Origin of the sequence: Empedobacter sp. UBA1574, assembly GCF_002322895.1 — a bacterium.
Classification (GTDB): Bacteria; Bacteroidota; Bacteroidia; order Flavobacteriales; family Weeksellaceae; genus Empedobacter; species Empedobacter falsenii_B.
Genome location: NZ_DCOI01000032.1, coordinates 9044 through 66714, shown reverse-complemented (window position 1 = coordinate 66714; position 57671 = coordinate 9044). Strand labels below are relative to the sequence as shown.

Sequence of the window (57671 nt, the reverse complement as noted above, 5' to 3'; positions counted from 1 at the left end):
ATTAAGAAAATATATTTATAATAATTTTCTGCCCAACTCAATCCTTTAAATTTTAAGGCAAATAATGGTAAATCGACAATTAATAAAACACTAAATACAATAGAAACGGCAATTAATAAATACGGATCAAGAGATGGATTTATAATTTGTCCATTATTGTAATAGATAGAAAATAATGAGAAAATAAATAAGGTATTTGATGGTGTTGCCAAACCTTTGAAATACGTTGCTTGATCTTCATCTAAATTAAATTTTGCTAATCGTAACGCCGAAAAAGCAGGAACTAAAAAAGCAAATAATGAAATTGCAGCAATTTTTAAATTCTCATTTTCATAAATAAAATCAGTTGAAAAATGATTAAACATCGAAAATAACATCAATCCTGGTACAACACCAAACGAAATACAATCTGCCAAAGAATCCAATTCTTTTCCAATCGGGCTACCAATATTCATTAGTCGTGCAACCATTCCGTCCAAAAAATCAGCAACTAATGAAATCAACATCAAAACCATCACAATTGTAACTGTGGTAGTTGTGATTTGAGCATTGCTCGAAATCATGAAAATGGCTGATAATACACCACATGAAAGATTAAGTAGTGTTAGAAAATTTGGAATTGTAAATAATTTCATAAATGAATTTTTCATCGCAAAAATACAAACAAAAATTAATCTGAATCCTTTTTAAACACAATAAAACCACTATTTTTGAGTTTTTATATTCGTAATTCATCAATTTTGAAAAAGACATTCCTTATATTATCTGTTCTGGCAAGTCAATTTGCTTTTTCTCAAACCACACGCAAATATTCGAACGAGTTTTTGAATATTGGTGCAGATGCGCGCTCGTTTGCAATGGGTAATGCGGTTGTGGCGAATATTGGAAATGCAAATGCGGCTTATTGGAATCCTGCTGGATTAACGGAAATTACCTATGATTGGGAAGCTGCAGCAATGCATGCTGAATATTTTCAGTCGATTGCAAAATTTGATTATGCGGCGGTTGCAATTCCGTTGAGAGAAAGTAATTCTACGATTGCATTTTCGTTTACACGTTTTGGTGTTGATAATATTTTGAATACAACAGAATTGATTGATAATCAAGGAAATATTAATTACGATAAAATCTCTAAATTTTCTACAGCAGACTATGCTTTAACAATGTCTTATGCGGGAAATGTCTTTAATAATAAAGATATTCAGTTTGGTGCAAATGCTAAAATCGTTTATCGACATATTGGGAAATTTGCGCAAGGATTTGGTTTCGGTTTAGATCTTGGTTTGCAATATCGTACCGATAATAAAATGTATTTTGGTTTGATGGCACGAGATATTACAACAACTTTCAATGCGTGGAGTATCAATAAACAAAAGGTAAAAGAAATCACGATTGACGAACCAAATAATGAAGGTGAGCCAACAATTTTGAATGATTTACCTGGAGAGAATATCGAATTAACAATGCCTAAATTGCAATTTGGAGTTGGAAAACGTTTTGATTTTAATGAACGAGTTTCGTTATTGGGAGAGGTTGATATGAATATCGAATTTCAACAAACGAATGCCGCAATTTCTGGAAAAGGATTTTCGATTTCGCCACAAGTTGGTCTTGAATTAGGTTATGATGACATGGTTTTTGTACGTGGAGGATTGAACAATTTACAGAAGATTTCGCAATTTGATGGAAAAGATAAAACTCAAATTCAGCCAAATGTTGGGGTAGGTTTCAAATACAAAGGAATCTCGATTGATTATGCTTTGACAAACTTTGGAGACAGCGGTTTAGGATTATATTCTAACATTTTCTCAGTCCGTTTCGAGATGGATAAATGGAGATAAATAAGTTTTACTCATAATTATATTGATAGGTATATTTTTCTGAATATTGATATTTTATACTCTGTCAAGTGTTTCCAAAAGCGTTTTGGCATCATTTGGATTAGTAACATCGAATTTTTCCTTGTTTCAATTGTTGTCCAATTAAAATAAGACTTCCACAATTCTTGGTATAAATTCTCTTTTACATCAAAATAATAATTAAAGGTAAAACATTATATTTTGGATCAGTTTTCGCAAAAAATAAATCTTAATTAATCTTTTCAAAACGAATAAATATCGCTGAAAAAGTTTAACAAAAAATTTAATCGTACTCCAAATTGATTAAAAGTTCAGTTTTTAATCGGCTGATAAAATTACAATCTAATTCAGCAAGAAGAATATCAATTAATTGAGACAAAAAATCGCGGTGAATATAGTTAAATACAAAGGTTTTTTCATTTGTCATAAAATAAAAATCAAAATGACTAAAATAACCTGAAATTGATTTAATCTCTAGTGTTGGAAGTTCTTCGGGTTGAAAAAAATCACTTAATTTTGCACGATAATCATGCATTTTTTTGATAGAATTTGAATTAATATCAACATATTCCAAATTTAAATCTTCAATTTCATCTGAATAAAATTGAAACAAAAATTCATTTTTAGGATAATCATTTATGTACAAATTGAAACGATTATCTTTTTGGTATAACTGAAAAAGTCGATTAAATTCTTGCACATTATTGATCATAATAGATGAAGTTAAATAATTGATTTGAATAAATTTAAAAACATTTAGTTAAATAATCAAATAAAAAAGAGCCAAATTAACTTGGCTCTTGTATTTCTAGTAACGTATTGTTCTTGTTGTATTTGAAATTGGTTGATCAATATCTTTGACGAATTGTGTTCGTTTGACCCAATTTTTATGATTATCATATTGATATTTAATCGTGGAAATATTCTTTACTTTTCCTGCTTCATCAATCACAGTTTCTTCAATAATATTATTGTTTTCATCAAATTTGCGAATATATTTATTGACTTGTTTATTGTCTTTGTCCACATAATTTTCCTCTATAGGATTGCCTTTCGCGTCGTTTTTATAATTCAACGTATAATTTCCTTGGTTATATTTCACCAATGTTTTGACTAAAAATCCATTTTGATATTGAAACGTTTTTTCGATAAAAACATCAGAATCTTCCAATAAATTAGTTTCTCTTTCGTAAGTTACATTCTGATTTTGGTCTAATTTGTATTCAGTTTTAGAAACATTGACATCATTTTCGCTTTTCGTGACAATGTAACCGTCTGTTGTATATTCATAATCAAAATTGAAAACTAAACTTTCGTCATTGTTTTTCATTTCTCTCGAAATCAATTTATTCGATTCATTATAATTAAATATTTCAGCAAAAGTTTTATTTCCAGCTTCATCAAAATAATCACGTTTTGTCGGATTACCATCTTTATTATACGTTGATTTTGTGTAATATTCCGTTTCATAACCTTCAATAAACTTCATGCGAATACGTGCTTTTTGCATCGATTCTTCGATAAAAGTTGGATTTCCTAAAACATCATTTTGTTGTAATTCAGATTTTTGAGCAAATGCAAAACCTGAAAATAATATGGTAATTAAAGCAATGTTTTTTAACATATGTTGTATTTTTTTTTTTCTTGAATAAAAAGATTAACCAAAATTAATTCAAAAATGTAAATTTCTTGATCTATTTAAAGGTGAACGTAAAAACTAGAACTTATATTTGAAAAAAAATAAAAAAATGAGCACAAAATTTAAACTTTTAGGAAATCAACCAGCATTTATCGATTTATCATTGTTATTAGTACGTTTAGCTGCTGGTGGATTTATGTTTACACACGGATTCGGAAAATTGCAAAAATTAATCAATGGAAATTTCGAATTTGGAGATCCAATTGGACTTGGACCAGAAATTTCTTTAGGTTTAACTGTTTTTGCGGAAATACTTTGTGCTTTTTTAGTTTTGGTCGGATTATTTACTCGTTTGGCGGTAATTCCACTAATCATTACAATGTTAGTTGCTGTATTTATCGTGCATGCAGATCATGATTTTGGTAAAAAAGAATTGGGATTATTCTACTTAATCAATTATTTAGTTATATTTTTATCAGGCGCAGGAAAATATTCTTTAGACAAATTGATACTTAAAAAATGATAAAAACATTAACCTATAGTTTATTGATTTGTTCTTCTGCATTATTTGCTCAATCAAAAAATATGAAAAACATTGTTTATACGCCATTAGCAAAGGCAGAATTAACATTAATAAAAGAAAAGAAATCCTATGATCCTTTTCGTGTTTTATTAACAACTTCGGATGCAGATACAAAAATCTTAAAATCAACTTCTATTGATATTGATCCAAAAGATCCATTAATCAAATTATTGGCCGATCGTATGTATGCAACGGTTCAAGACGAGGCAAGTAAAGGTGTTGGTATTGCAGCTCCACAAATTGGAATTAATCGCAACGCGGTTTGGGTGCAACGTTTTGACAAAGAAGGCGAACCTTTTGAGTTTATTATCAATCCAAAAATCACGTGGTATTCGGACATTGTTCGTCACGGTCGCGAAGGTTGTTTGTCTATTCCTGATATTTTCGGAAAAGTGTATAGAAGCTTGGTTCTTCGATTGGCATATTATGATTTGGATGGAAATTTTCATGATGAAACAGTTGAAGGTTTTACAGCGGTTATTTTTCAGCACGAATACGATCATTTAACAGGAACGTTATTTACAGATCGAATGAAAGAGCAAGAAAATCTAAATTACGTGAAAGCTGAAGTGATGAACGATGTTTTTTACTTGAAAAAGACTAGTTCTTTTACAGATGACGACGACGATGAAGATTAAAAATTTCTTAAAACCTAGAAATTATTATGCTTGGCATAGTTTTTAGTTTAATTTTGCAAAAACTTATTTAGAAAATTGTTAGCATACACTACATATAATCATCCAACGAGCACAGAATGGGTGACTTTTGTTCATGGAGCAGGAGGAAGTTCTACGATTTGGTTCAAGCAATTGCGTGAATTTCGCAAACATTTCAATGTTTTGTTAATGGACTTGAGAGGACATGGACGTTCTAAGAAAAACTTGAAAGCGCTTTTCGAAAAACGTTATACTTTCAAATCAGTTTCAAAAGATGTGATTGATGTTTTAGATCATTTAAATATCGATAAAACACATTTTGTTGGGATGTCTTTGGGAACGATTGTGATTCGACAATTGGCAGAAGATTATTCGGAGCGATTCAAATCAATGGTGATGGGAGGCGCAATTATGAAAATTAATTTTCAATGTCAATTTTTGATTAACGTTGGAAATACATTCAAACATATGTTGCCTTATTTAATCTTGTATCGAATTTTTGCTTTCGCTATCATGCCAAAGAATACGCACAAAGAGTCAAGGCTATTATTTATCAATGAGGCGAAGAAATTGTATCAAAAAGAATTTTTGAAATGGTTCAAACTCACTGCGGATGTCAATCCATTGCTAAAATGGTTTCGAAAAATTGAATTAAATATTCCGACTTTATATGTGATGGGAGCAGAAGATCATATGTTTTTGCCTTCGATTCAGGAATTAATAAAAGCACATACCAAACATTCAGAATTGATTGTTATCGAAGATTGTGGACATGTTGTGAATGTCGATCAACCACAAATTTTTAACGATAAAGTAATTGAATATATTCATCGAATTAAATAAAATAAACTAAAAAAAGCTTNNAAGCTTTTTTTAGTTTATTTTGATCTTTTTTCTAACAAATCTGGGCGACGTTCTTTTGTACGTTCAACTGCTTTTTCATGCAACCATTCTTCAATTTTAGGAAAGTTACCCGAAAGTAAAACATCAGGAACTTTTAGACCTTTATATTCGGCAGGACGCGTATAAATTGGTGGCGCTAACAAATCATCTTGAAACGAATCTGAAAGGGCAGAAGTCTCATCACCAATTACGCCAGGTAATAAACGAATAATAGAATCAGCCAAAATAATTGCGCCAAATTCTCCACCAGAAAGCACATAATCGCCAATCGAAATTTCTCTCGTCACATACATATCTCGAATACGTTGATCGATTCCCTTGTAATGTCCACAAATCATCATAAGATTTCCTTTCAACGACAAATCATTCGCAATTGTTTGATTCAACGTTTCACCATCTGGCGTCAAATAAATAATTTCATCATAAGTTCGTTCATCTTTCAATTTCGAAATCATTTTGTCCAAAGGCTCGCACATAATCACCATTCCAGAAGTTCCTCCGTACGGATAATCATCTACATGACGATAACGTCCTTTTCCAAAATCTCTCAAATCGTGAACATGAATTTCAGCTAAACCTTTGTCTTGCGCACGTTTCATAATCGAGGCAGAAAATGGACTAACTAATAATTCGGGTAAAACAGTGATAATATCTATTCGCATGCTGCAAAGATATTTGTTTAGCTACGTTTGAGCAAGTTTAAATCTATTTTTTGAATTTGATTGTTTTAATAGAATTTATAAATTCTTCTTGTGACTTTTCATCTAAATTGTAACCAATAAAATTAAATTTTGAAGTTGAGTTTTTAATAGTATCCATATAAACTGCAATTAATTTATGATGATTTGATTGTATAAGTTTTGCTTTTTGATGATCAATAACAATATAAGAAATCTGGTATTTTGAATGTACGATAGAATCAATATTTGTTTTATGAAGTTTATTGATATATAATTCAGAGATTTTTTCCAATTCTAAATCAGGATTATTATTTAAAATAGTTGTAAAAATACTATCTGCAATTTTAGCATTAATATCAAAATCTCCGCCTGCAAGTAAACCATAATCATAAATTAATGTATCATTATTTGGAGTAATAATTCCTCCAACTTCACTATCAATTCCGCCTAATTTCACTTTTTTCCAATCTTTCGGAATTTCCATAGAAAAACTTCTAAATTGAATCGTTTTATAATTGCTTTTATTACAAGATATTAATCCAAATAATATAATGAATGATAAATATTTTAATTGATTATTCAAATGATTGATTTTCTTTTAAAATCAATAAATATAATTGATATTATTCATTAGCCTTATTCAAATGAAATCGAGTAAATTTGTCTAAAATTTTAATCAAATGTTTTTATATAACAGACATAGACGACTACGCAAAAACGAATCAATTCGTAGTATGATTCGCGAAAATCATTTGTCACCAAACGATTTTATTTTACCAATTTTTATGGCTGAAGGAGAAGGCGTGAAGGAAGAAATTGCTGCAATGCCAGGTATTTACCGCCAATCTCTTGACAATACTGTAAAAGAAGTAAAAGAAATTTGGGATTTAGGTATAAAATCAGTTAACATATATTGTAAAGTTAGTGATAACTTAAAAGATAATACAGGTAAAGAGGCTTGGAATCCAAACGGATTGATGCAAAATACAATCAAAGCAATTAAAGATGCTGTTCCAGAAATGATTGTAATGCCTGATGTTGCCTTAGATCCATATTCAATTTATGGTCATGACGGAATCATCAAAAATGGAGAAGTTATTAATGATGAAACAGTTGATGCTTTGGTAAAAATGACATTATCTCATGCAGAAGCTGGTGCAGATTTTGTTGCGCCTTCTGATATGATGGACGGTCGAATAGGAGCGATGCGCGCTGCGTTGGAGGAGAACGGTTTTCATAATGTAGGAATTATGACGTATGCTGCGAAATATGCATCATCTTTTTATGGACCTTTCCGTACAGCTTTAGATTCTGCACCAGTTGATTCTCAAGAAATTCCGAAAGACAAAAAAACCTATCAAATGGATTACCATAATTCACAAGAAGCATTGCGCGAAGCAATTGCGGATGTAGAAGAAGGTGCAGATATTTTGATGGTAAAACCAGGTATGGCATATCTGGATATTGTTAAATTAGTGAAAGATAATTTACAAGTTCCGGTTTCTGTTTATCAGGTTTCAGGTGAATATGCGATGATAAAAGCTGCTGTAGAAAAAGGTTGGTTAGATAATGATAAAGTAATTTTAGAGTCTTTAACTTGTTTCAAAAGAGCAGGAGCAGACCTAATTTCAACTTATTTTGCAAAAGAAGCAGCAAGATTATTGAACGATCAATAAATCAGTTCAAAATAAAAATAAAAAAATCCACTTCATTTGAAGTGGATTTTTTATGCTTTAAAGCGAATAATTAACCATTTTCGCTGTAAATTGTTGTTTTTCTAATGTAGATAGAAAATATTTTTGTTCAGCTTCAGCTTGTTCTTTTTTCTGATAATTCTTTTCGTAACCCGTTTGAATTTCTTTTAAAGAACCAATCGTTCCATTTTTCAATAAATAATTCTGAAACTTTGTATATCTATCTGCCAATTTGCCGTAGATATCTTTGTTATCGATGTTTGCTTCATAAACATCTGTCACATAAACTTCATTATCTTGTCCATAAGCGATGGAAAAAAAATAATAAGTTTGGTTATTCTTTGTTTGACTGAAAACCACCCCAGTAACAAAGAATAAAAATAGTACTAAACCTTTTTTCATTCAACCAAAATTTGAGCACGCAAGTTAATCATTATAACTTAATTAAAACCCTTGTTGTGTGATTTTATATTATTCGGTATAATTTTTTTATATTTGTGTCCTAAAATTGACTCAAAATGTTTCAAAATCTTCAGGATAAATTAGATAAAGCATTACATACCTTAAAAGGAAAAGGACAAATTACAGAAATTAACGTTGCAGAAACCGTAAAAGAGGTGCGTAGAGCCCTTGTTGATGCCGATGTTAGTTATAAAGTTGCAAAAGATTTTACAAATACGGTAAAAGAAAAGGCTTTAGGTGAAAACGTAATTACGTCGCTTAATCCTGGACAATTAATGGTAAAAATTGTTCATGATGAATTAGCAAAATTAATGGGAGGTGAGGTTACTGAACTGAAAGTAGACGATAATCCGACAATTATTTTGATTGCTGGTTTGCAAGGTTCTGGTAAAACAACTTTTTCTGGTAAATTAGCTAATTTCCTAAAAACTAAGAAAAACAAAAAAGTATTATTAGTTGCTGGTGATGTTTATCGTCCAGCTGCCATCAATCAGTTACAAGTTTTAGGAGAGCAAATTGGTGTAGATGTTTATGCTGATTTAGAAAACAAAAATCCTGTAGAAATTGCTCAATCAGCGATTGCACAAGCAAAACAAAATGGAAATAATGTAATTATTGTCGATACAGCTGGTCGTTTGGCGATTGATGAGCAAATGATGGATGAAATTCGTCGCGTTCACCAAACAGTTAATCCTACCGAAACTTTATTTGTTGTAGACTCTATGACAGGTCAAGATGCGGTGAATACTGCAAAAGCTTTCAATGAAGTATTGAATTATAATGGAGTTGTTTTAACAAAATTAGACGGTGATACACGTGGTGGAGCTGCTTTAACGATTAGAACTGTTGTTGATAAGCCAATCAAATTTATTTCTACTGGTGAGAAAATGGAAGCTTTAGATGTTTTCTATCCAGAACGTATGGCGGATCGTATTTTGGGAATGGGTGACGTTGTTTCGTTAGTAGAGCGTGCTCAAGAGCAATTTGACGAAGAAGAAGCAAAACGTTTGCAAAAGAAAATTGCAAAAAATAGCTTCGATTTTGATGATTTCTTAAAACAAATTCAGCAAATCAAACGTATGGGTAATATGAAAGATTTGGTTGGAATGATTCCTGGAGCTGGAAAAGCGTTGAAAGATGTAGATATTGACGACAATGCTTTTAAAGGGGTTGAAGCGATTATTCACTCAATGACGAAAAAAGAGCGTAAAAATCCAAATATTATCGATAATTCTCGTAAGAAAAGAATTGCAGCTGGTTCTGGAACATCTTTACAAGAAGTGAATCAATTATTGAAACAATTCTCTGAAATGGGAAAAATGATGAAATTTATGAATTCTGCAAATGGTAAAAAGATGATGGAAACAATGTCTAAAAATATGCCTGCAGGTGGATTCCCAGGAATGCCAAAAATGTAATAATAATACAATAATTTATAGTATATTAAAACCTCTAATTGTTAGAGGTTTTTTTATTTTAAACTAAATATATTATGTTAAATAGATTTTTCTTAATAGTTATTTTTTTCGGAATTTTTATAAACTGTCTTAATGGAGCTAGAGAGAAAGATGGTATAATAGTATATTATAATTATACAAAAGATGATGAGCTAGAGTGGAAATTAAATGACTATGAATACACATATTCTATAAACTTTATTTAAAAAGTAAATATAGAAATTAATCAATTTGATGATTATGCGGAAACAGAGTATGGAGGTTCATATCAATTTAAATTAGAGAAGAAAGACATAAAATTGTATAAAAGTTTACAAAATAAATTATCAAAAATTATTTTTGTAACAGACACAATAAAAAATAGTTATTATGGACATATTATAGTTTTAAATAGTTTGCAAATTATATTGTTCTAAAATATATTCCTAATCTAAAACCTTCAAAGTTGTATAGATAATCCCAAATAATAGGTAGACGACATTATTCAACTTTACATAATAAAGATTATTAATAATAATATTTCTATGAAATATTATTATTATAATATATATTATGTTAAATAAAGTATTTTATTAAGCTCTTTTATATATCCATTATTTATAATTTTAAATGTTGATTTCCCTAACAACAGTTTCTTCTACTAATTCATTTTGTTCTAATCTTCCTCCAGGCAATTCCCATTCGTTTCTATTGTTTTTAACTAACAAATATTTTCCATTAATTATAACGATTCCTTTTACAGAAATTGGAATTAAATATTCTTTACTCATTTTATTAAAATTTGGTTTTGTAAATGCCCAACGAATTTTAACTGGTACTGTGACGGATGAAAATGGTCAAAAATTATCTAACGTTCAGGTTCAGGATCCTCAAACGAAACGATGGACACAAACAAATTCGGATGGCTTTTTTACAATAGAATTAACGAACGAGAATACTAATTTGTCTTTTTCTCAAAAAGGAAAAGAAACACAAGAAATTGTTGTAGATTCTTCAGAAAATAACGTTTCGATTGTGTTATACAATCAAACTTTACGTTTGGAACAAGTTGATATTTTCCCAAAAAAAAAGAAAGAATATTCCGAGATTACGCTTGGTAAAGAAGCAATAGAAAATGTGCAAGCGTTTTCGTTAAACGAAGTTTTGCAACAATTACCAGGACAAGTAACAATGGATTTTAATAATAACGAGTTCAAAAATGTTGTTTTTAGAACTGCGATTTCTTCAAATAATTTGGGATTATCAGGAAGTTTGTCAAGTAATACAAATAATGATCGCAAAGATTATTTTCAGAATAAAGCGTTTGGGACGTCGATTGTAGTCAACGATATTCCAATTTCGAACAATGAAAATATGCAAGCGTTTACTTCCTTATCTGGTGGTGGTTTCAATGATTTTAATAACCCTAGTTATGGTGTTGATTTACGTCAAATTACAACTGCTAATATCGATGAAGTAAAAATTATTCAAGGAATAGCTCCTGCAAAATATGGTGATTTAACTTCAGGATTAATCATCATCAATTCTAAAGTTAGTGCAACTCCCCTACGCGCTTCCATTTCGATGTTAGATGCGACGACTGAATATAATATGTCAAAAGGTTTTAAAATTAATGATAGAAATTTCTTGAGTTTGTCGGGTAATTATTTGGCTTCTAATGAAGATGTTCGCGATAATTTAAAATCCTATAATCGTATAACAACAAATGCGGCGTGGAAATCATCAAACAAAATCAATACATTGGTTAATACTTTAGAAGGAAGTTTCGCAATCAATAATGATAAAATAAAATATGATCCAGATGATATTTCGGATCCTAAAATAAAGAATGACAAGTTTTCGATTCGATTATCTAATAATCTGAAATGGAACTTGAAAAAAGATTGGATTGATGCTTTGAATGTTGATGCAAATATCAGTTATGAAAAGCAAAATTCGAAAGAAGAACGTTGGAATAATGTCGCAACTGCTGCGGTTACAACTTCTACGGAAAATGGAATTTCGGATGCGATATTTTTACCAAATCAATACACGTTTGTCAAAAATGTAGAAGGAATTCCGATGTCTACTTTCTTAAATATAGAAGGTGTGAAAAATTACGAATCTAAAAATAATTGGAACCATACTTTTTCTGTTGGTTTATCTTCTCGATCAAGCTCTAACAAAGGTCGAGGGACATATACGGACGAAAATACAACGCCTAATTATTATACATTAAGCGGTGCAAAAGGTGGTTTAGGTTATCGTGATTATAATTTCAAAAATACCAAAACGCAATGGCAATTGTCTGTCTATGCAGAAGATAGAATTGTAAAATTTGGCGAAAATGACAATGTTTTCAAATTAGATTTAGGATTTAGATTCGATAATCAGTATGGAAATAACACATTTCAACCGCGTATAAATACATCTTATGCGTTCAATAAAGTGTTTAGAATTCGTGGTGGATACGGTATTGCTTCTAAAGCACCTTCGTTAAATCAGCTATTCACGGGAGATCGAATTTATGATCGTTTGTTGGGAGACGGAATTTATTATGTCAACAATAAACAATATGGGTGGATTGAAACGTTTCTTTTGGAAGGAAATAACTTAAACTTGAAACCAAGTAGATCTTACAATTCAGAAATTGGTTTTGATGTTAATTTACCTTTTGGATCATTAAATGTAACAGGGTATTATAATCAATTGAAGGATGGAATTTCAAGAGTTGATCATGTAGCAACTTTAGAAGGTTCTACAATTAGTGTCGACACATCCACTTCTACTCCAACTTATTCTGTTATTGGGAAAGAAGCCTATCAAATTATTTATAATACTTTGGAAAATAATTTAGAATCGACAGATAAAGGTATTGAAATGTTTATGAATTTTAACCGAATCAAACCTCTAAATTTAGATATTTCAGTGAATGGTTCGTATACAAAAACTACAAATAATAAGCCTGTTTATGAATATTCGGCTTCTACAAATGTTTTAGCAAAAGAGAAATATGCTGTTTATTATAATCCAAAATCGAATGATGAAGCTTTAATGTTTGGAACAAATTTTAATTATCATTTAAAAAAAGTTGGATTGATTTTATCTCTTCGTACAGAACATATTTTTATTCAAAATCACGATAAATACAACAATAGAAATCCAATTGGTTACTTAGATGAAAATTCTGTTTATCACGAAATTCCTGTCGAAGATCGAGGAAATACAGAATTATACGGACATTTGATTAAAGCTCCACAAAAAACATTAGCAGAATTACAAAATTCATTGCATAATTTTCATTTACGTATTTCGAAAGATTTCTTAAATGGATTCAAAGTATCTGTTTATACAACAAATGTTTTTGGTTTAAAACCTACTTATATCAACGATTCTGGTGAAAGAATTGTTTCAAAAATCGCAAAATTTTCATTGGGAGGTAAAATTGAATATACTTTCTAATTCTAAACAATTTCAAAAAAGATTATTATGTTAAAAAAATATATACTTCTCACTCCTATTTTAGCAAGTTTATTATTTAATTCTTGTTCTGATGATGATTTTGGAAATTCAGCGGTTCAACCCGTTACATTTACAACAAAAGTTACTTTTGATAGCGATTTTGATGCTTCAAAATTACCTGTAAATGCGAAAACAATTCTAAAAAATATACAAACAGGAATGACGAATGAAGTAATTTATGCAGATGGTTTAATTTTTGGACAATTATTTGGCGCAAATACAGTCGAATCTCAACCATATTCCCAAGCAAATGGACAATTAGATTGGTCTAAAGGTGAAGGAAACACAAAAGGTGCAGAAGCAAATACAGGTTATGTGTATGTTGCGAATGCGGTTCGTATTCCAGGAAATGGAACGACTTATCCAGTTCAACCAGGACAAAGTATTACAATTGCGCAAACGGCGATAAATCACAAAGGAAATTACACCGATGCAAATGGTAAAGTAATCGAAATTCTAAAACCAGAGTTGACGGTCGATTTATCAAATGCAGATTTTGAGGTAAATATGACGAGCTATTTAGGTTCTCAATATTCATATGATATTCAAAATCCTGCTGTTCCAGATTTAGATATTGTTTGGTGGGCAAATGGAAATAAAGATTTATTGTTAGATAATTTAGGTCGTCAAGCTTATATTCTTTTTAGGGCTGATGAAAATGATATAAATGGTTTTGGAAAAGTTAAAAATCCATCAAATAAAACGACGTATCAGTATTTACAATTGCCGAATTATTTTATTTTAGATGCTGTAGAAACAACACAAGACATGGGAACTAAATTGGTTCCGAAAAAATTACAGAACAAACAAGATGCTGGTTACGCCTATTTAACAGCAGGATCTTATACATCAACATCTATTATTCGTAAAACTCAAAAAACAATTAATGGTCGTATAATTTTGAAGGATACAAACAATTCGACAAACGATTTTGTAAACATCAAAGCTGAACCAAAGATTTTTGCGCAATAGAAATTAAAAAACATGAAATCAATTGATTTAACAACATACGATAACAAATTATTGAAAATTGTTTCTTTTGCTTGTTTACTTTTAGGAAGTACATCATTTGCGCAAGAAAATGATTCGATAAAAGTAACTTCTAACGAAGCTGAACAAGTTATAAAGGATTTGAATTGGCAATTACCTGTTGCGACACATTCTTTACCGATTAAAGATTATACGCATACTGGAATTTATTTCAGTCATAAAAACAATCAATTTTCGCGTAAACAAACAGCAGAAGAAACAAGTCGTTACGGTTTTTTGAGCGAAGGTTTATATACAACTGAAAATGGTTTTAGAATTTTCGGAATGATTGACTTGCAGAAATTCAATGAAAAAAATCTTTCATGGAACCTTTCTGACGAGCGTACAGATGAGCAACAAGTGCTTTCTCCTCAATATTTCTACGTTCCGCGTGCAGCAGATTGGGATAATCAGCAATATTTGATTCGTGGTGGAGTTTCGAAAAATTTTGGCAATTTAACTTTGGCTGCAAAAGCTGAATTGAATGTCAACAAAATGGCGCGTAAATTAGATCCTCGTCCAGAGATTAAAAACAATCAATTAGTTGGAGAAATTCAAGTTGGTTATGAACTTTTTGAGGGACATCAGATTTTTGTGTTAGGTTCATATGGTCGAAAAGATAAAGATTATAGTCTAAAGTATAAAGGTAGAAATCAAGATGTAGAAGAAAATTCGAATACCTATTTGCGTTACATGGCTGGTTATGGTCGCGAAATTAATAATCCATTGAGAAATAAAATAGATAACGAAAAAACAATTTACGAATATTTTACACGAAATATCATTTCTAAAATCGGTGGTGGATATCAATTTAATTCAGACAATACAAAGTTGATTTTAGGTTACAATTACCAAGAAAATCAACAGCGAATGTATGATAGCAAAACAAAAGAAGATAAGTTCTTTATCTATGTTTGGGATATCAACGAGCATTTTGCTTATGCGAATTTTATGACAAAATTTGATAACAATACAATCAATACACGTTTAGATTTTTCGAGAAAAGATGGTGAAAATTACGATGTTTCTATCGGTGGAATGAATTATCAAAATCGTTTACAAAATCTAAATTTTGATGTTAACTTAGCTAATCGAGATGTTACGAAAATGAATTATTTTCTTGGATTCAAAACAAGCTATAATCAGAACAAATATTACGATGCTTTAGCTATTTATGACATGAAAATTAAATCGTTAGATGTTGGTATTTATGGAAATAAAGATTTAATGTTGAATGATAATTCGAAAATAAATATTGGTTTAGCTTTTAATTATTATGCTTTATTGGATTCTTATTTTGATTATACAAAAATGACTGGAATCAACGAAGATACTTTCTATGACAATGTAGCGGCTTATGATTATGCGTACAATACAACCAATCATTTTGATGCTTCAACTTCTATTCGCTACATTTTACCTGTAAAAAACAATAAAACAATCGAAGTATATACGCAGTTAAAAGGTATATTTGCAACAAATAAGAGCAATTTTACCGAAATCAATACAGATAATACGTATTTAATGAATTTCGGAATTCAATTAAATTATTAGAATGAAGATGAAAAAAATGCTTCCAATCGTTGCATTTGGTGCGACTACTCTATTTTATGCGTTTAACAGTAACAAAATAATCGATCAAGGTTATACAGTTACCGAATTACGTGCATTGTATAGTAGCGGAGATCAGTCAAAATGGCCTAAACCAACTGTTGACGAAAGTGTTTTGAAAGATGGTTTTGAAGATATTGGTACATTAGGCGAAGTTCCTTTTCCTAAAGATAATCCGTATTCTAAAGAAAAAGCTGAGTTAGGAAAATCCTTATTTTTTGATCCTCGTTTATCAAATTCAAATCAAATTTCTTGTGCAAATTGCCACGATCCTGAGCTGAATTGGGGTGATGGTCGTCGTGTTCCTTATGGCGAAGATCGACAATTGGGAGCGCGTAATTCGCCGAGTTTGATGAATGTTGCTTACTCAAAAGTGATGTTTTGGGATGGTCGTGCAAAAACATTGGAAGAACAAGCTGAATTTCCGATTCGTGATAAAAAAGAAATGAATCATCATATTGATTTTGCAACAAAACGAATTGCTGAAATTAATGGTTACAAAGAATTATTTAAAGCTGCTTTTGGTGACGAAAAAGTAACGAATGACCGTATTACAAAAGCAATTGCAACCTTTGAACGTACGATTTTATCACCAAAAAATAGATTTGATAAATTTATTTCAGGAAAATCGGATGAATTAACTGATCAAGAAATTGAAGGTTTACATCTTTTCCGTACAAAAGCGCGTTGCATCAATTGTCACAATACAGCATATTTTTCGGATAATAAATTTCATAATATAGGTTTGACATATTATGGTCGAGAATACGAGGATTTAGGATTATACAATACAACTAAATTGGCTAAGAATGTTGGTGAATTCAAAACACCTTCATTACGAGAAGTTCCTCAAAATGCTCCTTATATGCACAACGGACTTTTTCCTACGATTCGTGGTGTAATCAATATGTACAATGCAGGAATGTTCCATTTTCAACCAAATGAGAAACAGAAAATGATTCATTATTTCCGAAAACAACAGAGTTAGTTCAGAAATTGAATTTAACTGCTTCGGAAATGGATGCATTAGAAGCTTTTTTGATGAGTTTGAAACAGAATCAATACAAAATGCGTCCACCGCAATTACCGAATAAATAACAAATTATAAATAAAAAACGACTCAATAATTGAGTCGTTTTTTATTTTGTATAGTTTTAATTTTCAACTAAAATTTTTAATTGATTTTGAATAAATACTTGACTCAAATTATTATTGAGTTCATTATATTTTGATTTTAACACTTGATTTTTAGACGATTTGTAAACAGAAGCATCAACTTTATCAAACTTATATTTTGTTTCTGTGGTTTCAAAAGATTGTTCAGAAGTTTTTACAATTTCAATTAAAGAATTGGTCAAATCTTTCAATAAATTTAATTTTTTTATTTCAAGATTAACGAGATCATTTAATCGTTTTTCCTCTTTATCTTTTTGCACTTCATTTAATTGTAATTCAATTTTTTTCAATTCTCGTTGTTGCGCTGTATTTCCTCTCGAATAAATTGGAATAGAAAGATTCAATCCAATATATTGACTTTTGTTGTCTTTTAATTGATTTCCAAACTGAAAATTAGTATCCGCCAAACTCTTAATTTTCTGCGCATAAAAAGTTCCGTAAGAATAATTCAAGAAATTTCTTTGTATTTACGTTCGATTGTGTAAGATGAAAGCGCAAACAATCCAAATAATGCGATTGTAATCACAATAACATTTAGAATTTTGAACATTTTCTCTTGTTTTGTGTAATTCTCATACGAACGAGCAAATTGCTTATCAACAAATTCATATTCAAATGGATAATCTTGATTAACTTTAGCTTTCCAAAACGTTTCAATGTTATCGATGGTTTCTTTTGTATCTTCTGTGTCTATTTTAATCAGTATATTTTGAAGATTGGAAGGCATCCACTTTACAACTTTAAAATGAAAAAACATCATTGGTCTAATCTTAGCCTGTGGCTCTCCCAAATTAAAATCTTTTATTACTCCAACCAGTTTTAATTTTTGATTATTCCAATCGAACTCGTCATTTAACTTTAATGTTTCTCCAAAATGTTTTTTTGCGGTTTCATTAATAAGAACACTGGAAATTGTATCAGATGAGATTTTAGGATCTAAATCTCGTCCTTCTTTTACTTCAATTTTCATCATGTTTAGAAAGCCAAAGTCAATCGCCATATTATCTGTTACCAATTGTTTATCTTTTACTCTAAAACTTGTGTTGGATATTGCTCCACCGGAACCAAACTTAAATGCCGTTGCATTAATGCTTTGTACGCCTTTAATTTTTGCTAAATCTTGCTGGAAACTTTCGTAAAAATTGAACTTATTTTCTCCTAAATCCTGTCTTTTAAACGGAATACTAATCACTTGATCTCCTGAAAATCCCAAATCTTTTTTTGCAATATGATTCATTTGTTGAATAACAAGAGTTCCAGCTACAATAAAGAATGTAGCAATAGAAAATTGTAAAATCAACATTCCATTTCGTAACCAAATTCCATTCTTGCTTCTTGAAAAATTCCCTTTTAGAACGTTAAGCTCTTTAAAATTTGACACATAAATGGCAGGAAAAATTCCGGCAATAATCACAACTACAATGAAAATCGCTACAAGATATGGGATAAACGGGATAATTTCTATTTCCAGGTTTTTGTCAATCAGCTGATTATAACTGGGTAAACCTACTTCAACCAAAGCCAAAGCAACCACAAATGCCAAAACAGTTGTAATGGTTGTTTCTACAATAAATTGGACAACAATATTTCGTTTGGTTGCTCCAACCACTTTTCTGATTCCTACTTCTTTTGCTCTTCTAATTGCTTGTGCAGTGGAAAGGTTAATATAATTGATGATGGATAAAATTAAAATCAGATAAGATAATCCCAGGTTAATCTGTAAAAACAGTTTGTTTCCCATTCCTTCCGGAAGTCTTGAAACTTTGGCATTTAATCTCGAATCTTTTAAAGGCTGTAATTGTACTTTAACAGGTTCGTATATCTTTGAAAATTCTTCTACTGAAACTCCTTCTCGTTGCGCATTTTTAACTGTATTATTCTCATAAAATAATTGTGTAGCCAGTTTCTCTACTTCTAGTTTGTCTGCAGGATTTTTAAGCTTTATAAATAGTCCTGTGCCATAATTTCCCCAGTTATCCTTAATATCCTCTAAACGTGAATAAATATTAGAAATAACCATTTTAGGTTGAAAGCTTGTGTATTTTTCTGCTTTAAAAACACCATAAATCGGCATCTTTATTCCATCATATGTTGTCAAGATTTTCCCTACAGGGTTTTCTTTACCAAAGATTTTGATTGCTTCACTCTCTTCTATTGCAACACCATATCTGTTTTTGCGAAAATCATCTACACTTCCTTTTATAAACTTGAATGGAATAAAATCAAAAAAATTCTGATCTGTACTAGTAATTCCAGTAACATAAACTTTTTTATTATTGACGTAATAAGTTTCTTGCCCATACCAACCTTCAAACCAACAATAACTTTCTATCTTATCTGATTTTTCTTTTAAGTAACGAGGCAAAGGTTCAACACTTGTAGGCCAAGTTTCTCCACCTCTCTGAAATACAGTTAATGTTTCAAATACGCGACCAATATTCGGATTCCATTGATTGTAACTCGTTTCATCTTTCCAATATAAAGTCGAAAAAATAACACCAGCAATTCCGATAGCTAAACCAAGAATTGTAAGAAATGTAAACCCTTTATTCTTGATCGTATTTCTTAAGTATATTTTAAGCCAATTTTTTAGCATTGAATTTAAATTTTAGTTTTCTCAAAAACATTTACATTTTTCTGATTCATTTTTTCAGAAAGAATTTCACCATCTTTCATGGTAATAATTTTATCAGAGTAAGCCGCATCATGAGCCGAATGTGTCACCATCAAAATTGTAGATCCTTGCGCATGCAAATCGGTCAAAAGCTCCATGACTTCATTTCCATTAATACTATCCAAATTTCCTGTTGGTTCATCAGCCAAAATTATTTTAGGATTAATCACTAAAGCTCTTGCTACTGCAACACGTTGTTGCTGACCACCAGAAAGTTGCTGTGGATAATGTTGCAAACGATGGACAATGTTTAATTTTTCGGCAATTTCTTGCACTCGTTTTTTTCGTTCCGAGTTCGAAACTTTAGAATAAATCAAAGGTAATTCGATATTATCATAAACTGATAATTCATCAATTAAGTTGAAATTTTGGAAGATAAATCCTATGTTTTCTTTTCTAACTTGAGAGCGTTTCGATTCGTTTGCATTAGACATTTCAAGGTTATTCAAGGTATAACTTCCTCCATTGAAAGAATCCAATAATCCAATAATATTCAATAAAGTTGATTTTCCACAACCTGAAGGGCCCATAATGGAAATAAATTCTCCAGAATTGATTATTAAATTAATCTCATTCAACGCTTTTGTTTGAATATCTTCTGTGATAAATATTTTTGATAAGTTTTCTATTTTAATCATGATGTTATTTTTTTAATTTATTTTTTGTCATTCCGAACATAGCTTTTAGCGAAATGAGGAATCTGTATTTTATAGATTTCTCGATAAGCTCGAAATGACAGCTAAAATTGTGTGTTATTATTTTTTTATCGTTAATTCTTGTACTTCTTTATAATCTTCGTAATTCGAAATAATTACTTTTTCATTTACTTTTAATCCTGAGGATATCTCATAAACACTCGGATTTTCTCTTCCTAATTCAATTTTTCTTCGTGTTGCTTTATCATTATTAACAACAAAAATCCACTTCCCTTGTGTGGTTGTATAAAAGGAACCTTTCTGAATCACTAATTTCTTCTCTTTCTCGGATAAAATCAATTTTACTCCTACGGATAAACCTTCTTGTAAATTTTCAGGAATTTTATCAATAAATTCTAATTCTGTTTTAAATTTTCCATTTTTTATTTCTGGAGAAATCTTAGTCACTTTCACTTTTATGATTTTTCCTTTAATTTCGATTTGTCCATATTGATTTTCTTGAATTCTATCCAAATAATATTCATCTACCATTGCAACTAATTTATAACCGCTTAGAATATCCACTTTTCCTATGCTTTTTCCTGCTTCTATTGATTGTCCTAATGTCGCTTCAAAAGAACTTAAACGACCAGTTTCAGGTGCTAAAACCAAGAAATTTTGTTTGTTTTTCCGAAGCGTTACTAGACTTTTTTGCATGATAGCTAAAGCTTCATTAATTTGCTTTAATTGAATCGAATTTGATTCACGTTCCTTTACCAAACTTTTTTGAATAATTGCTTTTCGTTCTTGCTGATAGCGCATTTTTTCCTTCGTATTCTCCCACTCATTTTTTGCTAACACTTCTCGATCATATAACTTTTGATTTAGTTCATAATCTAATTTTGATTGATTAAAATCGTGTTCAATTCCTACAAAATCCTTTGATAGATCTAATTCTTGATTCCGAATAGATAGTTTTGCAACATTTAATTGATTCATTTGTTCAATAATTGCCGTTTCTTGCGTCAAAAAATTAAGTTCCGTATTCGGATTATATAATCGTGCAATTGGTAATCCTTTTGTCACCTTCTCACCATTTTCTACAAATATTTCTTGAACAGAACCACCTTCTATCACATTGATAAAGATTGAATTAATTGGTTCTATTTGTGCCTGAAAAACAACAAAATCTTCAAAATAATCTTCAGAAACGTCTTTTATCATCAATTCATTTGCACTTACAGTTAAAGTTCGCGGTCGATTCATCAAATAAAAACTCGAACCGCCTAAAATTATGGTCGTTACAGCAATTATTCCGAGGCGTTTATATTTTTTATTTTTTTGATTGATTTTCGTATCCATTATTTATTAAATTTACCAAACAACCGTTTATTTATGGTTATTTTACTAATTATCAATACGTAATAAATATGCCCAAAATTTATAATTTCTTAAAGCATTGAAATCAATTCTTTTAAAAAATTATATAAAAAATAGACTGTCCGAAAACGAACACTTATTTGTTCAGAAACGGACACATGACAAAACTGAATATGAAGAAAACTTTAGCCACTATACTGATTTTAGACGATCAAGAAGAAATATTAATTGCAAGTCGACTACTTTTGAAACGCCAATTCGAAACAATTATCACTTGTTCTGATCCTAAAAAGATTCCTCAAATCTTGGTAGAAAATGAAATTGATGTTGTTTTAATGGACATGAATTTTAGAACAGGTTATGAAGATGGAAAAGAAGGAATTTTTTGGCTGAAAGAAATTCAACATGCGCAACCAAAAACGAGAGTAATTTTAATGACTTCCTATGGAAGTGTAGAAACTGCGGTTGAAGGTTTAAAACTTGGTGCGATTGATTATATTTTAAAACCATGGGATAATGATAAATTAGTTAATCTTATAAAAGAAGCGATAAAACAACTTAGAAAATCGAGGAAAATAAAAGAAGCGAAAGAAAATAAGTTGTTTTACGGAAATTCTCCGAGTATCGAAAAAGTATATAAAATCACCAATAAAATTGCAAAAACCGATGCAACAATCTTGATTTTAGGCGAAAATGGTACAGGAAAATCAGTTTTGGCAAAATCAATTCATGAAAATTCTTCTCGAAATACAGAAAAATTTGTTCATGTTGATTTAGGTTCTTTAAACGAAAATCTATTTGAAAGTGAATTATTTGGATATAAAAAAGGTGCGTTTACCGATGCAAAAGAAGATACAATTGGTCGATTTGAAGCAGCAAATAATGGAACAATTTTTTTAGATGAAATTGGGAATTTACCAAATCATTTACAAGCAAAACTTTTGCAAGTAATTCAGAATAAAGAAATTATTCGTTTAGGAGAAAGTTTACCAAGAAAAATTGATGTTCGGATTATTGTTGCTACGAATGCGAATCTTGAAAATGCAGTAAAAGAAGGTCGTTTTAGGGAAGATTTATATTATCGAATCAATACAATTTCAGTTACAATGCCAAGTCTTAGCGAACGAAAAGAAGATATTAAACCTTTGATTGATTATTTTTTAGAACTTTATGTTGATAAATATGAAGTAGAAAAACCTATTATCCATGAACAAATTTTACATCAATTAGAAAACTACGATTGGAACGGAAACATTCGAGAATTGCAAAACAGAATCGAACGTGCAATTATTTTGGCTGAAGAAAATGAAATTACGATTGAAAATATAGGTTTCACAACATTTATTCCTCAAAAAATAACAGATAATTCAAATAATTTGAACGAAATAGAGCGAAATAAAATTGTAGAACGTTTACATTTTTTTGAAGGAAATATTAGTAAAACAGCCGAAAATTTAGGTGTTTCTCGTGCTGCTTTATATCGAAAATTAGAAAAATATAACATTACGAATTATAAATAATGAAACGCAATTCTCTTATTTTTCAGTTAGTACTCAGAATACTTTTTTTAGCATTTCTTTTGTTTATGTTGGCTTTTATTGGAATCAAAAATTATTGGTTTTCATTTACATTTGTATGTATTATTACAATTGTTTCGATTACGGAAATAATTCATTTTTCTAAAAATTATCTTTCTAAAAATCAGAAAATTATAGATGCTTTATTGTACAATGACTTTAGCTTAAATATTAATCAAAATCAATATAAAAAAGACAATTCTGTATTAAAATTATATCATAAAATTAGAGAAGAACATGTTTTAAATTCGTCTAAAGAAATCATTTATCATCAATTATTGAATGCAGTTCCGTTTGGCTTTTTGATTCTTAAAAAAGAAGAAAATGATCGAAAAATTATATTTATCAATCATCATTTTCAAAAGATATTTAGCGTTCCAAAATCAAGTTCGTGGAATTATCTAAAAAAATTGATTCCACAGTTTTGTGAAACTTTAGAAAATAAAGAATTTGATGATTTTAAAAGTACAATTGACATACAAATTAATGATGAAGAGCGACAAACTTATCTGATTCAGAACACAAAAACGTTGATTGCTCATGATGAATATGCGATTATTTTTATTGATTCGATTCAGCGCGTGATTGATTCCACTGAAAAAGAGGCTTGGATGAATATTATGAAAGTTATTGCGCATGAAATCATCAATTCTTTGACGCCTATTTATTCATTAGCAAATACCACAAAAACTTATTTTGAAGCGAATCATTTAGACAAAAATGATTATGATGATATTCGTTTGAGTTTGGATACAATTATGAATAGAAGTCAGCATTTACAGACGTTTGTAGAGCAATATCGTAAATTGACCATGTTACCAAACCCTGTTAAATCGTTACAAAATTTGTATGAAATTGTCCAAGGAATTGAACAATCTTTTTCGGCTGAATTTCATCAAAAAAATATTGTTTTTCAGAATTTAATTCCACAAAATATTGAAGTTGAAATTGATCGTATCTTATTTGAACAAGTTTTGATTAACTTAATCAAAAATGCGATTTATTCATTAGAAAATGTAGAAACTAAATCTATTGAAATTTCATCGAAACAAACTGATAATCGATTGCAAATTATTATTCAAGATTCTGGACAATTGATTGATGAAGAAATCATTTCCAAAATATTTTTACCTTTTTATACAACTCGAAAAGATGGTGCAGGAATTGGCTTAACACTTTCCAAAAACATTATAGAAGCGCACAAAGGTTATTTGTATTATCAACAAAATGATGGCGTGAAACGTTTTAATATCATCTTAAAGTAATTAGTAAAAAGTGTAACTTTAACCTCTAATTATATAATACTTTCTCGCCAAAATCTTTGGAAATTTGTCCCATAAAATTACTGTTATGAATGCACTAACACTTACTATACCGATTATCAATTTGAATTCAGAAAAAGATGTTGAACTCATCAATAAATTACTTTCTGAAATAGAAAATCTTGATGAATATGCTGTGAATTTAGATGCTAAAACGATTAACGTTTCGGCAAAGAAATTATGGAAAGTTTCCCCTAAAATCTACGAAACTTTAAAGCAAAATAACTTCAAAATAGATTCTGTCGAAAAATCGTATCCCGTTCTCAATATGACGTGTGCTTCGTGTGCGAGTAGTTCTCAAGCGAATCTTAATCGTCAGTTAGGTGTTGTAAATGCGGAAGTGAATTACGGAAATGGAATGGGAAAAATAGAGTACATTCCTACTCTAGTTTCTCCAGAAAATTTGAAAAATGCTTTAGTAGAAGTTGGCTATGATTTGGTGATTGATGAGTCTAAAAATCAAGATGAAGAAATAGAACAACTTCACGAAGAAAAATACAAAACGCTGAAAAATAAAGTGATTTGGGCTTTAATTTTTGGAGTTCCTTTATTTATTATTGGAATGTTTTTTATGGATATGCCTTACGGAAATTACATTATGTGGGCACTTTCTACGCCAATTCTTTTCATTTTTGGGCAACAATTTTTCGTCGGTGCTTGGAAACAATTGAAAAATAAATCGGCTAATATGGATACTTTGGTTACTTTGAGTACAAGTGTAGCCTATCTTTTTAGCGTTTTCAATACATTATTTCCAGAATATTGGCACAGCAAAGGTTTGCATGCGCATCCTTATTTTGAAGCTGCTGGTTTAATCATCGTTTTTATCTTGATTGGTAAATTGATGGAAGAACGTGCGAAAGGAAATACTTCCGAAGCGATCAAGAAATTAATCGGATTACAACCTAATACTGTGTTGGTTGTGAAAGATGGAGATCAGGTTGAAGTGAAAATTGAAGATGTACAAATTGGTGATTTGATTATTGCAAAACCTGGAGATAAAATTGCGGTTGATGGAATTATTGTTTCGGGAGAATCTTTTATCGATGAAAGTTCATTGACAGGAGAACCAATTCCAGTTGAAAAAGGAATTGATGCAAATGTTTTTTCAGGGACCTTAAACCAAAACTCTCCTATTCAATATAAAGCCTTGAAAGTAGGGAATGATACACTTTTGGCTCAAATTATTCAATCGGTTAAAAATGCACAAGGAAGTAAAGCGCCAGTTCAACAATTGGTAGACAAAATTGCAGGTGTTTTTGTTCCGATTGTAATTATTATTGCAATTCTAACGTTCATTACTTGGTTAGTTTTAGGTCAAGAAAATGCTTTTACAATGGCCCTTTTATCGATGATTACTGTCCTTGTTATCGCTTGTCCTTGTGCGCTTGGTTTAGCAACACCTACCGCGATTATGGTTGGAATGGGAAAAGGTGCTGAGCAAGGAATTTTGATCAAAAATGCTGAAAGTTTAGAATTAGCGAAGAAAATTGATACAATTATTTTAGATAAAACAGGAACAATTACAGAAGGAAAACCAAAAGTACAAGAATTGATTTGGTTTGATGATTCTGCTAAAAATATGCTTTATACAATCGAAAATAATTCGCAACATCCTTTGGCAAAAGCGATTACAGAACATATTGGAAAACAAGATATTTTACCTGAACTAAAAATTGAAGATATATCTGGAAAAGGATTGAAAGCTAATATTTTAAATGACACTTATTATGTTGGAAAAACAAGTTGGATTACTGAATTAAATATTCAAATTGATGAAAATGTAAAACAAGCTATTCAAGATTTTTCGATTAAAAATTATACTACTTCTTTCTTTGGAAATGATAAAAAAGTTTTGGGATTAATTGGAATTTCTGATGAAATAAAAGCAACTTCTGTTGAAGCTATTAAAGCTTTTCACGAAAAAGGAATTGAAGTTTGGATGGTGACTGGTGACAACGAATTTTCGGCAAATGCAATTGCAAAACAAGTCGGAATTGATCAAGTTGTCGCAAATGCTTTACCAAATGATAAAATGAGTATTATCAAAGATTTGCAGCAAAAAGGAAAAGTTGTTGCAATGGTTGGTGATGGAATTAACGACAGTGCAGCGTTGGCTCAGGCGGATGTTTCGATTGCGATGGGAAATGGTTCTGATATTGCGATTGATGTGGCAGAAGTTACCTTGATTGGCGGAGATTTGACAAAAATCGATCATGCAATTAATTTATCTACGCAAACGGTCAAAACAATTCATCAAAATTTATTTTGGGCATTTATTTACAATGTAATAGGAATTCCAATCGCTGCTGGAGTGCTTTATCCAATTAACGGATTTTTGTTAGATCCTATGATTGCTGGTGCTGCAATGGCTTTGAGTAGTGTAAGTGTTGTAACAAATAGTTTATTGTTAAAGTATAAAAAGATTTAAAAAAGATTTAAAAAAACTTTAAAATATTCATAAAAAAATCGGCTAAATATTTAGTCGATTTTAATCTTCTAATTCTTTGATTTTAACCTTTGAAGAAAAATCAGGATGTTTTGTATTGATTAAATAATTATATTCTTTTGGAATGATTGACGATGGAACTTTGATAACCAAATATTTAAAATCCTGATACCAAGCAGAACCAATCTCTTGTAACTCGGGATAAGCCTCTACAGATTGCCAATTCTTAGGTAATTTAGACTTTTTAATTTCATAAATTTCATCTTCTTCGCAATCAATTTCTATCACTAATAATTTGTACGAGTTATCAATGCTAATAGAACTTCTATGCACCACCAATTTTAAGGTTGAAAGCGCGCGAGAACTTCCTGCATAAATAACAAATTCATCATTTTTATTCCATCTGTTGGCAACTCCAGAAGCTTGTAATGATTTTGAATATCTCGCTTTACGAATATTGTAAACTAACATTGTTAGACGTTTTCTCCGTATTCTATCGCAGTCAAACGATTATCGATAAATTTCAGACCTGAAACTGTATCAAGAAAATCTGCTGGCGATTTTTTATCTAACAAAACATTAGGCGTCGTTAACCATTTCTCGAAATCATCTTTTGTATTGAAAACCTCCAAACCGTGTTTGTATAAAGAAATCAATAAAACAATATGCTCTTTTGTATTATCTTTTAGAGAAACATCTTTCGTTTTATAATTTCTGTATGTACGCGTTGTGATATTTAACCAACTTGAGATTATTTCGTCTTTTAACGTTGATAATTCATCAAGATATTGAATATATTTTTGATCAATATTATAACGATTTACGTAAAAATAAACACTCGTAAAATCTCTTACTTCAGGGATTTTATTTATGATTTGTTCGTATTTTTTTAGTTTAACAGTTGCCATAATTCTAAACTTTTATTAAAGTTACAATTTTTCCACTTAATAAAGGAACTTTTTCTCAAATTTAAATAAATTTAACAAAAAAAGAGGTTGCCTAAGCAACCTCTTCCTATATAATGATTTAAAAATTCTTATTTCAAAGAACCAACCATATCTTCTGGTTTTACCCATTCGTCAAATTCTTCAGCAGTTACATACCCTAATGCGATTGCAGTTTCTTTTAACGTTGAGTTGTTTTTGTGAGCTGTTTGAGCAATTTCAGCAGCTTTGTAGTAACCAATTTTCGTATTAAGTGCTGTAACTAACATTAATGAATTATCAACTAATTCTTTGATACGAGCATAATTTGGCTCAATACCTTGCGCACAATGCTCATCAAAAGACACACAAGCATCTCCTAATAAACGTGCAGATTGTAAGAAGTTTGCAGCCATAACTGGTTTGAAAACATTCAATTCATAATGACCTTGAGTTCCTCCAATTGTAATCGCAACATCGTTACCCATAACTTGAGCTGCAACCATTGTTAACGCCTCACATTGAGTAGGATTTACTTTACCTGGCATGATAGAAGATCCTGGTTCGTTTTCTGGAATGATAATTTCTCCAATACCTGAACGAGGTCCAGAAGCTAACATACGAACGTCATTTGCAATTTTGTTTAATGAAACAGCTAATTGTTTCAAAGCTCCGTGAGTTTCTACGATTGCATCGTGAGCAGCTAATGCTTCGAACTTATTTTCTGCTGTTACAAATGGATGACCTGTAAATTCAGCAATGTATTTAGCAACTAAAACATCGTATCCTTCTGGCGTGTTAAGACCTGTACCTACAGCAGTTCCACCTAAAGCAACTTCAGATAAATGCTCTAGTGTATTTCTTAAAGCTTTTAAACCGTGATTTAATTGCGCTACATATCCAGAAATCTCTTGACCTAATGTTAATGGCGTTGCATCCATTAAGTGTGTACGACCAATTTTTACAACAGATTTAAATTCTTCAGCTTTCTTAGCTAATGTATCACGTAATTGCTCAACACCTGGAATTGTTACTTCAACAACTGCTTTGTAAGCAGCAATGTGCATACCTGTTGGGAAAGTATCATTAGAAGATTGAGATTTGTTAACGTCGTCATTCGCTTTAAGAACTGGTTCACCTTCTCCAATTTTGAATCCAGCTAAAACTTGCGCACGATTAGCAACAACTTCATTCACATTCATATTAGATTGAGTTCCTGAACCTGTTTGCCAAATTACTAAAGGAAATTGATCATCTAATTTTCCTGCTAAAATTTCGTCACATACAGCAGCAATAGCATCACGTTTTTCAACTGGTAAAACACCTAATTCAGCATTTGCATAAGCAGCAGCTTTCTTAAGATAAGCGAAACCTTCTACAATTTCGTGAGGCATAGAAGCCGCAGGACCAATTTTAAAGTTGTTACGAGAACGTTCTGTTTGAGCACCCCAGTATTTATCTGCAGGAACTTTTACTTCCCCCATGGTGTCTTTCTCAATTCTGTATTCCATTTTGGTATTTTTTATTATTTATATATTGTTTACTTATCTCACAAATTTAAGAAATCGTTTGATGAAAGAAAAGTGATTAATGTTAGTATTTCTATAAATTTTATTTACTAAGTTTGTATCACATAAAAATAAAATCATGATTCAATTTTTAGGTTTCTTATTATTCTTAACAATCGCTTTATGCGGATTCTGGGGTATCATCTTTTTTGCAACGATGGCTATTTCTTGGATTCCATTTTGGGTTGCGAATTTAAGAAAAGAAAAAGCTGGAATAGTAACAGCAGAAGATCCTCGTCCGATTTTACCAAATCAAGAAGGAATCACAGTATTATTCAAAAAATAATAAGCTGTAAAAAAAAATTAAAAGGAACTTGACGAAGTTCCTTTTTTTATTTATTCGACTTTCGAATCTTCTTCATAATTTCCTTCCAAATAATTTTTCAAACTAATTCGGATAATTTCTGTCCAACCAGCTTCAAAACTTTCGCGCGAGAAATTTTTATCATCAGGCGGAAAAGTTTCAATTCCTTCATGAATCAACGTTAATTTTGTTTGCGGAACAATTTCATCTGTTAATTCATCCAAAATAAATGTAACAACAGAATTTCCTTCGTAGACAGGATATTTCCATGTATAAGCTAACAATTTAGTCGGCTCTACTTCTACTATTTTACAGTGATGTAAATACGATCCGCCATAAAACTCAAATTCGAATCCAACTTCTGGAACAAACTTCTTAATATCAAAATACCATTTATCAAAAGCAGATTTTGTCGTTAAGGCATTCCACACTTTATCAATTGAAACATCAAAAATTTCTACTATTTCTACAGGCTTTGCACTCATATTCTATTTTTTTATGATTTTGTTTAATTTACTAATTTTTTAATTATTATTTAAATTTAGCCCAAAATTTAATTGTTACATTTGCTATGTGTAAAATTTTTAAAATGAAATTTAATAAAACTTTTTTAAGTGTTTTAGGGTTATTTGCTGGTCTTTCGCTATATGCGCAACAAGAGGTTAGCCGTCCAAAACTAGTAGTTGGTATCGTTGTCGATCAAATGCGATGGGATTATTTATATCGTTACCAAGATAGATATTCTACAGGAGGTTTCAATCGTATGTTAAACGAAGGTTTTAGCAACGAAAATACCTATATTCCTTATATACCTACTTATACAGCTATCGGTCATAGCACTATTTATACAGGTTCTGTGCCTGCTATTCACGGAATTGCTGGGAACGATTTTATCATTCAAGCAACAGGACAAGAAATGTATTGTACGCAAGATGATGCTGTAAATGGGGTTGGAACTTCATCAAAAGCAGGAAAAATGTCTCCAAAAAACTTGTTAACTTCTACAGTTACTGATCAATTAAAATTATCAACAAATTTCCGTTCAAAAGTATATGGAGTTTCGTTAAAAGATCGTGGAGGAATATTACCTGCAGGTCATTTTGCTGATGCTGCTTTTTGGTTTGATGGAGAATCTGGTAACTGGGTTTCGAGTACATTTTATATGAATGAGTTGCCAAAATGGTTACAAAAATTCAACGATAAAAAAGTTCCTGAAAAATATTTAGACAAATGGAACACACTTTATCCGATTGATACTTATGTACAAAGTGAAAAAGATGGAAATCCATATCGCGAAAATTATAAAGGATTAGATAAAATGCAATTTCCTTATGATTTGAAAGCGTTGAAAAAAGAAAATGGTTTAGGTTTGATTCGCTCTACTCCTTTCGGAAATTCGTTAACAAAAGATATCGCGATTGAAATTATTGATAACGAAAAATTAGGTCAAAATGAGAAAGGAATTACAGATTTTTTAGCGGTTAGTTTCTCTTCTACTGATTATGTTGGACATCAATTTTCTCCAAATACAATCGAAGCCGAAGATACTTATTTGCGTTTAGATAAAGACTTGGAACAATTATTTAATCACTTAGACCAAAAAGTTGGAAAAGGGCAATATTTAGTTTTCTTAACTGCAGATCATGGTGGAGCTCATAATCCTAAATATTTCCAAGATAAAAAAGGTAATGCAGGATACTTTCCAACTGGAGAAGTAAAAAAAGCATTAAATGCTAAATTACAAGAGAAATTCAAATCTACTGATATTGTACGCTCATTGACAAATTATCAGGTTCATTTGAATTATCAAACGATCGAACAAAATAAATTAGACGAAGAAGATATCAAAGAAGAAATCGTAAAGTTTATGCAAAAAGTTGATGGTGTTTCTTTCGTAGCTGATATGGATAAAATTGGAGAAGCTTCTATTCCTGCGATTATCAAAGAACGAATGGTTAACGGTTACAATCGTAAACGTAGCGGTGCTATTACTTATATTTTAGAACCACAATGGTACGGCGGAAAACAAAATGCTGGAGGAACAACACACGGAACTTGGGGGGCTTACGATGCTCACATTCCATTTGTTTTGATGGGTTGGGGTATAAAACATGGTAAAAATAATAACCGTGTTTATATGACAGATATCGCACCTACAGTTGCCGCTTTGCTACATATAGAAGAGCCAAACGGAAATATTGGCGAACCAGTTTCTGAAGTAACAAATCCAAAATAATCTTATAAAAGATAATTCTAAAAACGCAACTTAATTAGTTGCGTTTTTTTTTGTTTCTATAATTATTATTTACTCTATTTCAATTGTTTAAATTTTATAATTAAAGAAATTAACGATTAACATCTATAACATTATTTTGATAAATAATAAGCTCATATTATTGATAATGAGAAAAATATAAATAAGAGGGGGTAATGAGGGATTTGTTTTAAGAGGAAAATCAGCATTTTTCGTTGATTTGTAATAGAAGATAATTATACAAAATCATGAGAAATTATAGAACGTTATAATATTCCAAAAACAACATTGTATAAATGGATAATTTTTAATATTCTGCACAATATTAGTAAAAGAGTATAATTTTCTCCAATTAAATTAATAACTTTAATATTCTAAATACATCATAATGAAAAAGACTTTTTTAAGTAAATTAACTTTGACATTATTTTCTACCAACCTATTTTTTTTATTATCTCCACAACTAGATGCTTGCACAAGAGTTGTCTATAAAGGTCCAGAAAATACTGTAATCACAGCTCGTTCTATGGATTGGAAAGATGAAATTGATGCAAATATTTGGGTTTTTCCTAGAGGTATAGATCGATCTGGCAACGTTGGAAATGCTTCGGAAAAATGGACTTCAAAATACGGAAGTGTAATTGCAAGTGCTTGGGACATTGCGACAACAGATGGCATGAACGAAAAAGGACTTGTTGCGAATGTTTTGTGGTTAGTAGAAAGCCAGTATCCTCAATTTAATCCAAAAGGAACAAAGCCAGGTGTTACAATTGCAGCTTGGGCACAATATGTTTTAGATAATTATGCTACAGTAAAAGAAGCTGTAGATGATTTGAGAAAAGAAAAATTTGTAATTGTTTCTGACTACATTCCAGGTACTCAAAAATTTACAACTTTACATCTTTCAATTTCTGATGCAAATGGAGACAATGCAATTTTCGAATATGTAAACGGGAAATTAAAAATACACCATGATCCTTCTTATACAGTAATGACAAATTCTCCAGTTTTTGATGAGCAATTAGCAATTAATCAATATTGGAAAGGGATTCCAGGAACAATTATGTTACCAGGAACTAACAGAGCTGCTGATCGTTATGTAAGAGCATCATATTACATTAATGCAATTCCGCAAACCGCTGATACTCGCACTTCTACTGCAAGTGTTTTTAGTGTTATCAGAAATGTATCGGTTCCGTTAGGAATTTCTTCAGAAGCAGAACCTAACATATCGTCTACAAGATGGAGATCAGTTTCTGATCATAAAAATCTTGTTTATTACTTTGAAACTACAAAAACTCCAAATACATTTTGGGTTGATTTAAAGAAAATTTATTTTGGTAAAAATGCAAAAACAAAACGATTAAGCGTAAGTAAAAATGAAACGTATGCTGGCGAAACTTCACAACTTTTTAGTGATACAAAACCATTTACATTTGTTGGAATTTAGATCGAAAAATTAATCAATATTTTTCTTGCAAATAGTTCTAAATCAACATTCAATATGATTGCCAATAACAAACATTTTATATCTGCCTTTTTATTATTAGGATCTATTGTTTATGCTCAAAAATCAAATGATACAATTGATATTTCGATAAGACCTTACACTAGTTTGAGAGGTCATCTTGCTGTGCATGATAAAGTAATGGAGCTACAAGAAAATGCCTCTCGTGCTGGAATTGAAATTAATCTAAAAAAAGGAAATATTGCATTTGTAGCTGGTATTGAACTCCAAATAAATATGTTCAAAGGTAACTCGTCGTTTAATGTTGATGGAAATTTAGATAGTGATCTTTTGACAATTGTTTCAGAACAAAAACAACAAGTTTTTGGTAATCGCTTGGGTTACTTAGGTATTGATTTGTCTAAATATGGTAAAATAACATTTGGTAAACAATGGAGTGTTTACCGTGATGTTACAGCTTATACAGATCGTTTTAATGTATTTGGAGGACGCGCTTCTGCAACTTTTACAGGTGGAACAGATGGTGGTTTGCTAGGAACAGGACGAGCAGATCAATCAATAATTTATAGAAATAAAATTAAAGCTTTTCAATTTGGTGCTCAAATCCAAACAAAAGGTGGAAATGATGATAAGATTATTGATGGTTTTGGTTTTTCAGCTCAATTAGAATTAAATCAAAATATTAGTATTGGAGCTGCATTTAACCGTGCTTTTATAGCTCAAAACTTAATTGATGATAATCATATCTTAGGTTTATCAGGACATCCAACTTTTTATTCAATTGGTTTAAAATATACGAGTAAACAATTTGATGTTAGTCTACTTGGAATTTTACAGCAAAATGGTGATTTTATACCTATTTCATATCAATCTGAAAATACAATTAATCCTTCATATGTTTTTGATGCAAAAGGTTTTGAGACAGCGTTGAAATATAAACTAAATAAATTTTCAATTTTAGGAGGTTATAATTTATATGTTCCTGAAACAAAGAAATCTGTAGAAAATATAATCATTGATAAAAATTTCAGACGAAGTGATTTCATTACAGGATTAGAATATTATCCGATGAAATATGTACAATTATATACAGAACAGCGTATCTCTTTTGGTAAAAATTATATTGGTAAAAAAGAACAAAGTGTTTTTACATTGGGAATGAAACTAGATTTATCTAGACAATTTAATAAGAAACTTAACCTATAATAAAACCACAACTAACTTAACTTTTCTCTCTATCATTTGAAATAATTAATAAAACGAAACTTAAAAAATTATGTTTAACTTTTTTCAAAAAAGCACATTTTTAATTCTATTAGCATCAAGTACGCAAACTTTTGCTCAAGACTCAATTCAGCCAGATGATTCTTGGCATTTCAAAGTAGAGCCAAATATGATGTTGCCTCATATGAAAGGAAAAGCGAGTGTTTCTCGACTTCCGAATGTACATGTAAGTCAATCCCCTTCAGACTTTTTTGAGCATTTGAAATTTGCTGGAATGTTAATTTTTGAAGCCGAAAACAAAGATTGGGTGATTACATCTGATATTATTTATGCTTCTTTAGCTGCAAATGTTAAAAAAGACCCTTTAGTTTTGGATGGTAAATTAACAGCAAAACAATTCTCTTTTGAAGCAGGTTTATTGAGAAAAATTACACCTTGGCTAGAAGCTGGTATTAGTATGAACCTTGTAAATATTAAATCTGGATTTGATGTAAATCTAATCAATCCAGTTTCTTTAAAACCAATGCATTTAGATCGTAGTATTTCTAAAACTTGGGTAGATCCAATGTTAGTTGCAAGAACAAGAAGTTTACCAAACAAAAAGTTTTTGTATAATGTTTCTGGAGAAATTGGAGGATTTGGAATCGGCTCAAAATTAGCATGGCAATTAGAAGGATTGGCTGGTTATCAATTCTCTGATTTATTTTACGCAATGGCGGGCTATCAAATCATAAGTATGGACTACGAGAAAGGAAGTAACAATTCCAACTTTGTTTATGATATGGATATGTTTGGACCAATGATAAAAATTGGCTTTAACTTAAAATAATAACCTTAAAATAAATATATTATGAAAAAATTATTTGTATTATGTGCTTTTACAAGCATATTATTCACAGCTTGCGAAAAAAAGACTGAAAGTACTCCTGCCACTGAAAATAAATCATCACAAAAAATCGATGACTCCACTTCTCAATCTGCTTTAGATTGGGACGGAACTTATGAGGGCGTGATCCCTTGTGCTGATTGTGAAGGAATTAAAACAGAATTAACTTTAAATCAAGATAATACATATACCTTAACAGAGGAATATATCGACAAAAACCTAAAGGTTGAAAATCAAGGTAATATTACGTGGACTGATGATGGTAATTCAATTTCATTAAAAACAAAAGACGATGAATATAAACGTTATAAGGTTGGAGAGAATATTTTATTCCAATTAGATTTAGAAGGAAATGAAATTACTGGAGCTTTAGCACAAAATTATCAGTTAAAGAAAAAATAAATAAGATAGATAAGAAAACGTAACCAAAAATGGTTGCGTTTTTTTACTTTTATAAAAAATAAAACAGAAATGACTTTCAATTCACCAATCATATCAACACAAGAATTACATGATAATCTACATCTTAAAAATTTAATTATTTTAGATTGTACGATTGATAAAGTTGGACAATCAATAAAAGATCAAGAATTAAAATTAATTCCGAATTCTCTTTTCTTTGATTTGGAAGGAAAATTTTCTGATCATTCTTCGCAATTTCCTCATACATTTGTTGATGAAGAAACTTTTACAAAAGAAGCTCAAAATTTGGGCATTAATCAAGATTCTATCATCGTTTGTTATGATCGTTGGGGAGTTTATTCGAGTCCGAGAGTTTGGTGGATGTTCAAAGTAATGGGACACAATGAAATATATGTTTTAGATGGCGGATTACCTGTTTGGATGGATAATAATTTTGTCACAACTTCTACTTATTTTCTACCTACTATAAAAGGTGACTTTATTGCTGACTTTCAATCGAATTGGTTTGCTGATACACAAGTTATGTTAAATGCAATAAATGATGATTCAAAAATGATTATAGATGCTCGATCAGAAGGGCGTTTCAAGGGGACTTCTCCTGAGCCAAGACAAGGTTTACGAAGCGGACATATTCCAGCTTCTAAGAATTTATTTTTTGAAAATGTTTTGGCTGATACATCATATAAATCAAAAGAAAAACTGAAAGCAATTTTCGAAAAATTGACAGATTCATCCAAAGAAAATATTTTTTCGTGCGGTTCTGGTGTTACAGCTTCCATCCTAGCCTTGGCTTCGACAATTGCAGGTTTTGATAAGGTAAAAGTTTATGATGGTTCTTGGTCTGAATGGGGCGCTGACGAAAATTTACCGATTGAAAGATAGTTTAAAACTATTTTGCATGATTTACAAATCCGAGTAAAAAACTCGGATTTGTAAATTTTAAGCTAAATGTTTTTATTTTTTGGTAAGAAAACTTCCGCCATCATACAGCGAGCGCTTCCTCCTCCTAATTTTTCAATCAAATCTATCTTAACAGGTAATATTGGATTATAAGCCTCAATTTTAGAAATTTGTTCTTGATTAAGCGAATTATAAGCCGTTTGTGACATCACCAAATATGATTGTCCTAAACCTCCAACTTGCAACATATTGCCAGCAAATTGATGCACTTGTGCTTCTGTAATTGCAATTATTTCTTTTCCAGCTTCTAATAAATACTCACAAACTGTTTTCTTTTCTTTTTTATCATCGATAGAATCCAAACAAATAATCGCATACTTATCTGCAATACACATCATTACATTTGTATGATAAATTGGTTTGCGTTCTCCATTTACAGTTTGATTCGCATGAAAAATAACTGGCGTATATTCTAATTCCTCACAAAATTCAATCAATAAATCTTCATCAGTTCGTTGAGAAATACATGCATAAGCCAATTCATGCTCGCGATCAAGAATAATACTTCCTGTTCCTTCCAGGAAAATTTCGTCTTCTTCTGCCGATGTAAAATCAATCACATCATCAATATGAAAACCTTTTTCTTCCAACAAACTCAATACATCTTCTTCACGACGCTCTTGTCTCCTATTTTTTGCAAACATAGGATATAACACAACATTTCCGTTATCATGAAAAGAAATCCAATTGTTTGGGAAGATTGAATCTGGCGTATGCGGTGAAGCAGTATCTTTGATCGTGATAACATTTACACCTTTTGAACGCAAAGCAGAAACCATTCCTTGAAATTCTTCTAACGCTTCTTTCTGAATATCTTCTTGAGAATCTGTTGTTTCTGTTTGGAAATAATTGTTAACAGCCGTTTCTGGATTGTAATAAAAAGCTGTTGGCTCAACCATCAAAATAGTTGACGTATATTGTTTTTGTTTCATGTTATTTTCTGATTAATGGCATTGTAGAACATCTTAGTAAACCTCCCATTTTAGAAACTTCGCGGTAATTAATTCGTTCCACTTTTATGTTCCATACATTTTCTAAATGATCATTTAAACGTATAAAATTTTTCTCAGAAACAACAACTTCAGGAGAAATTGAAAACACATTTGGATTCATCCAATACATTTCTTCTTTTGTTACTTCGAATAAATTTTCTTTTCCAAAAATATCGACAATTTGCTGATATTCATTCTCAAATAAAAAGCCATCTTTGTAAATAATTGCTTTGTCTTTCCCAACAGGATTGAAAGTGCAATCTAAATGTAAAATTCCTTCATATGGATTTTCATCATTCTTTTTCAATTCAAAATCCAATACTTTTTTATTCGGAAATTTAGCTTTGATATACTTTACAAACTCAACATTTGTACGTCCTGTTTTATAATTTTTGAAATCTGCTTGTTTGTACGTTCCAACAAAAATATAATCGTTATACAAAATCACATCGCCACCTTCTACATAAACTTCTTCTGGTAATGCATTGATTTTATTTCCTTTGAATTGACGTTTTATTTCGCGATACGCTTGCAATTCTTCTAAACGATCTGGAATAATATTCGAGATAAAGAATTCATCATCAATAACAAAACCGACATCTCGAGAGAAAACTTGATTGCAATCTTCGATCAATGTTGGACGTAAAACTTCAACATTATATTTCTTCAAAACTTGTTCAAATTCTGACATTTCCGCAATCAAATCTTCTTCTTTTGGATAATCATTATTCTTTACGGTTTCATAAGATTTGGCATCGAACGTCTGATCAAGTGTTGGATTAGCTCCGTTAGATTCTGCTCGACCCAAGACTACAGTTTGCAGTTGAGCCGTTTCATTCTGTACATTTAATCGCATAATTTATTGTAGTTTTTAATTTTATGTTCCAAAAAAAATCCCGCAATAGCGAGATTTAATTTTGTATAAATATACATTTTATTTTTGAATTCCTAAAGCTTTCAAACCATTTACTGTTGCAATATTTGAAAGTTGTTCCACATCATAAAAGTGACAAGACTCTAGCATTACTCTCAATTCTGTAAGTAAATGACCATCAGAAAAAGGTTTATAAATATCATTAATATTATCTGTTCCGAAGGCAACGTTAATTCCTCTTGGAATCATTTCATCAACTGGCGTTACCGAGTTGTGCGAAGGCGCCAAACGCTCTGTACGATTGTGATCTATCCAAGCAGTTGGACAAGAAACAATGTGCATATCTGCTTTTTTAATTAAATCATATAATTCGTAACGATATTTTCTTGGATGAGCCGCTACAGAAATTGAGTGAACCGCAGAAACTTTTCCTTGCATTCCGTGTTCAATCGTTTTCAAAGCTAATTGTTCCGTTTCTTTTTCTTCGTCTGTGTTAAATTGATCAACATGAACGTGAACCAATTTATTTTTTGCTTTTGCAGTTGATAATAAAATATCTAAATGCTCATCTTCTCGACCGAAATCTTTTGCAGGTAAACCTCCGATAATATCCACAAAATCAGAAGACATATCAAACCATTCGCGCGCTTTTGGATCGATAACTCCTTTCAGTACTTGATTTGCAAAACGCATTTCGATGTCTTTTCCGTAATTATCTTTTAAGCGTTGAGCAGCTTGTATACTACGATCTTCAATCACTTCATCCGCATCAATAAAAGAACCAATTGCTTGACAACCTTGCTCTAACATGAAATTAATCGCTTTTTCCATTCGGAAATAAATATCATCAACAGATGAATTACGTTTCATATCATCAACTAAATGCCATTTTTCTTTTAAGTAAGAATTTGATAATGCGAAAGTGTCCGAAGTCAATGAATAAGCTCTATCTAAGTGTGAATGCGTATTAACCCAACCTCCTTTTTCGTTGATTTTTTCAAGTACTTCTTCAATTGGATTATAGTTCTGTTTGTTCATCGTGAGTTTGTTTGTTTTCGGGATGTAAAATTAACAAGATTATTCAATAGAAATGAAGCGATATTATCAAAAAGATTTCTGTAACTTTGTGCCTTTGTTAGTAACATGAGCAAGCAAAAAAAATCCAACAATAGTTGGACTTTTTTGTTTGTTTATTTTTTTTAAGAAAAAGTTCTATTTTACCATCTGGATATTTTGAATTAGGCTTTGTAAATTTTAAATCATCTACTAAATCCATATTTACTGCAATAAAACTTGCATAATCAACATCTTTTCCGTCAATTGAATAACCTATTTTTAAATCTTTTTTTGGTTAAGAAATGATTAATTTAGAATTTTTAATTCCAGGAATTGTATCATTCAAAGTTTTAGATTGTGCAAAACTCAACAATGGAAGAAATAAAAAAGCTAATAGTAATTTTTTCATATCATTAATATTTGTTCCATAATTTCTCAAACTTTTATGTTATGATTCTTTCTCTTTTTTGGAAACAATATCAATTTTTCCGTTTGGATATTTTTTATCTGTTTTGATTACTGTAATATATTTAATTTCATCTGGACTCATTTTCGTAAAAATACTTTTATCAACTCTCTCTCCATCAATAAAAATTGCAGGTCTACTATTTTCATATTCAGAAATAGATATAGAACTTGGTACAATTCTATTTAAAACTTTTTCATTTGAATTTTCTTGTGCAAAACTCAACATTGGAAGAAATGCAAAAGCTAATAATATTTTTTTCATAAATCGTTAATTTATATAAAGTTAATTAAATATTTTATAAAAACTAATTTTTGTATGTTCGTTTTACAGATTGAATTCCTTCAATATTTTTCATTTCCATCATGATTTTTTCTAATTCGGCTTTATTTTTAACTGAAACTGTAATCTTTCCATCAAAAATACCTGCATCCTCAGATAAATTAATACTATGCATGTTCAACGAGTTATTTTTTGAAATAACTAACGTAATATCACTCACCATTCCAGCTCGATCCAAACCTTGTAACTCAATCAACGCTTTAAATTCTTGTTGAGAAGAATCAATCCATTTCGCTTTTATAATTCTGTACGCATAATTTGCTTGTAACGAAACTGAGTTTGGACAATCTACCTTATGTACTTTTATTCCTTTTGAAACTGTGATAAAACCATATACTTTGTCACCCGGAATTGGATTACAACAACTCGCTAATTCATAATCTAAACGCTCTTCATCATTCCCAAAAACAAGACTATCTAATTTCGTTTTGTCGATAGAAATATTATCTTTTTTAGTTGTATTGAATGTTGATTTTCTGAAACGGTTAATCAATCCTGTGAAACCAGTATTTCGTTCTGCAAATTTACGTAAATCATTGTTGTCAATAATTCCCATTGCAACATTATAAAATACATCTTGACTCGAACTTAACTTAAAGTATTGCTGTAACTGATTAATCGTATTTTCACTAAAATCAACCTTTAAATGTCTTAATTTACGTTGAATAATTTCTTTTCCATCTTCTGCAACTTTACGTTTATCTGAGTTTAAAGAAGCTTTAATTTTACTTCTCGCTTTACTCGTTACAACATATTCTAACCACTCTAATTTTGGTTTTTGTTGTGTTGATGTAATGATTTCTACTTGATCACCACTTTGCAATTGATGCGACAGCGGATACAATTTTCCATTCACTTTTGCACCCAAACAATGGTCACCAACATTGGTGTGAATAGAGTAAGCAAAATCCAACGAACTCGCTCCTTTTGGTAACGAATGCAAGTCTCCTTTTGGCGTAAAAACATAAATCTCTTTGGAGTACAAATTGAACTTGAAATTATCCATAAACTCAATCGCATCCTTAGTATCTTCTTGCTCCAACATTTCACGAACTTGATGAATCCATTCATCAACTTTCGTTTCGTCGTCCGATATATTTTCTTTGTATTTATAATGTGCTGCGATACCCATTTCGGCAACTTCGTCCATTCTTTCGGAACGAATTTGTACTTCTACCCAACGCGCTTGTGGTCCCATAACCGTTACGTGAAGCGATTCATAACCAGTAGTTTTGGGTTGAGAAATCCAGTCGCGCATACGTTTTGGATTTGGAATAAATAAATCCGTCACCAACGAATAAATTTTCCAAGCTAAGAATTTTTCATTCTTTTTATCTGAACGATAAATTACACGAATCGCAAACAAATCAAAAACTTCCTCGAAAGGAATTCCTTGATTAATCATTTTTCGATAAATTGAATTGATTGATTTTGAACGACCTTTGATCTCAAATTCTAAACCTTCGGCTTCAAGTTTTTCTGAAATAGTCTTACAGAAATCATCAATGTATTTTTTTCTTTCGGCTTCAGTTTCTGTTAATTTATGTTCAATATTAAAATATGCATCTGGTTTAGTGTATTTCAAACTCAAATCTTCTAGTTCAGATTTGATGTTATACAATCCCATTCTGTGAGCCAAAGGCGCATATATAAAAATAGTTTCGGATGCTATTTTTAACTGTTTATCCTCTCGCATACTTTCTAACGTACGCATATTGTGTAAACGATCGGCAATTTTGATCAAAATCACACGCACATCTTCAGATAAAGTCAGTAATAATTTTTTATAATTTTCAGATTGTATCGAAACATCTTGTTTATTTAAGACAGCAATTTTTGTTAATCCATCTATAATTTTTGCAATCTTTTTTCCAAAAAGTTTCTCAATATCTTCTAACGTATATTCAGTATCTTCTACTACATCATGCATTAAAGCCGCAGAAATTGATGTAGCACCAAGCCCAATTTCGTCAGCAACAATTTTGGCAACAGCAATCGGATGATAGATATATGGCTCGCCTGTTTTTCTACGCTGATCTTTATGCGCATCAACAGCCAAATCAAAAGCTTTACGAATCAGCTTTTTATCTTCATCTGATAAAGTGACATATGTATTTTGAAGCATCTCTTTATAACGTCTCGTTATCTCAATGTTCTCTCTCTCTAATTGTTCGTCTGTAATAACATGAGGCGTATCCATCTTTCTTATGTTTTTGTTGATTTAGAAAAAAGCTTTAATTCCCTTTATTTATCTGCTTTCTTCGAAGGATTAAATATACAATATTTTATTTTTTATTGACTATAATATTCAACTGATTTTATCACGTTTTTTAAGTCTTTATTTTTAATCAATCTAATTTATAACGTACTTTTTACACTATTAATTTAATAATAAAAGTTGATTAATATAATCTGATTTTATCAATTTACAATTATATACTACTTTTTATTGTATAGTTGATAAATAATTAACTGTCCTAAAACAAACATTTTAAACTTTATTATTAATTCTAAACATTTTTCTAACTTAACAAAACAAATAAAACACAGCACACACATAAATGGATTACAAAACTTTATACTCAAAAAGTATTGAAGAACCTGAACTTTTTTGGAAAGAAGAAGCGCAGAAATTAGCATGGTCAACTTACCCTGAACAAATCTTAAAACAAAATGAAAACGGATATTATTCGTGGTTTGTTGACGGAAAAATAAATATGAGCCGTTTGGCTTTGGAGGAAAATATAAAAGCTGGACGCGGAGAACAATTTGCTTTAATTTACGATTCTCCTGTTACAGAAGTTGTTCAAAAAATTACGTACAATCAGCTTTTAGAAAAAGTAAGTCGTTTTGCAGGAGGTCTTACATCCTTAGGATTATCAAAAGGTGATACAGCAATTATTTATATGCCTATGATTCCAGAAGCAATTGTTGCGATGCTTGCTTGTGCGAGAATTGGTGTAATACATTCTGTTGTTTTTGGAGGTTTTGCAGCGCCAGAATTAGCTATTCGTATTGATGATGCTCAACCTGATGTTATTATTTCTGCGTCTTATGGAGTAGAAATTAATCGTCAAATCAACTATAAACCATTGATTGATGAAGCAATTGAATTAACACTTTACAAACCAAAAAACATTGTCATTTTTGAACGTCCAAATCACACCGATGATTTATCAGCAGAAAACGTTCATACCTATGATGAAATGTATCAACATCAACCTATAGAACCTATCGAAGTTCCAAGTACACATCCATTATATATTTTGTATACTTCTGGAACAACTTCTACGCCAAAAGGTGTCGTACGCGATACAGGAGGTTATGCAACTGCACTAAATTCGACAATGAACTATTTTTATGATTTAGAACCAGGTGATACAATTCTTACTGCAAGTGATATTGGTTGGGTTGTTGGACATTCCTATATCGTTTATGCGCCGTTAATTTATGGTGTTACAACGGTTATTTATGAAGGAAAACCAATCAAAACTCCTGACGCTGGAGCTTTTTGGAGAATGGTTGAAGAACATAAAATCAAAAATGTTTTCACAGCTCCAACAGCAATTCGAGCAATTCGAAAAGAAGATCCAGAAGGAAAATTATTCCAAAAATACGATACGTCAAGTCTGAAACGTTTATTCTTAGCAGGAGAACGTTGTGATACATCTACTTATTATTGGTTAAAAGAAATTTCAAAATTACCCGTTATTGATCATTGGTGGCAGACAGAAAGCGGCTGGCCAATGTTAGGAATTTGTGTTGGAATCGAAAATATAATGCCTGAACCTGGCGCAGCTGGATTACCTGTTTTTGGGTATAATATAAAAATTGTAAATGAAGAAGGACAAGAAAATGATATACGAGAGGAAGGTTCTATCGTGATTCAGCTTCCACTTCCTCCTGGTTGTATGACAAGTTTATGGCGAAATGAACACCGATTTATAAAAGGTTATTTTCAACAATTTCCGAATCATTATTTAACTGGTGACGGAGGTTTTAGAGATGAAAATGGTTTTGTATTTATTACAGGTCGAACTGATGATATTATTAATGTCGCTGGTCATAGGTTAAGTACTGCAACAATGGAAGAATTGGTTTCTTCTCATCCTGATATTACAGAATGTGCGGTTGTGGGAATTAAAGATGAATTGAAAGGTCAAATTCCAATAGGTTTGATTGTTACAAAAGAAAACGCATCAAAATCGGAAGAAGAAATCGAAAAAGATTTGATTGCTTTATTACGCAAAGAAATTGGCGGAATTGCCTGTTTCAAAACATCTATAATAGTTAACAGACTACCAAAAACACGAAGCGGAAAAATATTACGCAAAACTTTATCTCAAATTGCAGACGGAACACCATTCACAATTCCATCTACAATTGATGATGCTACAGTTTTAGATGAATTAATTCACGAATTTTCAAGAAGAAACGTAGGTCTAGCCTTTGCGATTTCGTCAATATAATCCATTTTATTCATTCACTATTTCAAAAGCAGTAATTCCTACTATTACTGCTTTTTTTATTCATTTTTACATAAATTTGAATTAGAAATATCATTCAATGCCAAATCAATCCAAATCATTAGAAGATGTGCACGAAAGTGTTCAAATCAAAAAAGGAAAGTTTAGAAAAATCCTAAGTTTTTTTGGACCTGCCTACTTAATAAGCGTTGGTTACATGGATCCGGGAAACTGGGCAACCGATTTAGCAGGCGGCAGCCAATTTGGTTATACTTTGATTTGGGTTTTATTGATGAGTAACATAATGGCTTTGTTATTACAAAGTTTATGTACACGTTTGGGAATTGTTCGACGAAAAGATTTGGCGCAATGTAACCGAGAAACTTATCCGAAAGGAATGAATCTCATCTTGTATATTTTAGCCGAAATAGCTATTGCAGCTTGTGATTTAGCAGAAATTTTGGGAATGGCAATTGGTCTAAATTTACTTTTTGGAATAGATTTGATCTATGGTGTTTTAATCAGTTTCTTAGACACTTTTCTCCTACTTTATCTTCAAAAATTAGGCATGCGAAAAATGGAACTTTTCATTGTTGGTTTAATCACGATGATTGGTTTATGTTTTTTAACCGAAATGTTTTTAGCAAAACCAGATTTTGGAGAAGTTGCAAAAGGATTTATTCCATCTATTCCAAATAGCGCTGCATTGTATATCAGCATTGGTATTATCGGCGCAACTGTAATGCCGCATAATCTTTATTTACATTCTGCACTCGTCCAAACGCGGCAAATAAAACGCGATGATTTTTCAATCAAAAAAGCCCTCAAATATAACTTTTGGGATAGCGCAATTGCTCTGAATTTAGCCTTCTTTGTCAATGCTGCAATCTTAATTTTAGCTTCATCCGTATTCCATAAAAACGGCTATCACGATGTTGCAGAACTGAGCGATGCTTATAGATTATTGGGGACAACTTTAGGAACAGATTTGGCTCCAAAATTATTAGCAGTTGCTTTAATTTTAGCTGGACAAAGCTCTACAGTTACAGGAACTTTAGCTGGACAAATTGTGATGGAAGGATATTTACATCTACGTATTAATCCTGTTTTGAGAAGAATTTTGACACGATTATTAGCCGTAGTTCCAGCAGTTGTAGTCATTCTTATTTTTGGAGAAAAAGAAGTCGGTTCTTTACTAATTTTCAGTCAAGTTATCCTAAGTATGCAATTGGCTTTTGCGGTAATTCCGTTGATTCATTTTGTGAGTGATAAAGCGAAAATGGGGAATTTTGCAATCAATACAACAACCAAATTTTTTGCATGGACAATCGCTTTTATTATTTCATTTCTGAATGCGCAATTGGTGTATGAAGAAGTTAATAAATGGATGGCAAATAGTGAATCTTACACTTTAAATATTTTTCTTATAGCGTTAGAAATAGGACTTTTAGTTTTATTATTGCTGACATTTTTTATTCCAATTATGTTGAAGAAAAATGAAGAACATCAAAAGGAAATTCATGAACCATTTGAGAAGTTTACGTTAGAAGAAATTTCGAATCAACATTTCAAAAAGATTGTTGTTGCGTTAGATTTTTCGAAAACGGATAGAAAAGTGATTAATTATGCGACACAATTAGCTACTACAGAATCTACCATTATTTTGGTTCATATTGTCGAAAGTGCTTCTGCAAAATACACGGGAGAGCGTACGAATGATGAAGAATCTCTGTCAGATTTGAAACGTTTAGAACAATATGCAGAGATCATTCGACCTTTGTTTAATGAAACTAAAATCGAATTAGGTTACAATAATCGAATCAATTCAATTGCTGAAATTTGTAAACGAAATCAAGCAGATTTGTTGATTGTTGGTTCGCACGGACACCGAGGTTTTATGGATTTTATTTTTGGAGAAACGATTAATAAATTAAGGCATCGCGTTAATATTCCGGTCTTTATTGCAAAATAATAAAAAGCCATTCAGAATTTTTCTGAATGGCTTTTTGATTAGATTAAAATATAAAAATTATTTGATCGATAATAATTCAATCATTTCTTTATTTTCTTGTAAAATAGCATGATCTAAAGCAGTTTTACCATTATTATCTTTAATGTTTAAATCTGCACCAGCTTCGATTAGTTTTTTGGCAATTTCATTTTGACCAAATGTTACAGCAAAAATCAAAGCAGAAGCTCCATTAAAATTCACTTGATTAACATCAGCCTTATTCGCAATTAGTAAATTTACCATTTCAGGAAATCCTCTAAAGACGGCTCCCATCAACGCATTGTTTCCAGATAAATCTTGCGCATTAGGATTTGCTCCTTTTGATAATAATACTTTCGCAGCGTCTGAACTGTTATTATAAATCGCTAAAATTAAAGGTGTAAATCCACGTTGATTTGCTTCATTTACATGTTTTCCATTCGAAATTAATTCTTCTATTTGCTTCACATTATTTTCTCTCGCCGCACTAAACAAATCTTGTGCATAAATTGAAGAAAAACTGAATAGAAATAAGGCTAAAAATATATACTTTTTCATGATAATATTGATTTTATGAAAGTCATGGAGCCAAACTCAATCGACTCCAATCCAATAGAAATTATTTTGGTAAATATTGCTTTACATCGCTCATAGAAGTATTTGTAGCCTTCATCAAACGTGTTCCATATTCTGTATTTGCTTGGTAAAAATGTGCAATCATTTTATGAACAATTACTTTATTTTTAACCGAATTTAAAGCTCCAGATAAATTTTTGATTAAGTTATCTTGATCTTTTTTAGAGAATGATTTGTACAAATCTCCAGCTTGTACAAAGTTATTTTCTTTATCAATGACATGCTGAGTTGTTATAGCTCCTGCAGGAAAAACAGATTTTGAATACTTGAATTTTGCATTATCTACAACCTCAGGAAGATTAGTTGAAGGTTGATAATTTACATCACCTTTTTGCTCACGGATCGACATATAACCGTCTTGATTATATGTTTTTACACTATTTTTTGGTGCATTAACAGGAATTTGTTGGAAATTACCCGTTAAACGATGACGTTGTGTATCAGAATAGGAAAACAAACGACCTTGTAACAATTTATCTTCAGAAGCTTCAATTCCTGGAACCAACGTAGCTGGAGCAAATGCTGCTTGCTCAACTTGTTGAAAATAATTCGTTGGATTCTCATTCAATGTCATTGTTCCAACTTTAACTAACTTTACAACAGATTCTGGCCAAATTTTCGTTACATCAACAGGATTGAAATCTAATTTATCAAAATCTTCTTGTTTCAATAATTGAACATATAAATCCCATTTCGGAAAGTTTCCTTTGTCGATTTCATTACGTAAATCTAATGTTGCATGTTCTATTTCAGTCGATTGAATTTTATTCGCTTCTTCTTGTGTTAAATTTTTCGTTTCTTGTTGAGGAACCCATTTGTATTTCACATAAGTTACTTCACCTTTTGCATTTACCCATTTGTAAGCATGTACACCATTTCCTTCCATTTGACGAAAATTTGCAGGAATTCCATAATCTGAAAACAACCACGTTAACATATGCGTAGACTCTGGTAAATTAGAGAAAAAATCAAATACACGATTTGGATCAGATGCGCCATTTGTTACAGGAGATGGCCTGAAAGCATGCACCATATCTGGGAATTTGATCGCATCTCGAATAAAGAAAACAGGTAAATTGTTTCCAACTAAATCGTAATTTCCTAGTTCTGTGTAAAATTTAACAGCAAATCCACGTGGATCACGATAAGTTTCTGGCGAACCTTGTTGATGCGTTACAGTTGAAAAACGTACAAATAATGGTGTTTTTTTACCAGCTGTTGACAAGAAATCAGCCATTGTCACATCAGAAAAATCTTTATCAGCTACAAATTCTCCGAAAGCTCCAGCTCCACGCGCATGAACAACACGTTCTGGAATACGTTCGCGATCAAATGCTGCTAATTTTTCAATTAAATGAATGTCCTCCAACAAAACTTGTCCGTTATTTCCGATTGTTTTAGAATTTTGATTATCTCCAACTGGAGCGCCTGTGTTTGTTGTTAATTGTTGGGCAAATCCAATCGTACAAAGGAATGCTAAACTTAATACTAAAATTCTTTTGATCATAATTATAGTTTTATTCTTTATTTATCATTTTAAGACAGAGCAAAACTAAATCGACTATAATTATAAATTAAATCTATAAAAATCTATTAGATAGAATTATTTTTTATAATAATTATAACCCAATCCTTAACAAGGAAGAAAAAGCTGATATATTATTTCGCAATAAATGAATATATAAAAATGATTAAGAATTTTAGAAATAAAAAAAACCGCTTATTTAGCGGTTTTGAGAGATATTATTTAATTTTTTCTAAATCGTTGAAAAGACATAGAAGGTTTAATTTTTATCGATTCATTAGCTATTAATACCATTAAATTCAAATGCTGATTGAACATCCATAGTGAATTTCCTTCAACCTCTACTCCTTGTGGAGTTCTGATAATTTCTAAATTTGTGTACATCATAATCTATAATTTTTTGGTTGACGCTAATATTGTGTTAAAAATAATTTTTAATGTTAATTTCATTTAACACAACTGATAAAATTAAAAGTTTCTAATAAAATTCAGTATTTTGTATTTGTTTTTTAATAAACATAAATTATACCAAAAAATATACAAATGGTTTCCTTCATGTTAAATTTTAAGAAATTTGACTCCAGCCAACTTTATCTTTATGATTTTCAATAAAATATTTTTTTGTTGGCTCATAAATCGAAGAAGAAAGTGTTGGATCTTGTGAAAGAATAGCTTCTACACATTTTCTTGCAGCATACAAAACCTCTTTATCTTTCGCTAAATCAGCAATTTTAAGATTGAGAACTCCACTTTGTTGCGTTCCCATCATATCACCAGGACCACGCAATTCCAAGTCTACTTCCGCTACCTGAAAACCATCATTGGTTTCACACATTGTCTGAATTCTACGTTTCGATACTTCATTCAATTTCCCTCCCGTCATCAAAATACAATACGATTGTTCCGCTCCACGACCTACACGGCCACGAAGTTGATGTAATTGAGAAAGTCCAAAACGTTCAGAATTTTCAATAATCATCACCGACGCATTTGGGACATTAACACCTACTTCTATCACAGTTGTCGCTACCAAAATTTGAGTTTCATTATTTTTGAAACGATTCATTTCAAATTCTTTATCCGCAGGTTTTTGACGACCATGCACAATACTTATCGCATATTCTGACAACGGAAAAGCACGAGAAATACTCTCGTAACCATCCATCAAATCTTTCAATTCTAACTTTGCTGATTCTTCAATCAGTGGATAAACCACATAAATTTGACGACCTTTCGCAATCTCATCTTTCATAAATTTGAAAACGCTTAAACGATGCGCATCTGTTTTATGAAGTGTTTTGATAGGTTTTCGTCCTTTTGGCAATTCATCAATCACCGAAACATCCAAATCGCCATACATTGTCATCGAAAGTGTACGTGGAATTGGCGTGGCTGTCATCACTAAAATATGTGGTGGAAGTTTAGCTTTTCTCCAAAATTTAGCACGTTGAGCGACTCCAAAACGATGCTGTTCATCAATAATCGCTAATCCTAAATTCTGAAAAATCACATTATCTTCCAACAAAGCATGCGTCCCGATAATGATTTTAAGTTTTCCATTTTCAAGATTTTCTAAAATTGGTTGACGCTTTTTCTTTGTCACCGAACCCGTTAATAACTCAACCGAAACATCCAAACCATTCAATAATTCTGTAATACTTTCGTAATGTTGTTGCGCAAGAATTTCTGTTGGTGCAATTAAAGCTGCTTGAAAACCATTGTCGACAGCAATCAACATCGTTAATAATGCAACCATCGTTTTTCCAGAACCAACATCACCTTGCAACAAACGATTCATTTGCGCAGGTTGACGAAGATCAAAGCGAATTTCTTTCATCACTCTTTTCTGTGCATTTGTCAATTCAAAAGGTAAATATTCATTGTAAAATGTATTGAAATAATGACCAATTTCTGGGAAAGGATTACTTCTATTCTTTTGTTTATTGACTGCTTTTTGAGAGAGATTTGCAAGATTTAGAAAGAAAAATTCTTCAAATTTCAGACGACGAATTGCTGCATTTAATTCTGTTACATCTTTCGGAAAATGAATTGCTTTCAACGCGTCATTTCTTCCAACTAATTTATAATGATCGAGAACATTTAAAGGTAAATTCTCAGGAATATCAATATTTTCAGCAAAAAGATTCATCATCATTTTTTGAAGAACACGATTCGTAATTCCTTTTTTCGTCAACTTTTCAGTACTCGGATAAACAGGAAATAATCCAAGCGGAATATTTTTAGCGTCTTCAACTAATTCAATTTCAGGATGTGTAATACTAAAATTATTATTGAACACATTTGGTTTTCCGTAAATCACAACTTCTTTGAAAAGATCATTTCTTAATTTCTCCTTTTGCCAAGAAGAAACTTTAAACCAAACTAATTCTAAAGTTCCAGTTCCATCTTGAAATTTCCCAACTAAACGTTTTACTTTTCCTTGGTTAATTTCTTCTAAACTAACAATTTTACCTTTCAATTGTATTTCGGCTGCTGTTGATGAAATTTCTGAAATTTTATAGAATTTCGATTTATCAACATAACGAAAAGGAAAATGCTGTATCAAATCTTCGTATCTAAAAATTCTGAATTCACTTTGCAGTGTTTTAGCACGCTCAGGTCCAGCACCTTTTAAATATTCTATTGTTTTTTTTAATGGATTTTGATACATTTTTCTACTTTCGAAAGTCGCAATTTACCAAATTTTAACGATAAACAATGTCATCATTGTTACAAAATAAGCTCGTAGAATTGCTTTATATTTGTAACAAATTAGAATCAAATGAATTTAACAGAATACATCAACAAAGGTTTATCATACGAAGATTATATCACACGCGTTGAAGATGATTTGGAAAACGAAATCGAAAACGATGATCCGAAAGAATATGTACAATATTATGCTTTGGGATTGCAACGCATGAACAGAATTTTTAAAACATTCAGTTTAAATCCTGCTCAAGAAATACGCGTTAAATCAACTACAAATAATTTAAAATTATTAGTAATTACAGAAGGTTGGTGTGGAGATGCATCTCAAATTTTACCTGTTGTGGAGAAATTGGCAAATGCACTTCAAGTTTCGACGCATTATGTTTTACGTGATGAAAACATGGAGTTGATGGAAAAATACAAAACAAATGGTGCAGCTTCTATTCCGATTATTATTGGAGTGAATGATGAAAATGAAGAAGCTTTCCGTTTTGGTCCTCGTCCACAAGCTGGAATGGAAATGTTGGCGCGTTTCAAAAGTAATCCTGATACGTATTCAGCAGATGATTTTCACGAAGATTTACAAAAATATTACAACAATAATAAAGGTGAAGATATTGTAAATGAAATTTTAGATTTGATTGACGAAAACATCGGTAATTAATCATTTTTTTCTATTTGTTCAACTTGATATTTGTTCGCATCTTTGTGTAAGATTTTATTGAAAAAGAAAAATGAAAGGAAATAAGCAAATTATTTTTGCCATCGTTGTAGTTGTCGCTTTAGTCGCTATTATGTTTACGCCAATTGGTACATTTTTTAAAAGTAAAATGGAAGATAATAGCCACGTTGCTGGTTCTGATATAGAATTAACAGAAAGTGATTATGATATTGATTTAATTGGTCATAACGGCGCTGCGAATACAAACTTGATTGATTTCAAGAAAAGTGGTGAAGTTGTTTTCCTAAATTTTTGGGGAAGCTGGTGTCCTCCTTGTGTTGCAGAAATGCCAACAATTCAGAAATTGTATGAAGCAAAAGGACAAAAAGTAAAATTTGTATTGATTGCTATTCAGGATAAACCGACAGTTTTTAATCCTTTTTTGCAAAAAAATAATTATACAATGCCAGTTTATGAGCCAAATAGTCCAATTTCGAATAATATGTTACCAAAGGTTTTTCCAACAACTTATATCTTAAATAAAAAAGGTGAAGTTGTGTTGAAAGAAACAAAAACGAGAGATTGGAACGATAAAGAAATTAATGATTTATTAGATAAATTAATCGCTGAATAATTTCATTCAAAAAGATAAAAAACCGTTATTAAATGATTAATAACGGTTTTTTTTATATCTGTAATTTAATTTTCTCTCATCAATGCTAATTGCAATAAAGCAGTTGTTGTATTTTGATTACGTGTAGTAGCACTTACATTAAATAGATTTTCGAAAAAATTATTGGTCAATTTTGTTTTTCCGTAACCAGAAGGACAATACAAATAAACGACATCATCAGCAATAAAATATTGTTCATCTTCAGTTTTCGAATTTTCAACTTTTTCAGTATTTATTTCCTCAGGTTTATTGGCTAAAAATGTATAATGCAAAAACTCTTTATCGATGCTAAAATCCTTTAAGAATGGATTATTTTCGATGATGTTTTTTAATTTTTCGATGGTTAAAATCAAAATTGGAACTTCAAAAGATAAACTTTCTACAATTTTATCGTGAATTAAATCTCCAATTTCTTTGATATCAGTCAAATTTGTCGAAAAAACTGCATTTCCACTTTGCACGTAAGTGGTAACATTTTCCAGTCTAAGTTCCTCTAAAAGTTTGGTTAAAACATCCATTTTGATGATTTTTTTACCACTCACATTTATACCTCTCAGAATTGCAATAAAAGTATTCATAAAACTATCTCTATTTACGAGAAACTTTGTTTAAAATTATGAAAATAAATATAATAGAAATTTTAAAACAAATCCCTAATTGTTACGATAATTTTGATAAATTAGCATCATTCTGAATAATAAAAAAACTAATAAAACCTATGACTACAAACAGATTAGAAGCTTTTAGCGATGGCGTTCTTGCAATTATTATTACCATTATGGTTTTGGATCTGAAAGTTCCGCTTGGAGATGATATAATGAGTTTGAAACCTTATATCCCAAAATTTCTGAATTATTTGTTCAGTTTTATTTATGTTGGAATTTATTGGAACAATCATCATCATCTTTTTCAGGCGATTGAGAAAGTAAATGGCGGAATTTTATGGAGTAATTTGCACTTGCTTTTTTGGTTGTCTTTATTACCAGTTTCCACAGGTTGGATGGGCGAAAATTACGACTCAACTTTTCCAGTTGCTTTTTATGGATTTGTCTTATTTATGAGCAGTGTAGCATTTATGATTATTGAAAAAATCGCTGTAAAACAAGAAGGAAAAGAATCAATAATTGGGAAATCTGTGAGTAGAAGTTTTAAAGAAATTTCTTCGAGTATTGGTTATTTGGCTGGAATCGGAATTTCATTTGTAAAACCAGAAATTGGTATTGTCATTTATGCTTTAATTGCTTTACTATGGCTAATTCCAGATAGAAGAATTGAAAAATCGATGCGATAATTATTGATAATTTTCCACAGAATCAATTAATTTTTGAAGAAGATTAGATGTAGAATCTTCTTCAAAATTTTTAAAAGATTGTCCTAACCATAAATTAGTAAACGCTGTATTTTCGTTCAATTTAGAAGCATTTCTCAACGGATTTGTTAATTTATTTTGATAAGGATAAGGTAAAACAAACTCAGAGTTTTCAAATAAATGAATAAATTCATTCTCAATTCCTCGTGCATATCTTCCAGAAAAACTTTTCGTCAAGATAATTTCACTTTCCCTTACATTTTTTAATCGTTCTTTTTCGAAGGATTTTAAAGCACTTTCATTGGAACACAAAAACAAACTACCAATCTGAAAAGCATCTGCACCCAATTGTTTAGCAGCCAAAAGTGTTTTCGTATCATAAATTCCACCAGCAAAAATCAACGGCTTTTTTACAACATCCTTTACTTGCGAAAACAATGAAAAGCCACCAATTTGAGGCAAAATATCTGGATTAAATGTTCCACGATGCCCACCTGCTTCAATTCCTTGTACACAAATCACATCAATATTCGATTTTTCCAATTGTATCGCTTCTTCCAGCGTTGTACAAGTCCCTATTAATGTCACATGATGTTCTTTAAGACGATTAATAGAATTATCGTCAAAATTGCCAAAAGTGAAACTCAAGATTTTGCACTTTTCTTGTAAAATTACTTCTATTTGTTCCTTATAACCATTTGGTTTTACAGCTTCAATCTCAGGAAAAACGATATCAAAGTTTTGTAGACGCGCAAGCTCAATTAACTTATTTTTTGTTGCATTATACTTTTGCTTTAATTCTGGTGTGATTTCAGGAATATCGTTCGCAAAAATATTGATAGCAAAAGGTTTATTCGTTAATTTTTTGGTTTGATAAATTCGCTTCAATGAATTTTCTGCATCCAAATCAGCAATTGGCAAAGAACCTAAACAGTTACAATTACTTGCTGCAGCAACCATTTCTGATGTCGTTACTCCAAACATTGGCGCTTGAATAATCGGATATTTTACGCCAAATAATGCTGTTAGTTCATTTTGCCAAATCATCTTTTTTTACTTTAAATTTTCTTTCAATTTAGGCATAAAAACTTTTATCGCAGGAAGTAAATCCTCAAAAATTGGATTGTTTTTATTCTTCATAACCACTTCCAAAAACAACTTTAAACCTATTGCAAATTCTACTGATTGATTTTCATTTTCGAACGGATTTTTAGATTTTATCATTTCAATAATCTTAAAAATCTCATCATGATTCATAAAATCTAAAACGATTGGAGCCTGTAATGGTGCATCTTTGTCTAATAATTCGGTCTGTTCTAACGTTAATTTGTAGTGATTTCCTTTCTTTGTCATATATCTAATTTTTCCAAAAGTAACAGATTAGAATTATCAAAAATTAAAATGATTATTCGTTTAATTGATTGATTAAATCAATAATATTTATTCAAAAAAAGAGTCACATTTCTGCAACTCTCTTTTGTTATTTATCAACTCCTTGATTTACTTGCTTATGACGTTCATTCATTGCTTTCATTTCCGCCATAAATTCTTTGTCTGTCACAACTTTTCCCTTTGTTGGCAAAGTAATCACAATATCTTTATCTAAAACTTCGATTTCTTTCATTGTAAAAATAGCCTTGAACTCATCTTCTGACATTTCTGCTTTCACAATCAATCCTGGTAAATTTGCATAACGATAAGGACCATCTCTATAAGGTAAACTTGTTGTATACCACGCTATCACCTCTCTTCCTTCCTCATCTATTCCAACTGCTTTTGTCGCGTTATAACCTGCTATTTCTGTTTTTTCTTTTGTGATTTTCCATTGATAATCAAAGATTTTATCTTTAATCAAAAAGGTTTTCACGCCAAAATCTTTCACATTATAAAATTCATTTTTTTCATAATCTTTATATTGTGGATTTGCTTCTGCAGCAATAATCATCTGCACAATAGAATTGTCATTGGATTGATTATTATCAATTTTAATTTCAGGTTTGAAAGAAGACATTTTACCATTACTCTCCAATACAAATTTCACCGAAATTCCGCGATCTATTTCACTTTTGAAACTCGCTTGATACGCAGCAGGGATACTACTTTTGATCTTATCGAAATCTAAAATAAAATCTGTGTTGTAGATTACTTTTATGTTCTCCTTTTTAGTTTGTGCAAAAGAAATAATAGACGAAATAGTTGTAAAACATACCGAAAATATAAGTTTTTTCATGTTATAATAATTTATGGTTTTGTTATTCTCAAAAGTAAAGAAACAAAGGTAATGAATTTGTTAAATAAGGCACAATAAATCATATCAGATTCATAAAATATAATTTAAAAATTTAACAATTTCCTAAAATTGAGAATCAAATAAATTGAAAGAATAAATATTACTTTTAAAATATATTGACGACCAAAATTTATGAAATTACAAAAAGGAATTACAGGTTTTGACTCCACTCCTAATATACAACAGAAGATTTAGAGAAAATTCTGAAAAGAATTAAATATCCATTTACCAAGACAGAAGTTATTCTGAAAATGAATGATTCTTACCCGTTGTGCATATTAAATAATTTGAGTTTTTAGATTATTAATATTTCGATTAAAGTATGTTTTATTAATGTACTGAACCAAAGTAAGTGCAGTAGTTTTAGCTAAAATTCTGGTTT

At 30.8% G+C, this 57671-nt stretch carries 53 protein-coding genes and 2 pseudogenes (1 of these 55 cut by a window edge); 25 read left to right on the top strand and 30 right to left on the bottom strand.

Features of this window, described 5'->3' with window-relative positions; genetic code table 11:
- Window positions 1-635, bottom strand: partial view of a CDP-alcohol phosphatidyltransferase family protein gene (locus B3578_RS09860; RefSeq protein ID WP_286473582.1) — the 5' portion only. It extends 106 nt beyond the left edge of the window; only the first 635 of its 741 coding nucleotides appear in the window; the start codon lies at window positions 633-635; its stop codon lies off the left edge, out of view.
- A 105-nt stretch (window positions 636-740) separates the two neighbouring features.
- On the opposite strand from B3578_RS09860, the gene B3578_RS09855 reads away from it, so the two are divergent.
- Window positions 741-1841: a PorV/PorQ family protein gene (locus B3578_RS09855; RefSeq protein WP_286494835.1), complete on the top strand. Its 1101-nt coding sequence runs from the start codon at window positions 741-743 to the stop codon at window positions 1839-1841.
- A gap of 17 nt (window positions 1842-1858) precedes the next feature.
- On the opposite strand, the pseudogene B3578_RS14400 reads toward B3578_RS09855, so the two are convergent.
- The 3 genes and pseudogenes from B3578_RS14400 to B3578_RS09845 form a co-directional block, all read right to left on the bottom strand.
- Window positions 1859-2020: pseudogene (locus B3578_RS14400) on the bottom strand (DUF4130 domain-containing protein); the annotation flags it as partial.
- Between the two features lie 122 nt (window positions 2021-2142).
- Window positions 2143-2571 carry a hypothetical protein gene (locus B3578_RS09850; RefSeq protein ID WP_286494833.1) on the bottom strand — a complete coding sequence of 143 codons (429 nt, stop codon included), beginning with the start codon at window positions 2569-2571 and terminating at the stop codon, window positions 2143-2145.
- A gap of 96 nt (window positions 2572-2667) precedes the next feature.
- Window positions 2668-3483, bottom strand: coding sequence for a hypothetical protein (locus tag B3578_RS09845; protein WP_038335805.1), 816 nt, complete (start codon window positions 3481-3483; stop codon window positions 2668-2670).
- 124 nt (window positions 3484-3607) lie between these two features.
- On the opposite strand from B3578_RS09845, the gene B3578_RS09840 reads away from it, so the two are divergent.
- From B3578_RS09840 to B3578_RS09830, 3 genes are all read left to right on the top strand, one after another.
- Window positions 3608-4021 (top strand): DoxX family protein, encoded by a 414-nt coding sequence (locus tag B3578_RS09840; RefSeq protein ID WP_180904370.1) that lies wholly within the window; start codon window positions 3608-3610, stop codon window positions 4019-4021.
- On the top strand, window positions 4018-4719 hold the full coding sequence (gene def / locus B3578_RS09835; protein ID WP_219034603.1) for a peptide deformylase: 702 nt from the start codon (window positions 4018-4020) through the stop codon (window positions 4717-4719). The genes B3578_RS09840 and def overlap by 4 nt, the downstream gene beginning before the upstream one ends.
- Before the next feature lie 75 nt (window positions 4720-4794).
- Window positions 4795-5580: an alpha/beta fold hydrolase gene (locus tag B3578_RS09830; RefSeq protein ID WP_291048260.1), complete on the top strand. Its 786-nt coding sequence runs from the start codon at window positions 4795-4797 to the stop codon at window positions 5578-5580.
- Window positions 5581-5615: 35 nt separating this feature from the next.
- Here the strand turns inward: B3578_RS09830 and trmD are convergent, their stop codons facing one another.
- Both trmD and B3578_RS09820 read right to left on the bottom strand, forming a co-directional pair.
- Window positions 5616-6302 (bottom strand): tRNA (guanosine(37)-N1)-methyltransferase TrmD, encoded by a 687-nt coding sequence (trmD, locus tag B3578_RS09825; RefSeq protein ID WP_125349373.1) that lies wholly within the window; start codon window positions 6300-6302, stop codon window positions 5616-5618.
- Between the two features lie 43 nt (window positions 6303-6345).
- Complete coding sequence (locus B3578_RS09820; protein ID WP_291048257.1) at window positions 6346-6804, bottom strand: hypothetical protein; 459 nt, start codon at window positions 6802-6804, stop codon at window positions 6346-6348.
- Between the two features lie 196 nt (window positions 6805-7000).
- On the opposite strand from B3578_RS09820, the gene hemB reads away from it, so the two are divergent.
- The gene (gene hemB, locus B3578_RS09815) at window positions 7001-7996 is read left to right on the top strand and encodes a porphobilinogen synthase (protein ID WP_038334133.1); all 996 of its coding nucleotides are present in this window, start codon (window positions 7001-7003) and stop codon (window positions 7994-7996) included.
- A 57-nt stretch (window positions 7997-8053) separates the two neighbouring features.
- On the opposite strand, the gene B3578_RS09810 is transcribed toward hemB, so the two are convergent.
- Window positions 8054-8416: a hypothetical protein gene (locus tag B3578_RS09810; RefSeq protein ID WP_219034601.1), complete on the bottom strand. Its 363-nt coding sequence runs from the start codon at window positions 8414-8416 to the stop codon at window positions 8054-8056.
- 116 nt (window positions 8417-8532) lie between these two features.
- Between B3578_RS09810 and ffh the strand changes: the two genes are divergently transcribed.
- Window positions 8533-9894 carry a signal recognition particle protein gene (gene ffh / locus B3578_RS09805; RefSeq protein ID WP_219034600.1) on the top strand — a complete coding sequence of 454 codons (1362 nt, stop codon included), beginning with the start codon at window positions 8533-8535 and terminating at the stop codon, window positions 9892-9894.
- Between the two features lie 644 nt (window positions 9895-10538).
- On the opposite strand, the gene B3578_RS09800 is transcribed toward ffh, so the two are convergent.
- The gene (locus tag B3578_RS09800; RefSeq protein ID WP_219035308.1) at window positions 10539-10703 is read right to left on the bottom strand and encodes an NUDIX domain-containing protein; all 165 of its coding nucleotides are present in this window, start codon (window positions 10701-10703) and stop codon (window positions 10539-10541) included.
- 49 nt (window positions 10704-10752) lie between these two features.
- Between B3578_RS09800 and B3578_RS09795 the strand changes: the two genes are divergently transcribed.
- Genes B3578_RS09795 through B3578_RS09780 form a run of 4 tightly spaced genes read left to right on the top strand, consistent with a single transcriptional unit; the run spans window position 10753 to window position 17062 of the window.
- On the top strand, window positions 10753-13374 hold the full coding sequence (locus B3578_RS09795; RefSeq protein ID WP_291048252.1) for a TonB-dependent receptor: 2622 nt from the start codon (window positions 10753-10755) through the stop codon (window positions 13372-13374).
- A 27-nt stretch (window positions 13375-13401) separates the two neighbouring features.
- A complete protein-coding gene (locus B3578_RS09790; RefSeq protein ID WP_219035311.1) occupies window positions 13402-14406 on the top strand; it encodes a DUF4876 domain-containing protein in 1005 nt (334 codons plus the stop codon).
- Window positions 14407-14418: 12 nt separating this feature from the next.
- Complete coding sequence (locus B3578_RS09785; protein ID WP_291048247.1) at window positions 14419-16017, top strand: DUF6850 family outer membrane beta-barrel protein; 1599 nt, start codon at window positions 14419-14421, stop codon at window positions 16015-16017.
- Between the two features lie 7 nt (window positions 16018-16024).
- Entirely contained in the window at window positions 16025-17062 is a 1038-nt protein-coding gene (locus B3578_RS09780) for a cytochrome-c peroxidase (RefSeq protein WP_291048244.1), read from the top strand.
- A gap of 166 nt (window positions 17063-17228) precedes the next feature.
- Here B3578_RS09780 and B3578_RS09775 read toward each other — a convergent pair whose 3' ends face one another.
- The 4 genes from B3578_RS09775 to B3578_RS09760 all read right to left on the bottom strand — a co-directional run bounded on the left by B3578_RS09775 (window position 17229) and on the right by B3578_RS09760 (window position 21921).
- Window positions 17229-17702 carry a TolC family protein gene (locus tag B3578_RS09775; protein ID WP_286494825.1) on the bottom strand — a complete coding sequence of 158 codons (474 nt, stop codon included), beginning with the start codon at window positions 17700-17702 and terminating at the stop codon, window positions 17229-17231.
- Complete coding sequence (locus tag B3578_RS09770; RefSeq protein WP_286494824.1) at window positions 17699-19846, bottom strand: ABC transporter permease; 2148 nt, start codon at window positions 19844-19846, stop codon at window positions 17699-17701. The genes B3578_RS09775 and B3578_RS09770 overlap by 4 nt, the downstream gene beginning before the upstream one ends.
- Before the next feature lie 5 nt (window positions 19847-19851).
- On the bottom strand, window positions 19852-20562 hold the full coding sequence (locus B3578_RS09765) for an ABC transporter ATP-binding protein (RefSeq protein ID WP_286494823.1): 711 nt from the start codon (window positions 20560-20562) through the stop codon (window positions 19852-19854).
- Window positions 20563-20679: 117 nt separating this feature from the next.
- Window positions 20680-21921 (bottom strand): efflux RND transporter periplasmic adaptor subunit, encoded by a 1242-nt coding sequence (locus B3578_RS09760; protein ID WP_291048238.1) that lies wholly within the window; start codon window positions 21919-21921, stop codon window positions 20680-20682.
- Between the two features lie 191 nt (window positions 21922-22112).
- On the opposite strand from B3578_RS09760, the gene B3578_RS09755 reads away from it, so the two are divergent.
- The 3 genes from B3578_RS09755 (at window position 22113) to B3578_RS09745 (ending at window position 27269) form a co-directional block, all read left to right on the top strand.
- The gene (locus B3578_RS09755; RefSeq protein WP_286494930.1) at window positions 22113-23459 is read left to right on the top strand and encodes a sigma-54-dependent transcriptional regulator; all 1347 of its coding nucleotides are present in this window, start codon (window positions 22113-22115) and stop codon (window positions 23457-23459) included.
- Between the two features lie 65 nt (window positions 23460-23524).
- Window positions 23525-24781 (top strand): sensor histidine kinase, encoded by a 1257-nt coding sequence (locus B3578_RS09750; RefSeq protein ID WP_286494821.1) that lies wholly within the window; start codon window positions 23525-23527, stop codon window positions 24779-24781.
- 85 nt (window positions 24782-24866) lie between these two features.
- Complete coding sequence (locus tag B3578_RS09745) at window positions 24867-27269, top strand: heavy metal translocating P-type ATPase (protein ID WP_286494820.1); 2403 nt, start codon at window positions 24867-24869, stop codon at window positions 27267-27269.
- 60 nt (window positions 27270-27329) lie between these two features.
- On the opposite strand, the gene B3578_RS09740 is transcribed toward B3578_RS09745, so the two are convergent.
- From B3578_RS09740 to fumC, 3 genes are all read right to left on the bottom strand, one after another.
- Window positions 27330-27758 carry an RES family NAD+ phosphorylase gene (locus B3578_RS09740; RefSeq protein ID WP_286494819.1) on the bottom strand — a complete coding sequence of 143 codons (429 nt, stop codon included), beginning with the start codon at window positions 27756-27758 and terminating at the stop codon, window positions 27330-27332.
- A gap of 2 nt (window positions 27759-27760) precedes the next feature.
- Window positions 27761-28195: an MbcA/ParS/Xre antitoxin family protein gene (locus B3578_RS09735; RefSeq protein ID WP_291048232.1), complete on the bottom strand. Its 435-nt coding sequence runs from the start codon at window positions 28193-28195 to the stop codon at window positions 27761-27763.
- A 128-nt stretch (window positions 28196-28323) separates the two neighbouring features.
- The gene (fumC, locus tag B3578_RS09730) at window positions 28324-29721 is read right to left on the bottom strand and encodes a class II fumarate hydratase (RefSeq protein WP_180904387.1); all 1398 of its coding nucleotides are present in this window, start codon (window positions 29719-29721) and stop codon (window positions 28324-28326) included.
- A 136-nt stretch (window positions 29722-29857) separates the two neighbouring features.
- On the opposite strand from fumC, the gene B3578_RS09725 reads away from it, so the two are divergent.
- Complete coding sequence (locus B3578_RS09725) at window positions 29858-30064, top strand: hypothetical protein (protein ID WP_038334195.1); 207 nt, start codon at window positions 29858-29860, stop codon at window positions 30062-30064.
- A gap of 50 nt (window positions 30065-30114) precedes the next feature.
- On the opposite strand, the gene B3578_RS09720 is transcribed toward B3578_RS09725, so the two are convergent.
- Window positions 30115-30567, bottom strand: coding sequence for an SRPBCC family protein (locus B3578_RS09720; protein ID WP_115000556.1), 453 nt, complete (start codon window positions 30565-30567; stop codon window positions 30115-30117).
- A 104-nt stretch (window positions 30568-30671) separates the two neighbouring features.
- On the opposite strand from B3578_RS09720, the gene pafA reads away from it, so the two are divergent.
- The 6 genes from pafA to B3578_RS09690 all read left to right on the top strand — a co-directional run bounded on the left by pafA (window position 30672) and on the right by B3578_RS09690 (window position 37219).
- Window positions 30672-32318 (top strand): alkaline phosphatase PafA, encoded by a 1647-nt coding sequence (pafA, locus tag B3578_RS09715; RefSeq protein WP_286494818.1) that lies wholly within the window; start codon window positions 30672-30674, stop codon window positions 32316-32318.
- Window positions 32319-32724: 406 nt separating this feature from the next.
- The gene (locus B3578_RS09710) at window positions 32725-33786 is read left to right on the top strand and encodes a linear amide C-N hydrolase (protein WP_291048220.1); all 1062 of its coding nucleotides are present in this window, start codon (window positions 32725-32727) and stop codon (window positions 33784-33786) included.
- A gap of 54 nt (window positions 33787-33840) precedes the next feature.
- Window positions 33841-35010, top strand: a complete 1170-nt coding sequence (locus B3578_RS09705; protein ID WP_286494816.1) for a porin — start codon at window positions 33841-33843, stop codon at window positions 35008-35010.
- A 70-nt stretch (window positions 35011-35080) separates the two neighbouring features.
- Window positions 35081-35857, top strand: coding sequence for a hypothetical protein (locus tag B3578_RS09700; protein WP_286494815.1), 777 nt, complete (start codon window positions 35081-35083; stop codon window positions 35855-35857).
- 21 nt (window positions 35858-35878) lie between these two features.
- Window positions 35879-36316: a copper resistance protein NlpE gene (locus B3578_RS09695; RefSeq protein WP_286494814.1), complete on the top strand. Its 438-nt coding sequence runs from the start codon at window positions 35879-35881 to the stop codon at window positions 36314-36316.
- Window positions 36317-36385: 69 nt separating this feature from the next.
- Window positions 36386-37219, top strand: coding sequence for a sulfurtransferase (locus tag B3578_RS09690; protein WP_291048214.1), 834 nt, complete (start codon window positions 36386-36388; stop codon window positions 37217-37219).
- Window positions 37220-37281: 62 nt separating this feature from the next.
- Here B3578_RS09690 and ctlX read toward each other — a convergent pair whose 3' ends face one another.
- From ctlX to B3578_RS09665, 5 genes are all read right to left on the bottom strand, one after another.
- Window positions 37282-38229 (bottom strand): citrulline utilization hydrolase CtlX, encoded by a 948-nt coding sequence (gene ctlX, locus B3578_RS09685; protein WP_286494812.1) that lies wholly within the window; start codon window positions 38227-38229, stop codon window positions 37282-37284.
- 1 nt (window position 38230) lies between these two features.
- Complete coding sequence (locus B3578_RS09680; RefSeq protein ID WP_291048210.1) at window positions 38231-39145, bottom strand: dimethylarginine dimethylaminohydrolase family protein; 915 nt, start codon at window positions 39143-39145, stop codon at window positions 38231-38233.
- A 78-nt stretch (window positions 39146-39223) separates the two neighbouring features.
- Window positions 39224-40201 carry an amidohydrolase family protein gene (locus B3578_RS09675; protein WP_125349365.1) on the bottom strand — a complete coding sequence of 326 codons (978 nt, stop codon included), beginning with the start codon at window positions 40199-40201 and terminating at the stop codon, window positions 39224-39226.
- A gap of 466 nt (window positions 40202-40667) precedes the next feature.
- A complete protein-coding gene (locus B3578_RS09670) occupies window positions 40668-40949 on the bottom strand; it encodes a hypothetical protein (RefSeq protein WP_038335788.1) in 282 nt (93 codons plus the stop codon).
- A gap of 43 nt (window positions 40950-40992) precedes the next feature.
- Window positions 40993-43227, bottom strand: a complete 2235-nt coding sequence (locus tag B3578_RS09665) for a RelA/SpoT family protein (protein ID WP_291048205.1) — start codon at window positions 43225-43227, stop codon at window positions 40993-40995.
- A 361-nt stretch (window positions 43228-43588) separates the two neighbouring features.
- Between B3578_RS09665 and B3578_RS09660 the strand changes: the two genes are divergently transcribed.
- Both B3578_RS09660 and B3578_RS09655 read left to right on the top strand, forming a co-directional pair.
- Window positions 43589-45496 (top strand): AMP-binding protein, encoded by a 1908-nt coding sequence (locus B3578_RS09660; protein WP_115000246.1) that lies wholly within the window; start codon window positions 43589-43591, stop codon window positions 45494-45496.
- Window positions 45497-45593: 97 nt separating this feature from the next.
- Window positions 45594-47465: an Nramp family divalent metal transporter gene (locus B3578_RS09655; protein ID WP_291048202.1), complete on the top strand. Its 1872-nt coding sequence runs from the start codon at window positions 45594-45596 to the stop codon at window positions 47463-47465.
- A gap of 57 nt (window positions 47466-47522) precedes the next feature.
- On the opposite strand, the gene B3578_RS09650 is transcribed toward B3578_RS09655, so the two are convergent.
- The 4 genes from B3578_RS09650 to recG form a co-directional block, all read right to left on the bottom strand.
- Window positions 47523-48041, bottom strand: coding sequence for an ankyrin repeat domain-containing protein (locus B3578_RS09650; protein ID WP_115000247.1), 519 nt, complete (start codon window positions 48039-48041; stop codon window positions 47523-47525).
- Window positions 48042-48102: 61 nt separating this feature from the next.
- Complete coding sequence (locus B3578_RS09645) at window positions 48103-49626, bottom strand: catalase (protein ID WP_291048198.1); 1524 nt, start codon at window positions 49624-49626, stop codon at window positions 48103-48105.
- A 240-nt stretch (window positions 49627-49866) separates the two neighbouring features.
- Complete coding sequence (locus B3578_RS09640; RefSeq protein WP_291048195.1) at window positions 49867-50031, bottom strand: hypothetical protein; 165 nt, start codon at window positions 50029-50031, stop codon at window positions 49867-49869.
- Window positions 50032-50209: 178 nt separating this feature from the next.
- Window positions 50210-52315 carry an ATP-dependent DNA helicase RecG gene (gene recG, locus B3578_RS09635; RefSeq protein ID WP_286494808.1) on the bottom strand — a complete coding sequence of 702 codons (2106 nt, stop codon included), beginning with the start codon at window positions 52313-52315 and terminating at the stop codon, window positions 50210-50212.
- A 111-nt stretch (window positions 52316-52426) separates the two neighbouring features.
- Here recG and B3578_RS09630 point away from each other — a divergent pair, with 111 nt between their 5' ends.
- Window positions 52427-53020 carry a thioredoxin family protein gene (locus B3578_RS09630; protein ID WP_115000253.1) on the top strand — a complete coding sequence of 198 codons (594 nt, stop codon included), beginning with the start codon at window positions 52427-52429 and terminating at the stop codon, window positions 53018-53020.
- A 70-nt stretch (window positions 53021-53090) separates the two neighbouring features.
- The gene (locus B3578_RS09625) at window positions 53091-53651 is read left to right on the top strand and encodes a TlpA family protein disulfide reductase (protein ID WP_115000255.1); all 561 of its coding nucleotides are present in this window, start codon (window positions 53091-53093) and stop codon (window positions 53649-53651) included.
- A 65-nt stretch (window positions 53652-53716) separates the two neighbouring features.
- Here B3578_RS09625 and B3578_RS09620 read toward each other — a convergent pair whose 3' ends face one another.
- Window positions 53717-54268 (bottom strand): DUF1697 domain-containing protein, encoded by a 552-nt coding sequence (locus B3578_RS09620; RefSeq protein WP_115000257.1) that lies wholly within the window; start codon window positions 54266-54268, stop codon window positions 53717-53719.
- A gap of 140 nt (window positions 54269-54408) precedes the next feature.
- On the opposite strand from B3578_RS09620, the gene B3578_RS09615 reads away from it, so the two are divergent.
- The gene (locus tag B3578_RS09615; protein WP_115000259.1) at window positions 54409-54981 is read left to right on the top strand and encodes a TMEM175 family protein; all 573 of its coding nucleotides are present in this window, start codon (window positions 54409-54411) and stop codon (window positions 54979-54981) included.
- Here the strand turns inward: B3578_RS09615 and B3578_RS09610 are convergent, their stop codons facing one another.
- The 4 genes and pseudogenes from B3578_RS09610 to B3578_RS09595 all read right to left on the bottom strand — a co-directional run.
- On the bottom strand, window positions 54982-56046 hold the full coding sequence (locus B3578_RS09610; RefSeq protein ID WP_221854445.1) for an NAD(P)H-dependent flavin oxidoreductase: 1065 nt from the start codon (window positions 56044-56046) through the stop codon (window positions 54982-54984).
- 6 nt (window positions 56047-56052) lie between these two features.
- Window positions 56053-56352, bottom strand: coding sequence for a DUF3861 domain-containing protein (locus B3578_RS09605; RefSeq protein ID WP_221854444.1), 300 nt, complete (start codon window positions 56350-56352; stop codon window positions 56053-56055).
- A 127-nt stretch (window positions 56353-56479) separates the two neighbouring features.
- Window positions 56480-57229 (bottom strand): GLPGLI family protein, encoded by a 750-nt coding sequence (locus B3578_RS09600; RefSeq protein ID WP_291048182.1) that lies wholly within the window; start codon window positions 57227-57229, stop codon window positions 56480-56482.
- Between the two features lie 338 nt (window positions 57230-57567).
- Window positions 57568-57671 (bottom strand): annotated as a pseudogene (locus tag B3578_RS09595) (IS982 family transposase); the annotation flags it as partial.

Coding starts and splice junctions, on each gene's coding strand:
- B3578_RS09790 (WP_219035311.1), top strand. CDS start 13,402: ATGTTAAAAAAATATATACTTCTCACTCCTATTTTAGCAAGTTTATTA.
- B3578_RS09600 (WP_291048182.1), bottom strand. CDS start 57,229: ATGAAAAAACTTATATTTTCGGTATGTTTTACAACTATTTCGTCTATT.
- B3578_RS09740 (WP_286494819.1), bottom strand. CDS start 27,758: ATGTTAGTTTACAATATTCGTAAAGCGAGATATTCAAAATCATTACAA.
- B3578_RS09810 (WP_219034601.1), bottom strand. CDS start 8,416: ATGAAAAAAGGTTTAGTACTATTTTTATTCTTTGTTACTGGGGTGGTT.
- B3578_RS09800 (WP_219035308.1), bottom strand. CDS start 10,703: ATGAGTAAAGAATATTTAATTCCAATTTCTGTAAAAGGAATCGTTATA.
- B3578_RS09850 (WP_286494833.1), bottom strand. CDS start 2,571: ATGATCAATAATGTGCAAGAATTTAATCGACTTTTTCAGTTATACCAA.
- B3578_RS09840 (WP_180904370.1), top strand. CDS start 3,608: ATGAGCACAAAATTTAAACTTTTAGGAAATCAACCAGCATTTATCGAT.
- B3578_RS09750 (WP_286494821.1), top strand. CDS start 23,525: ATGTTGGCTTTTATTGGAATCAAAAATTATTGGTTTTCATTTACATTT.
- def (WP_219034603.1), top strand. CDS start 4,018: ATGATAAAAACATTAACCTATAGTTTATTGATTTGTTCTTCTGCATTA.
- B3578_RS09725 (WP_038334195.1), top strand. CDS start 29,858: ATGATTCAATTTTTAGGTTTCTTATTATTCTTAACAATCGCTTTATGC.
- B3578_RS09735 (WP_291048232.1), bottom strand. CDS start 28,195: ATGGCAACTGTTAAACTAAAAAAATACGAACAAATCATAAATAAAATC.
- recG (WP_286494808.1), bottom strand. CDS start 52,315: ATGTATCAAAATCCATTAAAAAAAACAATAGAATATTTAAAAGGTGCT.
- B3578_RS09625 (WP_115000255.1), top strand. CDS start 53,091: ATGAAAGGAAATAAGCAAATTATTTTTGCCATCGTTGTAGTTGTCGCT.
- B3578_RS09645 (WP_291048198.1), bottom strand. CDS start 49,626: ATGATCAAAAGAATTTTAGTATTAAGTTTAGCATTCCTTTGTACGATT.
- B3578_RS09620 (WP_115000257.1), bottom strand. CDS start 54,268: ATGAATACTTTTATTGCAATTCTGAGAGGTATAAATGTGAGTGGTAAA.
- B3578_RS09765 (WP_286494823.1), bottom strand. CDS start 20,562: ATGATTAAAATAGAAAACTTATCAAAAATATTTATCACAGAAGATATT.
- B3578_RS09845 (WP_038335805.1), bottom strand. CDS start 3,483: ATGTTAAAAAACATTGCTTTAATTACCATATTATTTTCAGGTTTTGCA.
- B3578_RS09780 (WP_291048244.1), top strand. CDS start 16,025: ATGAAAAAAATGCTTCCAATCGTTGCATTTGGTGCGACTACTCTATTT.
- ctlX (WP_286494812.1), bottom strand. CDS start 38,229: ATGAAACAAAAACAATATACGTCAACTATTTTGATGGTTGAGCCAACA.
- B3578_RS09640 (WP_291048195.1), bottom strand. CDS start 50,031: ATGATGTACACAAATTTAGAAATTATCAGAACTCCACAAGGAGTAGAG.
- B3578_RS09630 (WP_115000253.1), top strand. CDS start 52,427: ATGAATTTAACAGAATACATCAACAAAGGTTTATCATACGAAGATTAT.
- B3578_RS09695 (WP_286494814.1), top strand. CDS start 35,879: ATGAAAAAATTATTTGTATTATGTGCTTTTACAAGCATATTATTCACA.
- ffh (WP_219034600.1), top strand. CDS start 8,533: ATGTTTCAAAATCTTCAGGATAAATTAGATAAAGCATTACATACCTTA.
- B3578_RS09615 (WP_115000259.1), top strand. CDS start 54,409: ATGACTACAAACAGATTAGAAGCTTTTAGCGATGGCGTTCTTGCAATT.
- pafA (WP_286494818.1), top strand. CDS start 30,672: ATGAAATTTAATAAAACTTTTTTAAGTGTTTTAGGGTTATTTGCTGGT.
- B3578_RS09770 (WP_286494824.1), bottom strand. CDS start 19,846: ATGCTAAAAAATTGGCTTAAAATATACTTAAGAAATACGATCAAGAAT.
- trmD (WP_125349373.1), bottom strand. CDS start 6,302: ATGCGAATAGATATTATCACTGTTTTACCCGAATTATTAGTTAGTCCA.
- B3578_RS09785 (WP_291048247.1), top strand. CDS start 14,419: ATGAAATCAATTGATTTAACAACATACGATAACAAATTATTGAAAATT.
- B3578_RS09675 (WP_125349365.1), bottom strand. CDS start 40,201: ATGAACAAACAGAACTATAATCCAATTGAAGAAGTACTTGAAAAAATC.
- B3578_RS09665 (WP_291048205.1), bottom strand. CDS start 43,227: ATGGATACGCCTCATGTTATTACAGACGAACAATTAGAGAGAGAGAAC.
- B3578_RS09650 (WP_115000247.1), bottom strand. CDS start 48,041: ATGAAAAAGTATATATTTTTAGCCTTATTTCTATTCAGTTTTTCTTCA.
- B3578_RS09820 (WP_291048257.1), bottom strand. CDS start 6,804: ATGGAAATTCCGAAAGATTGGAAAAAAGTGAAATTAGGCGGAATTGAT.
- B3578_RS09690 (WP_291048214.1), top strand. CDS start 36,386: ATGACTTTCAATTCACCAATCATATCAACACAAGAATTACATGATAAT.
- B3578_RS09605 (WP_221854444.1), bottom strand. CDS start 56,352: ATGACAAAGAAAGGAAATCACTACAAATTAACGTTAGAACAGACCGAA.
- B3578_RS09705 (WP_286494816.1), top strand. CDS start 33,841: ATGATTGCCAATAACAAACATTTTATATCTGCCTTTTTATTATTAGGA.
- fumC (WP_180904387.1), bottom strand. CDS start 29,721: ATGGAATACAGAATTGAGAAAGACACCATGGGGGAAGTAAAAGTTCCT.
- B3578_RS09760 (WP_291048238.1), bottom strand. CDS start 21,921: ATGGATACGAAAATCAATCAAAAAAATAAAAAATATAAACGCCTCGGA.
- B3578_RS09710 (WP_291048220.1), top strand. CDS start 32,725: ATGAAAAAGACTTTTTTAAGTAAATTAACTTTGACATTATTTTCTACC.
- B3578_RS09610 (WP_221854445.1), bottom strand. CDS start 56,046: ATGATTTGGCAAAATGAACTAACAGCATTATTTGGCGTAAAATATCCG.
- B3578_RS09670 (WP_038335788.1), bottom strand. CDS start 40,949: ATGAAAAAAATATTATTAGCTTTTGCATTTCTTCCAATGTTGAGTTTT.
- B3578_RS09680 (WP_291048210.1), bottom strand. CDS start 39,145: ATGCGATTAAATGTACAGAATGAAACGGCTCAACTGCAAACTGTAGTC.
- B3578_RS09755 (WP_286494930.1), top strand. CDS start 22,113: ATGAAGAAAACTTTAGCCACTATACTGATTTTAGACGATCAAGAAGAA.
- B3578_RS09720 (WP_115000556.1), bottom strand. CDS start 30,567: ATGAGTGCAAAGCCTGTAGAAATAGTAGAAATTTTTGATGTTTCAATT.
- B3578_RS09745 (WP_286494820.1), top strand. CDS start 24,867: ATGAATGCACTAACACTTACTATACCGATTATCAATTTGAATTCAGAA.
- hemB (WP_038334133.1), top strand. CDS start 7,001: ATGTTTTTATATAACAGACATAGACGACTACGCAAAAACGAATCAATT.
- B3578_RS09700 (WP_286494815.1), top strand. CDS start 35,081: ATGTTTAACTTTTTTCAAAAAAGCACATTTTTAATTCTATTAGCATCA.
- B3578_RS09660 (WP_115000246.1), top strand. CDS start 43,589: ATGGATTACAAAACTTTATACTCAAAAAGTATTGAAGAACCTGAACTT.
- B3578_RS09655 (WP_291048202.1), top strand. CDS start 45,594: ATGCCAAATCAATCCAAATCATTAGAAGATGTGCACGAAAGTGTTCAA.